This is a genomic window from Pseudomonas fluorescens (assembly GCF_902497895.1).
In the GTDB taxonomy this organism is placed as follows: domain Bacteria; phylum Pseudomonadota; class Gammaproteobacteria; order Pseudomonadales; family Pseudomonadaceae; genus Aquipseudomonas; species Aquipseudomonas fluorescens_BP.
The window spans coordinates 1-57671 of record NZ_CABVHQ010000023.1 but is presented as its reverse complement, the minus strand read 5'-3'; the positions used below and the strand labels follow the sequence as shown (position 1 = coordinate 57671).

Sequence of the window (57671 nt, the reverse complement as noted above, 5' to 3'; positions counted from 1 at the left end):
ATTGGTCGCAGGAAAAATTGAGTTTTTCTGACAACCCCGATGAGGATGATGAAAACCCATTTTAATTTGCCTATAAATTTACACCCCCAAAGAGAGAATCTCACCTTTAAAGATCGAAACCTTGACTCCCCCCTAAATTTTTCGACTAGTGAGGTGTGAAATGAGCACGCATAAAGAAAAATTGGCTATGGCAAACAAGCTATTAAAAATCGCTATCAGCGAATGACATGAATCATCAATTCGATCACCATCCTATTATGACCACGCTGGCTTATCTTGACACAAAAACGCTTCGAAAGCTTACGCTCCGTCCTCAGGTCAAAGACGATCCTCGTAATCAATGAACATCAGTTTTACAGAATTGATCCAGCTGAGAGCGGAACTGTTCTGTGGCAACAAAGCGACGCCGATACTTTGCTTGGTCAGCTGGAACCTTCCATGGGCCCGAACACTTAGCGTACTGACTACATCTAAATCCTAGTTCCCCATCGGCAAGCGTAAAATCTTGCTTATAATGCATCCCCTTAATTTACTAATGCTATCCAATTGTTGCCGCTGACCGAAAACTGACCCAGTAAAGGCTGTTCTGCCGACTGAAAACTGACCCAGGTGTTCAACTACTTCTGCTCACTTTCCGAGCAGGAGAACACAGGGTGATCAGCATGGAAATGTTGGGGAAAATTCGGAGGATGTACTTTCGCGACAAGCTGTCGCTGCACCAGATCGCCAAGCGTACCGGGCTGTCGAGAAACACCATCCGAAAATGGGTCAGAGCACCCGAAGCCACTCAGCCAGCGTACCAGCGGGGCGCTACCTTCAACAAACTCAGTCCATTTCACGAGACGCTGGAGCAGGCGCTCAAGGCCCATTCGTTTCGGGCAAAGCACAACCACAGGAGCGCCAAGGCACTTTTCGAGCAGATCAAGGCCGAGGGTTACGACGGCGGCTACAGCCAGCTCACCGCCTTCATCCGCTCGTGGCGCGGTGAGCAAGGCAAATCTTTACGTGCCTTTCTCAGACGCTTGCCACTGAGGATGCTTAAGCAAGTCACCGAAAGCTCGGTGATTTACGCTCGGTACGGTGCACTGGTTTAGCATCCCTCAGGGCCCTATCCAGTACCAATGCAAGCTCAAATAGCCCCATCCTACGGCTGTCCGAGAAACTATAGGGCCTATGTCAAGACTCATAATGTATTGAGCATCCCTCGCTAAACTGATGATGCAAGATTCTCCCGAATCCCCTTGAGTGTTTCGACTTCTCGCACCTGAAAAGCGCGAACAAGGCTAGCTAGACGAAGGTTGATCTTGTCTTCTCGACCATAAAAAAGCCGTCGATTTTTATAGCGCTCAAATTGGCCATTGGTACGATCTGGCATCAATACAAAACGCTCTACTGCCACGCCATTTTGAATCACCTCATAGGCCTTTGGCACATCGTCAAGCAGCCCATCATGAATGAGCAGATTGCGAACCGACTCGACCTCCTGCACTTCTTCACAGGACTCGAAAAGAGATCCCCTGCGGTCATTGAGAGCCAATCGGTTCCGTTGCCCAAACAGGAATTTGGACGAGACGAGCTTGGGATAAGTCGTAAAATCTGCTCGAAGGTTTTCCGTCTCCATCGCAAGCTTGGCAAGGTAATCGAGCAGGCTGTGCATTCGGATAAATAGAAAACCGAGTATCGCGTTGAGATTCGTGACGGTGGGTGATGTGCTCCACCGGATTCCGTCCTCAAGACGAATTCCAGGCGTGAAAAAGGGATCCTGGTTGAGTATGCGATAAAATTCACCAGTGAGCTGACTCACCTCTTTTGTGCACTCCTGAATAGCCGACACCAGCATGCGACAGTCATACAGATACAAAAATCGGTTGAGCTCTGGGAGGTTCGCAAACGCCAGCAATAGCTGTTCGAACTCACTGCGTCCTATTGGCGACTCCGAGTTGAGTCCAGCCTCAACTACAAAAGGTGGGGCAATGTGCAGAATGCTGTAGTAATAGCTGATGCTCCCGAAAATTTTGGCAGCAAGCTCATCGTGTAGATCTACACACTGGCTTTCGACCTCATAAAGGCCATCGCCGGTCAACGATCGCCAACTCCCCATCGCATGTAGAAAGAAGCCCTCTCCAGCCATTCCTTCTTCGATAGCAGTCGGAACTCCATCCAGTCGAAGGACAACGGAATTACGATTCAGTAGTGCTGGCTGGACAATAGTTGTCACATCAACACCGTCAAGTTAGAAAGCACAATGGCAGGCGGAATCAAGGTTCGGGCTGAGTGAGGCCATCCTTGGCTCATTAGACATTGGCGTACTATCTGCCAAGGCAGCAGCGCAAGCTGCCTATATTCTTCAGCGCTAGCTGCCAGACTGAAAAGTCCCATCAGCAGTAGAAATGTATCAAAGCCCTTGTTCGAATCTCGGTGGCACAAGCTTCTTATCTCGCCATTCCTCTGTAAGGACTACACCAGGGATCTTGCCCCAGACAAACTCATCCGCATGGTCAAGGACGATAATTTGCAGGCGCCCGTCAGAGGCATTGACCGCTTCGGCTAAAGCCAAGAAAACCTTCCTGACAGCCTTGCGATCCTCATCATCCAGTTCGTGCTCATCCTCTTCTGTTTTTGCCGCCCGCTTCACTGGAAAATAGACTTGGCTGGGCTGATCGAATATCAAAAAGTGAGGAACCGGATGCTCCAGGTGTTTTTTGCTCATGAACAACTGCTGAAGTGCCAAAAGCATAGCCACGTGATAAGCGAGCCAGTTGGCACCGCTGCCCACTTCCCACAGAAAGTCATCGCGCCCTTCATGGCGTACTTTGACCGCAAGATCTGTAATCGAAAGCGAGATCCGAGCCTCCTTCCACTCTGCGTCCAACTGCGGAGTTATCTTGCGGCAATAGTCGCTGAGAGTATTGAGGATCTGGCGTGTTTTCTCGCGAATCTGGTCGACTGAAATTTTTGGTTCGAGGTCAGCGATTTTGGCTTCGATATCTTTGAGCTTTTCACTCAAGCTGGTATCGGCATGAGCAGCCTTATAATTTTTCACCGCCTCCTGAAGCCGTCCAAGATAACGGTCAATATCAGTCAATCGCAGAGCCTGACCTTTAGCCTGCAGATCGAGCGCTTCAATGGCTTTGATCTCTGCCCTGATGGATTCAAGCTCCTCAGCGTCGGTACGCACGGAGTTACGCAGTCGAACCAACTCGCTTTCTACCGAAGCGGAAACGACAGGGGTTTCACGGGCAAGCGTTTCGATTTCACTTAGCGCCGTACAGAGTTCATCAAGTTCCCGGGAGGCCGACAGAGAGGATCCGACGACATTGTTGCTTTCTGTACCGACCATCCCCTGAAGCCATGTCGATAGCGATAAACGCTCCTTGATAGTGTCCAGAGAATCCAGATAGGCATCTGCATCCTTTTTGACCTGCGTGAGCTCATTGAGCCTCTGCCGGCCGCGATACAGGTTGGTGGCTATGACCTCTTCACGCTTTTTGAGGCCATCGATCGTATTGACCGATGTCTGAATACCTTCAAATGTTTGGCTGGCATCACGCGAGCTTTTTTCGAGGATCGAATTAAGTTGTTCGACCGCAATGGCCCAGTTTTCGGACAGCTGCGCATCCACCGCTACCAGGCCATATTCACGCGCTTGGTAAAACCAACTGCGCGCATCAGCACGCAAGCGCGCAGAGGCGTCGAACAGTGATTTCAGCTCAGCCTGGAGTTGTTTTGATTGACGCTGAAGCTCTTTCATTTCCCACGTCGACATCAACGTCTCGGACGTCACAGCTCCCAGGATGAAGGGAAATATCTCTTTCAGTTTTTCCCGGTGCCCTGTGGTGTCTGCCTTGTAGAACAGCACGTCCGGGTTTGCCACGATGTTTTGTGGCTGGAACGTAAACGCCATCAGATCGCGAAAGCTGGGTCTAGTTTTGAAGCCATAACGGACGTCACCTTCAAAGCCCATATTTGGCAGACCAGATAACCGGTTCAGGATCTCTTTGACACCATCGCGGTTTGCATTTTTCTTGGTGATCTTGTCAGGTATCTCAACCCGCTCCCCTTCCAGTATGAACATATCATCGGTGGAACGTTGATTGCCTGGCTCAGCCCTCGCCAGAAGCTTCAACCCTTCATCTGTGTCTACAAGGATTCCGAACCAAGCGCAGGTTTTGCGGATGGTACCAACAGGGATCGCACACCTTTCAGAAGCCAGGCAGTAGTCGATGATAGGAATAACTGCCGACTTACCCGCTTTTGAAGATCCACTGATGACGTTGACAGCGCCCGGGGTGAATTCAACCTCTCGTATCTTGCCGCCGTTTTTTGGCCAAAGTACAAGTCTGAGTATTTGCAGTTTCATTAAAAGCCTATCCTTAGCGCAGCCTGGATTTCCTGAAGAGTAAGTGTGCCGCACCAAAAGCCTAATTTGCCGGCGAGCTTGGTCAACACTTTGATCTCCTGCGGGACACCAGAGGGGAAATGTTTGACGTTGCAATCGACGAGTGCATCGGTGTGCCCCATGCGAAGAAGCCCGCATTCGATGGCAATAGATACACTGGAAAGCGAGGTTTCCCTGAGCATGATCATCCGCTCCTGAATGGCCAGAAGCTCTTCTTGATCTTTCGAAAATTTTGCAGCAAAGAGCCTCATCCCTGAACTCTCGAAAGTCGCACTCAATTGGGTACGCAATGCTTCGCTGAAAATGATGGGCAGAACCAAAAAAAGAAGCGGCAGCGATGGGCAGGCTTTCGAACTGGCACGCTTGTACCCCTCGACAAATTTCCACATCAACACGGCGCCGAGCGCAGGGTTCTGCACCAGGAACACTTCATCTAAACCTTCTGGCTGATCGGTATTATCAGCTTCCATGCTCACTCGCCTTATTCAGTTATTGCCACGTGACATCGATACCAGTCAGTTGCCCGGCGATTAATCACCCAGAAGATCACGGTATTTCGGATGCCATCCAACAATTTTTTCGTTTGAATAATATTGGTAGGTACCACGTACAAAAAATTCAGGCGAGTCGACTTCGTTGAGCTTCACACTCGCATCCATACATTTCATGTACAGCAGCTTCCCTCTGTCCAACTCTAGAGCGGACGGATATTGCATTCGATTTTCCATATCCAACAGCTGCCATTTCTTTATGAGCTTTTTCTGAAATTCTGAAAATTCATTTCCGCACACAAGGCCCTTTTTTGCCCACCGAACTTTGTTAGCCTTCGCCTGGAGAAAATCGGACATCGCTTCAGTTTGGTTTTCATCCCCCATCTCTACGAGCTCTAGCTGCCTCATCATTGTGAGGGCGGTTGGACGATGCTCTTCAATCTGATCCACTGACGGCGCCGGCAAGGTGTATCGGAGTAGGTGGTTGAACGAAAATTTGTTGATAAACGTAGAGAGCCAATCGCTAAACTCTGATCGAGGAATGGCCGGATATTGTCGAGCGTCAATCAAGGCATCTGTGGTGTTTTTGACCCAGCCAATGGCTGCATGGCACGTGTCCTCCAAGAGCATCTCAGACACCGAAATCGACAGGCAGTCGTTGATGCGCCCAACCAATTCGCTGTTACCAGTTTCAAGCTCAAAACTGACGACCAGATCGACAAGTTTCGCAGGAGCGAAATTCAGGAATTTTTCAATGTAAAGCTTGCAGCCTATGGGCTGCTCTTTGGCGTATGCCAGTCGGATTTCTTCAACCACCTTCTGGACTTGGGTTTCTGTGTGCGCGAAGCTGAGATTCTCTGCAAAAGCACCGGTCTTTTTTTGAACGACATACAGCCTAAAACGTGTTTTTTTCAGGTCAATCAGACCCGATTCAATTGCATCGATCCAGTTCGAAAAAGTTTTCCAGAGCTCTTTAGACCAGTTCGCGATCGGATTAGTGACCAAGCCACTCTTTGTCTGCTCAACGATCGCTGATCCATCGGGGAGTGCCACATCCACGTCATCCAGCACTTCGAGCGCCACGACAGATCCTCGTGGCGCCTGAATCAAATGCAGGCACATTCGCGTGGACTGAATGGAGAAGCCAAGATAGGGCCCTGGAGCGCTGGATTTCACGGGGTGGTTCTGCATCCCTTGCCTCATTTCCTTTGGTTAACATTCGTCGTTTGGCCAAATACGCCGTATTTACGCTAAAACTTGGATACTGCCAGCATCGGCTCAGTGGACGTAAACATTGGATGTCATCCGTCTAAGGTGAAGCGCTACTTTCCAATGTCAGCCTGTACAGACGGATAATTCCAAATAGCCATCATGGTACTTTATCAAGTGGATGGAAAGAACCGTAAGATAATTATTGAGCCAGATCGGTGGATTACGCCGCAACGTGTTACTGCCGTTTAGTCCTGTGCGTGGGGGTAACATTGGCGCATTTTCTGTGGTAAAGGTCATCGGCGTTAGTTTATGACCGCCGACTGCGTTTGAAAGCCACCAAGGTCAATTTGCTCGTGTGCTATCGCTACATGATCAAGCCAAAATTGAGCACCACGCCTGGCATCAAGACGTTTCGGGAGTATTGTGAAAACGCCCCAGCCTCCGCCACAGTCGCAGGCTGAAAACCTAACGCGTACCGGTAGCCCACACGAGGGCCAGAAATGAATTATGTTGATTTGATTCAAGCTCAAGCCGAGCAGGTCTTTTGCAACAAAGCGAAAGCAGATGCGTGGTTGAATCAGCCAAAATCAGAATTTAGTGGTTCTACCCCAATGGAACATGCTCAAAACGAAGCCGGTTATCAGTAAGCCTGGGAAATGCTTGAGCGGATAGACCATGGGTACTCCTTCTGATCCTGGGCATTCACATCCAGCGGATTGAACACAATCGGGAATGGTTTGAGCCCCCTGTATTCTCCCAATTTGATGCGTGAGTTTCGAGCCATCGATGTGCGGGAACCATTCACAAATTACTGCAGTTATCAGCTCGTGATTGGCTACGTTAGATTGATTGTTGAGTGACTGCTCGATTCAACCGGCCATCGCAGCTGTCCGTGAGGCTTATTCGACTCGCAATAGTAATGCTTTAGCCCGGCATGCTGTTCCATCGGCATGTGAGTGTGACGGAGTACTTACTCATCCCAAAATCCCCCGGCTACATATCGTCGGTGAAACATCTCGTGATTTTCTAAATCAACCTTATGAGAATAGATTGGTGACTCGCCTGGATCGACGGGGTACGCCTCAGGCTGCATCTCTCGAAGACGAGTAAGCTCTTCAAAATTAGCCTGAGCAGTTGCACGGCGTCTGTCAATGATGGTCTGAGCGATCTCGTTGAAAAACGGATCCGGGCCATTTTCCCAAAACCATTGTTTGAGGTCGGAATAAATCTGGAGGTGCCGACGGTCAAACCCACCGATATACTCGTTGATGTCAAACGGATACCGGCCGCTCTCATATTGGTAGAGAACGAAATCCTGCAACCTGCGCGCTGTTCCGTAGGTATCGTCGAGCAGAATGTATTTGTGCAATTCGTAGGGAGACTGAATCATCGATTGGATCTCGCTGGGCTCATATCAGTCAGTGTAGCGATCACGTCCAAAAGTGTGCGTTAGGAGTTGAAAAGTATCTGCTCATGATTACGTTGCTCGCTTACGAGCCAATGCTCATCGAGTGGGCTTAGGCCGTCCAAAATGCCTGGCTCACAATCATTTTTTTCCTTTCCCACTGAGGCGGGACGAACTGGTAAAGACTGAACTCGTAAGACTCAGCCACGGGTTCGCCTGCTAATGCGAGCTGTCCTCCAAAACCCCGGACTCAACATGATTGTTTTTGATCTCAACACAAACGATGCTGAAGCCCTGCTCAGGCACGTCAAAGAATTCAAACCGAACTCGGGCGACGTGCGTGAAAACGCTCGACTGCGAGAAGCGTTGCTCGAATTGAAAGAGGCTTTGGTGTCGCATCTGGAAGACGCCAGCACTCCAGCTGCCCCCAAACCAGAGCGACGGATTTAGGTCGAAACGGGAGCTCAAGCACATCATCATTCTGGCGGGTGTATGAAGATCACGACCCCTCTCGAAGGGCAGCTTTGGCAATTGGCTGTGGCCACACTCGGCGCGCAAGGCTTGGAGCAGTTTGTGGCTGAACGGCTAAAGAGTCATGTGAGGGCACGCGCGGTGAACATGTATGGATTTCTACGCCTCGAATGGCTCGGCGCGGAGGCATTAGAAGCCCTGCGCAAGGGCCAGCGCCAGGCGGGAGCAGAGCTAGCGTTTTTTGGGGATGACCCGAGTAAAGTCGCGATACTTCACTGCCATTCCGGTCACCTCTTGCGAGGCATCGTCCAAACTTTGCCTCCGGATGTATTGCCAGAAAACTTACTTGAGTGGCGTATGCAACTCGATCTTGGGTTGTGATTTCATCCCGTAGTTCCTTGTACCTGAAGTCCTCAAACGCCTTCGTAGTTCATCCGGTTGTGGCGTCATTTGCGAGTAATGATGAACCCTCAGCGGCGTCACATTGAACTGGCCTAATGATTTTGGACACCTCAAGACGAGTATCGGAAATAAAGACGATGGAAAATTTGAACACAAAATCCTTACTCACCGCCCGCGAGGTCTACCAGGTGCTGAAGGACGTCGCGCTCGGTACACGCATCATGATGAGAGCATGCACTCAGTCTTGGAATGAAATCTACAACGGCCTTATGCCTGTTGAGATCGATGGATGGCGGCTCACACTTTTCAATGACTGTGACATCCTGGATTACTGCGAGAATTGCAAGTCGCCTGACGGGCGTGTCGGGACTCTTGAAGATTGGCAGCGTTATGGCACTGATCCCGTCGACCTACTAAGTGCTTGGGAGCGTGAGCAGCTTGAGCGCCTGCTAAATATGCTCTGACCCCATCATCTACTCGCTAGCTCGTGCTTGATGCAATCCTCGTAGTAAACCTTCTTCACGCCATTCGGCTTGAGACGAGATTCACTATCGTAGGTTTCGCTCAATGCAACCGTGGTGAAGGCCCGCCAAGGGCTTGGCGCTGATACTCGTGAACAGCAGCGAACAGCGCTTCCGCCTCGACGCGCAGCTTCTCCACTTCTCGCACGGGCTGCGTCTCTTGTGCTTCGTGGTATCGGCGTAATGCCTGCGTTGCACGCTCCATCAGCGGCTCGCCTGCCTTCATCTTGTCGCCCAGGCTCTGGTCTTCCCTGCTATTTCTATCCTTGTTCATCAAATCCACCACTTCCGATTAGTTTGCCAGCGGAGTATAGGCGTCCTTGCGCCACTATCGACCCCCATGCCAGCCTTGAATAGAGCGGAGCGATTCGAGTGCATGAAGCGCGCAGGCTATACCTGTTACGGGATAGGTTTGACGGACACCACCTCGAAATACCTGTACTTCTTATTTCTGGCCTCCCTCTTCGCCTCTTGTTCCGCGTCAAGGGTGCTCAGTGTATTCGCATCATGAATGAACACCTCTACGTCGCCTTCAAACTCCTTTGTAACGTGCAGCACCACCCTAAGCTTCGGCGAAAACGGCCTAGCAACCGAGCGGAGCTTTGGGCTAGGCTGCGGCTTTGCGACAACCTCTGGCTCAAGTATTTTCGGTGGTGACTCAGGTACGGGTTGGATTGAAGAGCCGAATAGCGCCTGGCGCATAGGTGGTCACCTGCTTCAATTCCTGGCGCTATACAGGATCAGTTTGCCGCCACTCGGAATACAGCATCTTCTCCACTTCTAGCATCGTGACGGGATAACTTTCTAATAGTTCTTTGAGGCTGTTCTGATCTAGCAGCTCTACCGAATTCAACCCGGCATGTTCATGAGCCTGACGATTAAAGAACTGATTCGTGAAGCAAACCTTTTCAAAAACCACGTTGGGGTGGCGACGCTTATAGAAGGCCTCACCTGTCACCACGTCTTTAACGGCCTCCCAGCTCAACATGGCACCGTCCGTGCCGCTGGTTTTTGCCTGCACCAACTGGCCCTTCCCTTCCCTTAGGGCCACCATATCCACGCCGTTGTCGTTGCTACCTGGAGTTCGGTAGCACGAGTAACCGCGCTTAGCCCACAGCACACCGGCTAGACATTCGAAATGCTGCCACCCCATACGCAGCGCCATGTCGAGATCGACACGCTCGTCGATACCCTCTTGATCGGCGTTCGGCACTACATCCGCTAAGTTGAAGTCGCCTGGGCTGACATCACCGGCGCCATTGAGCATGTCCTCTGCCAATCCGCGCTTGTAGGCAAGCAACTGATCTAGTTTGACATCGAAGGTCGTGAAGTCATCCGCCCGTACAACGGGGTAATACACATAGACATCTTTCTTCTGGCCGATTCGATAAGCCCGATCTGTCGCCTGATCTTCCTTTGCGGGATTCCAAGTACGGGTGTAGTGCACGACATGGTTCGCGGCCTGGATGTTCACTCCGAAGCCAACCGCCACTGGAGAGAGAATCAGCACGCCGAACCCACCTGACTCCTGGAACGCCTTGATGCGCTTTTGGCGACTATCGGCGTGCCTCGTCGATGCGCTGGTATCACCATTGATAATGTCAGGTTTGTAGCCAAATTCCGTTTCAATATAGTGCTGAAGTAGTCGCTGGATCTCTCGGAATTCGCAGAATACGATGGCCTTCTCGCCTTTGGTCTTGATGTCCAGCAACTGAGTCAGAAGCCAGTCGAGCTTCGGAGCCTTGCGGCGGTACTCGTGGGTGGGCTCCGGTTTAAAGACATTCAGACCATGTTGTCGCGGATCCGTACAGATCAGACGGAGGTAGTGCAGCAGGCCCAAGTGATTCTTAAACGGCGATGGAGATTTAGCATCGGCACGTCCCTTAAAGCTCTCCACCGCCTTGGTATAGAGGTTACGTTGCATGTCCGAGAGCCGAAGACTGCGACATTCTTCGACGATGATCTTCCTAGGCAAATCCTTAGCCACGTCAACCTTTAGCCGGCGCAGTATTTGCGGCGCAATACGGGCGCGCAGTTCATCAACACGCGCATTTTCTTCGTCGGTCTTCGCTTCAATAGGCTTGCGATACCGCTGACCAAAGTCATTCAGCGCACCGAGCAGGCCTGGCTGGACATAATCGAACAAGCACCATATGTCAGCCAGCGTGTTTTCCACCGGCGTTCCTGTGCAAGCGATCTTGAATCCAACCTGCTGTTTCTTCGCTGCTCGAGTGACCATTGCAGCAGGATTTTTGATGCGTTGGGCCTCGTCGCACACCATGAGTGACCATTTCTGCGAGGCAAATGAAAATTCAAGGTCACGAAGCGTCTCATAGGTTGTCAACACAATCTTGGCGTGGCCTACCCAGTTCGGCGTCAGAAACTTAACCAGCCCGTCTTCAGATTGCAGTCGCTGATCAACTTGAGCGCGCGGTACGCGTAACGGCGTGAGTGAGTCACCATAAGCCATCAGGACAGAAAAGGTGCCAGGCTCAAAGAACTTCTCTGCTTCTTCCTCCCAGTTCTCCAGCAACGAGACGGGTGCTACCACCAGCATCGGTTCGATACCTGGATCGCGTTCGATGAGATAAGCCATCAAGGCCAAGAGCTGGAAGGTCTTGCCAAGCCCCATATCGTCAGCCAACACCGCGCCGCGCACCTGGTACTCGGCCTGCAAGTCATACAAGTGCTGCATCCATGCCAGCCCTGCTCGCTGATGAGGAAGCAGAGAGAACTTGGCACGGATGGCTTTAGGCAACTGGGGTTGCGCAGGGACAGCTTCAAGCGCTTCGCGGCGCAATTCCTCGTAATCGAGCGACTGAATATTTGCCCTCAAGATAAGTTGCTTGTGGGCGACCTGATCAGAACTCCTGGAGGGACGACGATTTTTTCCTGGATCGAATGTACCCCCATCAAGCTCCTTGAAGACCTCCTTGAAGGTATCGGTGATCCGCTCCGCCTCCTCAAGTGGGATTGCTGTAGGTAGCCACGATGGGTGAACAGTTTCCTCACCTGCTGTCCTAGCTTTCTTGACAGCTTCCTCCAACCTTTCGATGGCCTTCCTATCGATGGGAACCGCAAACGGTTCGGTGGCACCATTCGGTAGATAGACCACAACGGGTATGACGTTTTCTGGAAACCAGCCCTCATCATCTTTTTTCTTGGCGATATAGGGCGAGTAGTACGGTTTCTCAACGCCAATGGCTTCGATGCGTGATGAGTAGCCACTGAGGTCGTGAACTTGAGCATAGGAAACAAGGATGGGTGGTGCCCGCCTTTGCTGTAAGGCGATTTTCAGTTCTTCGATATGACGCGGTGTATCGCCCTGTATCTCCAGTTCATAACCATTCCAGCTGATCAGTTGGTAGCCCAGGCTGAATGCACGATCCGCAATGTGTATGAACGAAGACAACGTATCATCATCCAGCCAATGGGTTTCAGATGAGGTGGGGCCACTTAGACTGGCGGTTTCGACAAGCAGTCCGGTACGAAGCGGATATCCCGAAGTGTCCCGCTCGAAGGTTGGCACGAACCGCTCGTAGTCGAGTCCCGCCGCCTCCCGCGCCTGCTCGAATTGGGACTCGACGATGACATCAACCGCATCGTCACCCAAGGTGGCGTAGGGATTGAGTAAAAAAGCCTGGGCACGGGAGCCTGCGACTCGCCGACCAGGCAGGCGCTTGATCTCCTGGAGGACAGTACGCACTTTGGGGGTCACAAGCACCTGTACGATGCCGTCTGGGGTAACGATGTCGTAGCGATCCCGCACATCGCGGCTGCGGTCGAACGCCTCCAACCAGCCGGGTGGCGCACCAGAAAAGCCGGGTTCTATCTCGACCACTCGATCATCGGCCACCGCATCAGAATGCCGCAGACCGATCTCCAGCTTCTCCGGCGCCAGGACAACTGAGCGATATAGGAAATCATCTAGACGCGCATTGGCGGCCAACGCCAAAGACCGAATCCGGCTCCAGGCTTGGCGGTGGGATAGATCGTCCCGCTCATCTTCAGAGCGCCTTGCGAAGCTAATCACTTCCTTGAAGAGTTGCCACTGCTCCGAGCTCATCATTTCGACCAACTCGTCACGCGACATCAACGGGCCGGTCGTTTCCCATTGAGATGCCCTCCCATCGACGGATTGCCAACCGGCGACCACCACCGAGAAGTCCCGATCAGTCAACGACTGGTTGCTTCGAAGCAATTGCCTGGCCGCAGTGCGCGGAGGCAGCATGAGCAGTTCAGACAACGCCGCATACTCGGGTCGACCGGTCGCTGTATAAAACGCGTCCCATCCGAGCAGGAAGCCATCCGCTGTATCTAGCACTAATCCGTCATCGGCAAGCTGAGTCAGGAAGCCGTTCAGCAGCGAGCTTTCGACCCGAATACTGCCTTGCCCCTCGACACGAGTAAGCACTATCCCAGCGGGTGACCAACGCCTGCTCCAGTATGCGGCGTTACTGGATTCTTTCGACTTCCTGAAGATCTTGAGCATTCGATCCCTCCTTACTTCCACCAACCCTTTCCGGCCTTGTAACGGAACCCCCAATGAGTCAGAACCCCAGAGACATGTAAGTCATCCACATCAGCCCGCACCCAAAGGCAGCCGCCTTGAAGAGTTTTGTCCTCAATATGAAAACCGTGCTCTTTTACGAACCTATCTAGCACTGTGCGGCTGTACAGCTGTGCCTCACGACTATGGGCAGTCGAGTTGGAACGGCTGGAATGAGCAATTGGCGGGGTATCCGAGACATCAGCCTCAGGTTTTATGCCGAACTCTTGCTTCATCGTTGCCTCAAACATTTGCTCCCATTTTGCCCAACCACGTATTCCGTCTTGATGCTGAAACCACAATACTCTGCGGGGCGACTTATGCTTTAGGGAATTCGGGGCGTTAATTGCTAGGCGAAGAGTTTTTGTTGAATCAAACGGCAATGATTTGCTAGCGTCGTAGCCATACAGTGCGTTCCCCATACCACTGAATTCGACTACGACCAGATTGCCCATTCTCATGATGAAAGCGTTGTTCGCACCCGATGCATCCAGATCGCAGATGAGCCCCTTCATTTTGTCGCGTAGCATAACGAAGTCCCTCTCACGTGAACTCCTAGCAGTCGAACCTAGTGCAAACTCGATATGCTGCATTGCATTGACGTAGCGCTTCCAGAACTCCATGCGCCGGCGATCCCCAAGTCCATCCTCGGCAAGTTTCGTGAAGAACGCCTCGATGAATTCAAGCTTGAGCCAATTGGCGACCATCGTTCGCGCTGCGGGAACGACAGCACCCCAGCGTGTCTCGTTCGAAGGCAGCCATGGATTGCCCCACCACTGAACCGAAGCCTCCCGAAGACCCTGATGCAGTTGCGCTCCCGGAACATTCACATAGCGATCCAGGATCAAGGCGATACCTCTATCGCGTAGCACCACATTTTTGGCCAACAATTCCAGAAGGCGCGGCATAAGCTCCTTGAACTGCTCGTGACCAAGCTGAGTCGCCCCACGCACCTGTGCGAGTACAAGCTCTCGAAGAAACCAAGAAGCTTTGCCGATTCCGAGTTGTTCGCATAGGTGGTCTATCGAACCAGCATCGCCCCTCAACAGTGCTTCAACGTAGGGCTCGCAAGGGCTTTCGCCAAATAGCTGTCGATTTCCAATTGCCGTTTCGACCCACTCAGGGTTGATCTGAGCATCGCGAATCAAGTTATTTCGGTCACGCAGGTAATCGCGAAGAATTTTCCAGTTATTGCGTCCAGCGGGTGGAACCGAGTCTGACAGAGCGTCGTAGGTGAAGTAGCTCTTAACCAGTCCCTGGTAGCAGCGGCGGTACGCTGGAGGCTTGAAATTACAGCTATCCAAGCTATCTAGAAACTGGTGGAATCGAGGGCGATCTTCGAGTACACACGGCTCCATCGGATGGTGTGGCAGACATAACCCCCATGAGAGCAAATAGGCGTCCCGGAAAGAAGGCACTTCCTTACTGTCCCAGAAGCGACGCACTGCTTCGAGCTGATGATCCTCCGAGACCGACCTTGTAGTTTTCGACTTCGCACGGGAAGCCATCTCCTCTAGGACATCATCCATTCCAGAGAAGGCCAGCATCGGCTTGGCACCTTCTTGGGTGCCAACCTGCAATAGCGCTACCAGATGATCGAGCTTGCTCATCGCAATGCACATTCCCCGAAGTTTTCGGAAGCAGCACCAGCACCGGCACGTTGTTCGCCAATACCTAGAAACTCGATGCGCATCTCAACACGGCGGCTCTCTTCGTCACTGTCCTTGCCTGCATTGTATGAATAGCCGCCAACAAGAAACAGACTGCGTACATCCAGCTTCTGTGTATTACTCAGTAAGTTGGGGCCTGAATTTGTGAACATCGTGCAGAGCACGCGCTGGCTACGCTGTAGGCTCAGATTGAGGTTGCTAAGGTATGAGCCCTTCTTATCGGTATATCCTTCCACCACTACTCGCTTGAGCACACGCTTTCCGAGCTCGTCATTTGCAAGGGTCAGGATCTCAGGAACGAACTGACGCAAGACGCTTTCCTGATCCACTGACAAGTTGGACTTACCGAATGCGAAGCGAGCCCGGTCACCGAAGTCGATTACCCGCCGCTCCTTGTCGATCTTTATTCCGTCATAGCGTTTGGCCGCTTCGGTGAAACGCTCCAGGATGAGTTCGATATCCTGGCGATGCAATTCTTCCTGTTTCTCGCGCTCGGTGACGTTTTTGGTGACGGCCAGTAACGCCACCCCCATCACGACGAGGAACAAAACCATGAGCGCAGTCATCAGATCGGCAAACGAAATCCAAAATGGTTTCTCTGCCTCGTCTTTCCCCCCGCGTTTAATGACAATCTTGGCACCGAGCATCGCTTACCTCCTAACCGATGTCAGACTGTCCATTGATGCGAGAGTCAACTCAAGCTCTACAAGCGTTCCCGACAACATGCCCACCGCAGCAGAGAGTTTGGTGTGGAACTCGTGGTTCGCCTTGTCCAGCGTGCGTTTGACCTCCGTAGAGAACGATGCGTGAGCATCACCGAGCACACGACTGACTCCATCGAGATATTCATCCGCCTGCTTCTGGGCTAAAGCCAGCCGGTTCGCAGACCCCTCGATGCGATTGAGAATGTCGGCGGTTAATGTCGCTTCCTTACGAGCGACTTCGACCGTGGCGCGTAGTTCGGTGAGCATCGATACCACCGCTTCACGCTGCGCCCGGTAGTCGCGCAGCAGTTCTTGCATCGTCGAAGCACCGGCGTTGAGGGAGTTCGAGGTTTCCGACAGCTTCACGGAAACGTCAGCGGCATGTTCCATGACACCGGCGACACGTTCACCCGCTAATGCAAAATCCTTCGAGGCAGCGCCAAGTAGCTCAGCACTGGTTTCCATCTTGCCGATGGAGCTACTAGTCGCCTGAGTCAGAGCGGCCACATTCTGCGCCATATGGGTCGATGCCACGCTCATCTCCTTGATGGCGACCTCGACCGACGCCGACATCCCATCAACGGCACTTTGTGCACGTTCGGCCATGGATTGCTCGCGAGCCCGATTGCCTTCGAACACATGCTCTTGAGTTTCGCTCAGCGTTGCGAGCATACCGGCAACTTGTGTGCCTATGGTTTCTAAAGTGGTCTGAAGTTTCTGGCTGGTTTCGGACTGAGAGGTAGAGACCAATTGGCGGATTTGCTCGACGAATTCGGCAGACTGTTCATTCATCGCGTCCTGCCGAACCTCCATCTTCTCGATGGCTTGCGCCATACGATCTGCCATAGAGTCCGTTGATCGGCGACTGGACTCCTCAATGTTTTCAACTAGTGACTTCAGCGTAACGACCGCATCCTGAATGCTTCGAGCCGTTTGCTGGTTTAAGTCGCTCAGTCCTGAGATCTGTCCACCGAACAGGTCGTTCAGGCGTTGGCTGAAGCTCGTCATCACATCTTGTAGCATCCGTGCCGCCGTTGCGCTCTGATCTCCGCTGGCGGATTTCACGGTCTCGGCAATATCCTGCAGCGGGCCTCTCAAACTCTGTTGAATGCCTTCTACAATGGTAGCGCCCAGAGCCTCGTTGTCCCGCCGTGACGCTTCCGTGAGTCGGTCAACCAGTAGTGTTTGTTGCTCCTTCGACGACGCGATCTGAGCGTTGGTAAGCTCTCGCAGTAACTCGCCCAATTCCGTGACCAAAGCATCTTTTAGAATTTTGGATTGGCTGGCAGAGTCTTCCGACGCTTTGACCAGTCTGGAAAGGTATTCTTCCCCCGCACCAGAGTCGAAACGGGCATCGATGTCATGCGAGATTTCTTCAGTGCGGCGGTACAGAGATGCAAGGAGGAGCTTCTCAAGCAACGTCACCAGCATGGCCGCAGTAATTGCTGCAGCGGAGATCAGGAACGCCTCGCCAACAAGATGCATCAGCGTCTCAAGGCTGGAGCGAACCGTCGCTGCGTTCTCGCTCACTTGGAACTGCCGTAGCCCTTCGATCAAACCAGAGAATGTTCCAATAATTCCGATACCAGTGAATAACCCCGGCAGGTGTTTAAAGAACTCAGATCGCAGGCGGCTATCTACAACGAACTGACTGTTGAAGAAGAGCTCCGCCGGCACAGTAGCTCTCACTGCAGAGACAACGGCCTGACCGTCGCGGTCTTCGTGTTGGAAATGAAGGGAGTCCTGATATTCCTTCCACAGATGGGATAACCGCTTATCCCCCGCGAACACCTTCTTGAACTCGGCAGCGCTGTTTTGAGATGAAAACTTCGCTATACGCCGCTGTATTCGTAATAATCGAAACCAATGCAGCACCCCAGGAACCAGAAAAAAGAGGATGAATGCGACGACAAGAATGACCAGGATGGAGGCCACAATGAGCAAAAATGTTGGCGCGGATCCAATCAGCGCTTGGATGTTCACTAGGACTTCTCTCCATGATGGCTTTCGACCTTAGGCTCGGTAGGAGCCTCCGTCCCATGCTCCTTGCAATACACAAAGGGCAATATTTCAAGCGTGTTTGCAAGAGGCAGCCGCTCACGGGCCGCCGCCTCTTCGAGCAGGTGCTTAAAGCGTGGGAATACTCTGAAACTGACAGAGCCCCCCTTTCCCTCAAACATGGCCGTTTGCTTTACAAATGTATAGCTCTTTGAATCGCCTCTGGTTTTGTAGACACATCTGAAGAGCTTCTTTGGGCCGTTTTCTGCCTGTGGCGACTGAAAGAGAAAGATCTAAACAAAGCTGAGGCCGTTGAGGACTGAAGAGTTCGCGCGCCACAATCGACCGACACAGGGGCTAAATCCCGGAAGCTTGCCTCCTATCTAGAGGGCATCCAGTTAAGCCAGCATGGGATCACCAATCAGGCTCTGGCTCTGTACCCAAATGAATCGACATAACCAGCGCACGGCGGTAATGCAGAGGGGTAGCATTCAACTCTAGGGAAAGAAGTCGGTCGGCCACACCGGCCAAGGTATCCATCCGCTCGCGGGGCACTGCTATATACGCAACCAACCGTGTCCCGCTCGCGGTCATAGACCCTATTCCTTTTGGGAGGGCCATGTCCTGCATCAATCGAGGATCTGCGTAGAGCTGGCACTCTACCTCTGGGTATTTGAAGCTCTCCGGGTAGAGCACTTCGCCCCTCAACGTCAGGATCAGATGTTCATGATAATGACCTTCGTTAGCCCTCAAATTATTGGCCAGGGCTAGGCTGAGCGACCACGTAAAATCCCACCCCGAAAGCTTGATTTGATAGTGGGTTCGTTGCGTTTCGAGCCTCGGGCGGCCTCGTCGAGCTTTGGATTTCTGCTGGGCTGTATGGGGCATCGTGACCTCCATCTGACAGAAGGCCAGCAGTGTGGACAGGATCCCGGCTGACCTCAAATCCTACGATTATAGTAGCGAGGGTAAAAGCTCTGCTCTCAACTCTTGAAGGGGCAAGCGGACACCTTATGATGGTTGCGCCAGATCTCCCACATCACGACAATGCAAGATATCACCGAGCGCGCGGAAGGCAGCATGGAGCAGCAGTATCAACTGGGGCATTGGCTACCTAGGTCACCACAGCGACGCACTCATGGGTTTCCCGGGGTTCTGCATGAAGCACGCAAAGCAGCTTCTTGCTCTATGCCGCACGCACCAACGAGCCAAAGTTGTAGTCAACTCTCAGGTTTCCAAGTCAATAGTGCATATTTCGCATCAATCGACACACAGCCTTTGCAGGCCGTTCGCGCAACCGATCAGGTGCAATACCTAGTCGTATGGTCACCTCATTCCTACCCATTTGCTCAGGCAGTAACGCACCTCATGGCCATCAAAAAATCTGAACTCTATTCGTCCCTGTGGAAATCCTGCGACGAGTTGCGTGGCGGTATGGATGCTTCGCAGTACAAGGATTACGTCCTAGTGCTGTTGTTCGTGAAGTACGTATCCGACAAGTACGCCGGCAAAAACGCCATGCTTGAAGTGCCGGTCGGCGGTGGTTTTGCCGACATGGTCGCGCTCAAAGGCGACAAGGAGATTGGCGACAAGCTCAACATCATCATTCGCACCCTTGCCGAGGCCAACGGCCTGACCGGCGTGATTGATGTGGCCGACTTCAACGATGCCGAGAAGCTTGGCAAAGGCAAAGAGATGGTGGATCGGCTGTCCAACCTGGTCAGCATTTTCGATTCCCCCGGCCTCAACTTCAAAGACAACCGCGCTCAGGGGGACGACATCCTCGGCGATGCTTACGAATACCTGATGCGCCACTTCGCCACAGAGTCGGGCAAAAGTAAGGGCCAGTTCTACACCCCGGCAGAAGTCTCACGGATCATGGCCAAGGTCATCGGTATTAATGCCGCCACCGACAGCACCCAGACCATTTATGACCCGGCCTGCGGCTCTGGCTCGCTGTTGCTGAAAGCCCACGACGAAGCCAAGCACGCCACCAATCTCGACCTGAGCATCTACGGCCAGGAAATGGACAACGCCACCAGCGCCTTGGCCAAGATGAACATGATCTTGCACAGCTGCGAGACAGCCACCATCTGGAAGGACAACAGCCTCTCTGCTCCTTACTTCACCGAGGCCCATGGCCCGTTCAAAGGCAACCTCAAGCGTTTTGACTTTGTCGTCGCCAACCCGCCGTTTTCGACCAAGGCTTGGAGCAACGGCTTCAACCCGGCAGAGGATGAGTTTGAGCGCTTCGGCTTTGGCATCCCTCCGGAGAAAAATGGGGATTACGCCTTCTTGCTGCACATCCTCACCTCGCTTAAACACGCCGGTAAAGGCGCGGTGATTCTGCCCCACGGTGTGCTGTTCCGTGGTGGTGCCGAGGGCACTATTCGCCAGCGCATCCTCCAGCAGGGCTTTATCAAGGGCATCATCGGCCTACCGGCCAACCTGTTTTACGGCACCGGCATCCCGGCCTGCATCATCGTGCTGAATAAAGAGCAAGCCCACAGCCGCAAAGGCATCTTTATGCTGGATGCCAGTAAAGGTTTTATTAAAGACGGGAACAAAAACCGCCTGCGCGAGCAAGACATTCACAAGATTGTCGACACCTTCACCCAGCAGCACGAAGTGGCTAAATACGCTCGCCTAGTGCCGCTGGCCGAGATTGCTGCCAACGACTACAACCTCAACATCCCGCGCTATATCGACGCCAGCGCTGCCGAAGACCTGCAAGACATTGCCGCCCACCTGCAAGGCGGCATCCCCAACTGCGACATCGACGCTTTGGCCGCCTATTGGCAGGTTATCCCAGCGGTGCGCACTAGCTTGTTTGCCCCGGCACGGGCCGGCTACAGCCAGCTGCAAGTGGCTATTGGCGAGATCAAGCCGACCATCTTTGGCCACCCAGAATTCACCACTTTCAACCAGACCATCACCGAGCTGTTCGAAGGCTGGAAAACTCGCAATCGTCCGAATCTGCACGCCATCGCAATTGGCGACAAACCCAAGGCTTTGATCGACAGCCTGGCCGAAGACCTGCTCGCCAGCTTCGCCCAAGCCCCGTTGCTGGATGCTTACGACGTGTACCAGCACCTGCTCGATTACTGGGCTACAGCCATGCAGGACGATCTCTATCAGCTGGTCAGTGACGGCTGGCAGGCGCTGATTGTTGATGGTGCCAACCAAGGCCAACCGAACACCGATTTGCTGCCGCCAGAGCTGCTGATCAAGCGCTACTTCGCAACTGACGCCGCAGCAATCGAACAGCTGGAAGCTGCCCGCGACACCTTTAGCCGCCAGTTAGAAGAGCTGGACGAAGAGCAAGGCGGCGAAGACGGCCTGTTAGCCGAGGGTAAAACCGACAAAGGCAAACTCAGCGCCAAAAGCGTGAAAGACCGCATCAAGGCGATCAAGAACGACCTGGCTGCCGCCGATGAACGCGCTGCCCTTGAGCACTACCTCGCCGTACTGGAACAAGAATCCGCTGCAGGTAAAAAGGTCAAAGATGCGCAAAAGGCCCTCGATGTAGAAGTCGCCAAGCAATATACCCAACTCAGCGAAGCAGATATCAAAGGCTTGGTGATTGAAGACAAATGGCTGGCGACCTTGGCCGTGGATGTACAGACCGAACTGGATCGCGTCTCCCAAGCCTTGACCTCGCGCATTCGCCAACTGGCCGAGCGCTATGCCACGCCTTTGCCGAAATTGACCATCGAAGTCGAGGCGCTGGCATCCAAGGTGAGTGCGCATCTAGCCAAGATGGGCTTTGCGTTATGAATGCGAAAATGAGGCCAGAGTACAAGCTGACTGAAGTGGGGGTGATTCCGGAGGATTGGGATGTCGCCACAATTTCCGAGACAATGAAGTTAATAAATGGCTGCGTGTTTAAACCTTCGGAGTGGTCAAATTTTGGGCTGCCAATCATACGCATTCAAAATCTTAATGATGCCGACGCGAGCTTCAACTACTTTCCCGGCTTAATTAACGAACGGAATCGAGTAGTAGAGGGTGATCTTTTATTTGCATGGTCAGGCACGCTTGGCTCGTCGTTTGGCGCAAGAACTTGGTCGGGGCCTGAAGGCGTTTTAAATCAACATATATTCAAAGTAATTCCCGATCGAAAAAAACTGACTGCCGAATTCGCCTATATTGTGTTTTCACGCATTGAGGAGGATATAGCTAAGAAAGCGCATGGTTTTAAGTCTTCATTTGTCCATGTAAAAAAATCTGACTTAGACTCAACATTTCTGCCAGTACCCAGTATTGATGAGCAGCGCGCCATCGCCGCTGCCTTGTCCGATATGGACGCCCTGATCAGCGGCCTAGATAAACTGATCGTCAAAAAGCTCGACATCAAACAAGCCACCATGCAACAACTCCTCACCGGCCAACAACGCCTGCCGGGGTTTAGTGGGGAGTGGGAGATAAAGACGTTATTCGAGATAGCCGAGAGAAAAAAAGAACTTTTTGATGACGGCGATTGGATTGAGTCAGAGCACATCACAAATCAGGGTGTCCGCTTGATACAGACTGGGAACATTGGGATTGGTAAATTCGTTGAGAAAGATGTCAGAAGGTACATTTATGAAAACTCTTTCACGTCACTACGATGTAAAGAGCTACGACGTGGGGATTTGCTTTTATGTCGGTTAGCTGACCCCGCAGGCAGGGCTTGCGTACTGCCGGACATCGGTGAAGAAAAAATTGTGACTGCCGTTGACGTCACAATTTTCCGACCAGCGATGGATACTGCTGATCGAGTCTTTCTTTCGAATCTGTTTTCAACTCCTGAATGGTTTCGAGCAGTTAGTGATCGAAGCGGTGGAACCACTCATAAGCGTATATCTCGCGGTGCGCTTGGACGAATTTCCATAAAAATTCCTCCAGTTCAAGAACAAACTGCAATCGGCACCATCCTCTCCGACATGGACAGTGAACTAGCTACCCTCGATACCCGTCGCGACAAAGCCCGCCAAATAAAACAGGGCATGATGCAGGAATTGCTAACCGGAAGGATAAGATTGATATAGCGAAATAACTATTTTGTTCGCTGCTCAATTAGTACCGCTTCTAATGGCGAACAATAACTTGCTACTTGGCTCAAGTTAAAACCTGAAGGGACTCGACATGATAGTTGGTGTTTTTTTAAGATACATCAAAACGTATAGAGGTATAAATTATATACCTTTGACTGATGAGGGAAACTTTTGCGGGCTTGTTGGCGATAATGGTATTGGCAAAAGCTCCATTCTTGAAGCGCTTGATGCATTTTTCAATGAAAAAGCCTTAGCTCTTAATGTGGCGGTAAAAAGGAGCGGCATCACTGAAACCAAGCCATGTATACTACCAATATTTATGGTTAAAAAGAAAGAACTCAGCGGCGAGCTTGAAATACTTGCTAAAAAGCTAAGTTTTCTTGCCGAAAACATATCAGAACAGGACGTAAACCCAGCTCATAGATCGCACATAAAAAAATTCATTACTCACAGAGAAGTACTGTCTAAAAATCTAGGCATGAGCGATAGCTATTTGATTCCCATAGGGATTGATCATGCGGGAAACACTACATTATCTATATTCAATTGCCGGAAACTTGTAGAGATTCATCTAGGGGATGCCGTAGAGGCATCACTAACCTCGCTTGACGAGGCTGAGATGGCAGTCTTCACTCCACTACTACAAGAAATTAAAAGCACGATAGATTATATCTACATACCGAAAGAGATAGATTCAGAAGTCTTTACCAAGCTTGAGGCGGCTGAAATTCAAGTTTTAATGGGCGAAACCCTGAATGAGATTCTAGAGGCTCGCGTTACAGGAAGGTTAGTTCAAGATATAAATAGAAGCTTAAATGAATTTATTGATGCGTTATCAACTGAGCTTGTAGATTATTCTTATAGAACACCTACTGACAGGCAGCAGAACCTTAAGAAACAAGATGTATACAACCTAATCATCCAGGCCTTTTTTAAAATAAGAAAATTGCATAAGCGGCAAGGAGATGGCTGGCTAGAGATTAACGCTCTCAGCTCCGGAGAAAAGCAGAAAGCGATCATCGATGTTGCTCATAGCCTAATAAAAAACCATCGAACAAGCGGAGATAATCTGATACTTGCCATTGATGAACCTGAGTCGTCTTTACATATGTCGGCTTGCTTTGATCAATTTGATGCGATCTATGACATAAGCAAATCCTGTAGACAGCTCCTTTTCTCTACTCATTGGTACGGGTTTTTCCCAACAATAGAGTCAGGTAGTGCCGCTATAATTACAAAGCACGAAAACGAACATTTTGTTGATCTTATAAATCTATCTAGTCATCGCGAGCAAGTGAAGCAGCTTTCGAGTGGTAGTCGCGGAGTCTTACCATACGACATAAGATTAAAGAGCATAAATGATTTCGTTCAATCTATAATTACTAGCGCCATTGGCGACAATCCATTTAATTGGATTATTTGCGAGGGTAGCTCAGAGAAGATATATCTCAGCGCTTACTTTGGCGAATCCATTGCGAGGAAAAGGCTGCGAATCGTTCCCGTTGGCGGGGCTAGAGAGATAAAGAGGCTTTATCAGCATCTCCTCGTGTCTTATGAGGACTTCAAAGATGAAATCACAGGAAAAATAATACTCATATCTGACACTGACCCTGAACTGGTAGTGTACGAGACAAAAAATCATTCCAACTTGATTTGTAAGCGCATCGTAAACGATCCAAAAAGCAAAGAGGCAAAGCTTGTCAACATCAACTCTAATCCTGTTTCTCCAAAAACCGAGATAGAAGATGTATTAAATGGCCCGCTATTTTTTCAAACACTCAAAGAATTTATTAATGATTTCGATTATCTTTCATTTTTAAATAACGCAGGTGTAGTCGAAGATGAGAATTCGTATTTTGCGCTAGATCTTCGCACTAGCGAACGGCAGGCAATTGAACGTTTTTTTGATTCGGGAAATAATAAATATATTTTTTCTGAACAATATATTTCGGCATTAACCGTGAATCATAAAACTCCAGGGTGGATTAGTGAGATTCACGGGTGGCTCGCATGAACTCGGTCGGCCAGATCGAACGTAAGACCCAAGACCGAGTGGTTGCGCTGTTCCAGCACACCCTCGACTACGAGTACCTGGGTGACTGGGCAGATCGCGCCGGCAACGCCAACATCGAGCAAGAGCTACTGCGCAGCTGGCTGACCAAGGAGGGCGTAGACGCCACGCTGATTACCCGCGCCTTGTTCGAGCTGACCAAGGTGGCCGCTGATGCCAGCAAAAGTCTGTATGACCGCAATAAGGCGGTGTATGAACTGCTGCGCTACGGGGTACGCGTCAAGCCCGAGGTGGGCGAGAACACCCAAACGGTGTGGTTAGTCGACTGGAAAAACGCCGAGAACAACCACTTCGCACTGGCCGAGGAAGTAACGGTTAAGGGCGCAGACGCCAAGGCCAACACCAAACGTCCAGATATCGTGCTGTACATTAACGGTATCGCCTTAGCGGTGCTGGAGTTGAAACGTTCCCGAACGGCAGTCAATCAGGGCATTCGCCAGAACCTTGATAACCAGAAGCCTGAATTCATCCAGCCGTTCTTCTCCACCATGCAGTTGGTGATGGCGGGCAACGATACGCAGGGCATGCGCTACGGCACTATCCAGACTGGGGAGAAGTACTTCCTGGCGTGGAAGGAAGACAGTCCGGTCGAGAACCTTCTGGATCGTCACCTGCAGCAGGTGTGCAGCAAACGCCGTTTGCTGGAGTTGGTGCACGACTATGTGGTGTACGACAGCGGGGTGAAAAAGCTCTGCCGGCAGAATCAGTATTTCGGTGTGCGTGCAGCGCAGGATCACCTGCGCCGCCGTGAGGGCGGGATCATCTGGCACACGCAAGGCAGTGGTAAGTCACTGACCATGGTCTGGCTAGCCAAGTGGATTCGTGAAAACGTCCAGGACTCTCGGGTACTGATCATCACCGACCGCACCGAGCTAGATGAGCAGATCGAGAAGGTCTTTACGGGCGTCAATGAGCAGATTTATCGTAGCCAGAGCGGCGCTGACCTGATCGCCAAACTGAACCAGCCGGTGCCCTGGCTGTTGTGTTCGTTGGTGCATAAATTTGGCAGCCGCGAAGAAGACGAATCAGAGAACCCGGATATCAAAGGTTTCCTTGAGGAGTTGCGTAAGAACCTGCCTGCTGATTTTCGAGCTAAGGGTGATATTTATGTGTTCGTCGATGAGTGCCACCGCACCCAGTCTGGCGAACTGCACAAGGCGATGAAGGCGATTCTGCCCAATGCGCTGTTTGTCGGTTTCACCGGCACGCCGCTGCTCAAGGCGGACAAGCAAAAGAGCATCGAGGTGTTTGGTGGTTATATCCACACCTACAAGTTTGATGAGGCCGTTAAGGATGGCGTGGTGCTCGATTTACGCTACGAAGCCCGCGACATTGACCAGAACATCACCTCGCAGAAAAAAATCGATCAGTGGTTTGAGGCCAAAACCAAGGGTCTGAATGACTTGGCCAAGGCACAGCTGAAGCAGCGTTGGGGCACCCTGCAAAAAGTGCTGTCGAGCCAGTCGCGGCTGGAGAAAATCGTCGCCGACATCATGCTCGACCTGGCCACCCGTGATCGCTTAGCGAATGGGCGAGGTAACGCGATGCTGGTCACTAGCAGCATCTTCGAGGCCTGCAAGTGCTACGAGTTATTCGCCAAGGCCGGCATGGCCGACACCTGCGCCATCGTCACCAGCTACAAGCCATCGCCCGCTGATATTAAAGGCGAGGCTACCGGCGAAGGATTGACCGAGAAGCTGCGCAAATACAATATCTACAACCAGATGTTGAACGGCAAAGATCCAGAAGTGTTCGAGAAAGAGGTTAAGCAGAAGTTCGTCAAAGAGCCGGGGCAGATGAAGCTGCTGATTGTGGTCGATAAGCTGCTGACCGGCTTTGACGCGCCTTCAGCCACCTACCTGTATATCGACAAGCAAATGCGCGACCACGGCCTGTTTCAGGCCATCTGTCGGGTCAACCGCCTGGACGGTGAAGATAAACAATACGGTTACATCATCGATTACAAAGATCTGTTCAAGCAGCTTGAAAACTCTATCGGCGACTACACCAGCGGAGCACTGGATGGCTTTGATAAAGCCGATGTCGCTGGCCTGCTGGAAGACCGACTTAGTAACGCCCGCGATGACCTTGAGGATGCGCGTGAGACAATCAAGGCGCTGTGCGAGCTGGTTGATCGGCCAAGAGATACGCCGGCTTATCTGCGCTATTTTTGCGGGACTGAATCGGGCAATGCCGAACAGCTCAAGGCTAACGAGCCGCGCCGGCTAAACCTGTACAAGATGACCTCTGCCTTGATCCGCTGCTTTGCCAGCGTGGCTAACGAGTTGGAAGAGGCAGGCTACAGCGCCAAGCAAATTGCCGAGATCAAAGACGAAGTCGATCATTACAACAAGGTGCGTGACGAGGTGAAGGTTGCCAGCGGCGACTACATCGACCTCAAGGCTTATGAGCCGGATATGCGTTTTTTGATCGATACCTACATCCGTGCCGAAGAGAGCGAAAAAATCTCGGCATTCGATGACATGTCGCTGATTCAACTGATCGTGGAGCGTGGCGTTAATGCAGTAGAAGCGTTGCCCAAGGGTATCCGCAGCAGCCAGGAGGCTGTGGCAGAGACCATCGAAAACAACGTGCGCAAGCTGATCATCGATGAGTCGCCGATCAACCCGAAGTATTACGAGACCATGTCGTCCTTGCTGGATGCCTTGATCGCCAAGCGCAAAGAAGACGCCATCAGCTATCAGGAGTATTTGCAGGAGGTTGTTGAGCTGGCCAAGCAGGCCAAGAACCCCAGCAGCACCAATAGCTATCCTTCGACCATGAACACCGGGGCACGCCAGGCGCTGTACGACAACCTGGATAAAAACGCTGGATTGGCACTGGCGGTCGATAACGCAGTAATGGCCAACCGTCAGGATGATTGGCGCAACAACGCCTTTAAGGTGCGCAAGGTGCGGCTGGCGATTAAAGAGGTGCTTGACGCTGCCGGCCACGAGGCCGCAGAGCTTGCCGGCGAGTACCACGCAGGCGCGGCTAATCAGGCCTTGGATAAGCTGCTGGAACTGGTAACGAGCCAACGTGACTACTGACAGCCACAGCATCACCGTCAGCGGCCTAAGCGTCGAGGTGGTGCGCAAGAACATCAAAAACCTGCACCTGGGTGTTTATCCGCCCTTGGGTCGGGTGCGCGTGGCCGCCCCATTGGCCGTCAGCGACGACGCTGTGCGCTTGGCGGTGGTTGGCAAACTCGGCTGGATCAAACGCCAGCGCGCCAAGTTTCAAGCCCAGCCGCGACAATCCCTGCGGCGCATGATCAGCGGCGAGAGCCATTACTTTATGGGCCAGCGTTATCGTCTGCGTGTAGTCGAAGGCAGCACACCGATGCGGGTTGCGTTGCGGGGCAAGGCTGCGCTGGATCTGTTCGTGCGCCCGGAGACCAGTACGGAACGGCGTGAAGAATTGCTGCAAGCCTTCTACCGCGCCGAGCTGAAAAAACTAATCCCCACGCTGCTAGATAAATGGCAGCCGATCTTGGGGGTTAAGGCGAACGCTTGGGGCATCAAGAAGATGAAAACCAAGTGGGGCACCTGCAACATTGCCGCCCGCCGCGTCTGGCTCAACTTGGAACTGGCCAAAAAGCCGATCCAGTGCCTGGAATACATTCTCGTCCACGAACTGCTGCACCTAATCGAACGCCACCACAACGACCGCTTTCGCGGCCTGATGGATCAGCACTTGCCGCAGTGGCAGGTGCATCGCGATGAGTTGAATAGGTCTTTATTGGCTGAAGAATGCTGGGATCATTAAAATCAACCTGCCTTTCCACCCCTGAACTACTACCATGAGCTATCCATCCTGAATCTAGGGAAAAATCAGTCGCGCAATCCGTTCGCAAGGCGACCGCAGTTCTTAATACTGGAGATATCATGTTCAAAACTTATCTTATTTCAGGATATAAAAATGGAGGGATTTGCAGTGAGTTATTTACTGGATCTACTGTTGGAGAGGCGGAAATGAAAGCTTACAATAGCGAATACCCAACAATTACAGCCACAAAAGAAATGTAGAATAGGAACAAGCAAACACACTAAGGAACTTTAAACCTCCTCCTTTATTAGGGAATAATAATTATCAGCCTTTTTAGGCCCACCAAATGCGACCAAACGTTTGTAATGTAGAGCTTGGGGCAGGCTAAAAACCCCTAAGGAATTCTTATATAGACGCATTCCTAACGATGTACGCGTTAGGTAGGCAGCCAAAAAAAATCTTCTACATGCCACTAAGCTAGGAACAGTTCTTGATGAGTAAAGAAAAGGCCAAAGAAAAAGCAAAAAGAAAACTTGAACTACGCCTCCAGCACGAACAGGACTTAAAAAATAATATAGATTCAGCAAAAATTGCTGACACTGACAAAGCGCACAAGCATAAAATACGAAACGCAGAAGCAACAGCCACACGAAAACTAATTAAAAACCGCATTGAGCAGTCTAAGTCCCCAGCATTTCGTTTTGCAGGAAAGCAGCAGAATGTAGTTCTTGATGCGGTGATTGCCACAATTGGCGAGGATAGACAGCTAGCCTATGATTTTCTTCTTGAAGAAATAGAAGCTGCTAGCGTAGGAAACAATACCGCAAAAGAATTCGCACTAAATTCTGGAGTATCTGAAAAGCAATACAGAGGTGCGCTAAATCGCACCATATTAGCGGTCGAAAAAGGCCCGCAATTAGCGTTGATCCGAGAGTCCAATATTATTCGCGAACATCGCGGCATCGAATTCTCAGTCATCACAAGATTAGCTGTAATTGATAAAGTTATGCAGCTGTACGAACTAGGAAAGTATTCCAATTCATCCACACCAACACCTATCTCTTCTGAAGATGCGAAATCGTCAGCAAACGAAGAGAAATTGCGCGATTTATTTAAGGAATACTTTGAATACTGCAATCATCCAAAGCGATTTGGAACCACGCACCTGACCAGCATGATTCTGCAAGTGTGCGTAAATATCGAGTCCCCAAGCGAACTCTTGCAAGATCACTTACTCTTAATTCGAATGATTAGCTTAGCCGGAAACAAAGTTAGATCTGCAAAAATCCCTCCAAAATTAAAAATTGATAGCGACCTCAATACTTGTTCTTTTTTAGAGATTGAAAGTTGGCTAGAAATCGTTAAAACATTTTCAAACTTGGTTACAAAGGACAAGCTAATACGATCACTTGATCTTTGCCGCCAAGTAAATATAACCGAGCAGAGACACATCATTAATTTCGCCCCTGCAATCTACAATTCTTTTAATTTGATTTATGCGGAACATTCGCGCTCAGACTATTTGGAATCGATCAGGAGCTTTATGGTAGACTCAACGTTCGTTTTCGGGTCTATGAAGGGCAGTCTTGGGCTGATGGGCGAAGTTAAAAAGTGGGCCGCCAGCATTTAGAGATGGTCTGAAGTAGTCAAGTTTTCGACCGCGTTAACGGCTGACCTCACGCGCAGCCGTTAGTCGTTTCACCGAAGGAAATGAGAGGTCGCGCCACGAAAGAGATTACGACGATGATACTGGAGGTACTTAACCGCATTCGGATGGAAGGAGGCCTTCAGTTGAGTATTCACGCCATAGACATCGCAATCTTTTTTGCTAAGTTCGTCAGATATCAGCAGATTGCCTTCATCCGTGAATGAAATCAGGCCCTCATCGAGCAAAGCATGAAAGGAAATATTCAGAATGATACTGTTGAACGGGTCAGTTATTGCTTTGGGGTCGCTCAACTTGCAGGTCGCAACACCTTTTATGTGAGCGGCCTCCAGCAAACAGGAAGCACCACTCAGAGCACATGCCGGGCCCCATAGCTTCAATGCTCCGATTCTGAACGCTAGTTGGAATGTTCTGCTTTCCGCAGCCACCTGACGAAACAGCACGCCTTCGGAATGTGCGTTGCTGCGCACCGAGGATGTTATGGTTATTCCAGAGCGTTCTCTCTCGGAAGTGAGTTCTTCGTGGGTTGCCGTCGACAAAAATTCGAAGGGGATTTCGACCCAGCCCAACGTTGGGCCAAGCAGTGGAGAACCTGTTTGGTTACCATGACGCCATTTGTCGCAGCGCTGATTTTCGGGCCCTTTACGAGTAAGGAAAGTCTTCGTTTCATCTGACAGATAGCCACGCTGAATGGCCGCAAGCGCATTTAAATATTTGCTCGTCGTTGGTTCGGCTTTAAAACCATGCGTATAGGCTCCCTCCATTCCATTGAATGGAAGAAATGCTCGTGCTTCTTTTCCGGGAGATCTGCTGCTAACGGGAATGAAGATACTCATGTCCCCTGGCTCGTAAATCTTGATTGGTTGCTTGCTCACCAGTTACTCCGCGCCTTGATAGATCAACGATCTAAGTTAAGGATTTCAGCTTTGCTAGGCAACTAAATTTCGGCAGATTTTACGTAGCAACTCGGGCACTCAAGCAGGATCCACGTTGTCACAGACAACGTGACGTCCCCCTGGTTTTGCATCGGTACTGACAGCAAGCGGACGTCATCCGTTGAGTAAGGCATTTCCACCAGAACGCCATTCGTGTATTTCGCCTCTTCAGGATTGAACATGCCAGTACGGATGCTCGCGTGGATCTTCTTGCAGAGCGACTGCTGCGCACGAAGCACCTCGGTCGCTTGCATCATGTAGGTGGCCACGGCCTCCTTATCGGAGCGATGGTGGAAAAGGCTCAGTTGCAATACACATTCCAGAGCTGATCCACGCGGATGGTGAAGCTCTGACTCATCATCTCCCTCCGCATCCCCCAATCTGGATTGGTCGGCACGCTCGCAAGTCGCATCGCCCCTCTACCCCACCTACCATTTATGGCGTCCAACACGGGCCATGACCCTCTCCGTGGCAACAGGCTGAGAGATCGAAAAAAGGTCATCGGTGTAATCCCCTTTCTGGTATAGGTTAGGCAATAGCACCTAGGCTTTGCTTTACTTCAATCCAGCCCGATAGATCCGATCCACGGCGTCCACCACAGCTTTTATCATCAAACGAACGTGATCTTTCGGATAGGCGTTTCAACGCACATTTAAAGGAAACGAACCATGCTTACAGATTTGAATTGGAACGACATCCTGAATGACCCTGAAGAACGTCTTGAATTTGGAGCATGTCACGAACATGCTGCTTGGCGGCGGCATAAGACGCCACAACAAAAATTTCAAGGCCTGCGTGCGGCATTTGTCACCAGCAACCACCGCCTACCTCACCTGCTTCAGTCTGCCGATTCAAACTACAACGCGCGAAATCATACTGAACGGGGACGAGCACTTTTCGCCGCCGTATGGTCGAGCAATGCTCCATGGGCCGTTCTTTGTGACGCTACCCATGCTGCTTTGATACCGAAAGCCGACCTTGAAGCAATTACAGAGAATAAGACTCGTGACGACGATGTCATCCACCTTCTCAGAAGTCTTCTAGACCGCTGCCCACCAGCGCGTAGAACTCCATTTGATGAGTCATTCTATGAGCGGGTCTTCGCAGCGAGCTGACCGGAGAGGACTAAAAGTAAGCGCATTTCACCAGCCGAAAAGCACACCGCGCTGACTCAAACTCTCGCCCAAAAGTATGGCTCAGCAATATTTATTCCTGAGCCAAATTTTTAATAATTCAGTTTTTGTATCGACGGCCGGGCGTGGTGCGTTGTCGACTGCGAAGCTCGGCTCACTTGCAGTACACCGTCCAAAGCTGATCAACACGTGTCGTAAAACTCTGACTCATCATCTCCCTCCGCATACCCCAATCAGGGTCAATCGGCACGCTCGCGAGACGCATCGTCCCCCTACCCCATCTGCCATTGATGGCGTCCAGAACACCCATGACTTTCTCTGTGGTAGCCGGCTGGGATATCGAGAATAGATCTTCCGTGTATTCACCTTTCTGGCAAAGGCTGACCAATAGCACCTCGGCTTTGCTGTACTTGAATCCAGGACGGTAGATCCGATCCACCGCGTCCACCGCAGCCTTTGTCATCAACCGAACGTCGTCAGTCGGATAAGTCAGCTCTACCAAAACCCCATTCGCATATTTTGCTTCCTCGGGGTTGAACATGCCGGTGCGAATGCTCACTCGAATTTTCTTGCACAGCGACTGTTGGGCCCGAAGCTTCTCCGTGGCTCGCATCATGTATGTGGCGACCGCCTCCTTGATCGGTGCGATCTCTGTGAGGCGCTTGCCAAACATGCGAGAACAACAAATTTCCTGCTTGGGTGGATCAGGCTCATCGAGCTCAAGACATGGCGTTCCCGCGAGCTCGCGCGCCGTCTTCTCGATTACCACACTGAATTTTTTGCGAAGCATCCAGGGATCGGTTTTGGAGAGATCCCAGGCTGTCTTGATGCCCATGCCTTCGAGGTGAAGAGTCATCTTCCGTCCGACTCCCCAGACGTCGGAGACCGAGCATTTTTTCAGCACCCAGTCGCGCTTGGTTTGGTCACGAAGATCGACTACTCCGCCACTCTGCGCTTGCCATTTTTTCGCCGCATGGTTGGCCAGCTTACTGAGGGTTTTCGTACCGGAAATGCCAACACCGACCGGAATGCCGGTACTTCGATAAACCTGAGCGCGGATACGCCGTCCGAGCGTCTCAATGTCGCCCGCTACGCCTGCTAAGTCGGCGAAGGCTTCATCAATACTGTAGACCTCCACAGCTGGCACCAGGGACTCGATCACGCTCATTACGCGCTGGCTCATGTCACCGTAGAGCGCGTAGTTTGACGAGAACGCCACAATGCCATGCTGCTTCAGTTTGTGTTTGATCTGGAAGTACGGCTCACCCATTTTCACGAAAGGCTTAGCGTCATAGCTGCGGGCAATCACACACCCATCGTTGTTACTCAGCACGACGATGGGCGTGTTGCGCAGATCGGGTCTGAACACGCGCTCGCACGAGGCGTAAAACGAATTGCAGTCGATCAGCGCGAAAACTGGCTCAGGCTTTTTCATGACTGCGCACGCTGTACATCACCACGCCCCAGACCAGCAGCTCTTCTCCCTCCATCATGTAGCGGGAGGGATATTTAGGATTCTCTGACTTCAGGATGATCTGCCCACACTCCTTGACCAGCCGTTTACAGACGGGCTCGCAATCCACCGCCGCAATGACAATATGCCCGGACTCCACTTCCATGGATCTGTCCACAATGGCCAGATCTCCCGGAAAAATACCGGCACCGATCATGCTGTCCCCTTCGATGCGAACGAGGTACATGTGGGGAGCGCGCAGATCCAGGAGCTCGTCCAACGAAACCTTCTGCTCAAGATGGTCTGCCGCAGGCGAAGGAAAACCTGCAGGAACGCGGTAGGAATAAAACGGGAGCTGAACGCCGCTGCTGGTTAGCGGCCCAAGGATGGTGACCATAATACAAATCGCCGATACACTGTATGTTCGTACAGTAAACCGCCGAAACGGGTTTGCGGTCAAATAAAGAGTCATTGCAGTCGACAGGGGGTAGCGATTTTCGGACGTTTTGTTCAATTCGAAGGCATGGCAGTTTTCATGAAAGAGCTGTCTTCCTCGGCTGCCTCCCTGTTCCGGATTTGATGATCGTCGATCAATCTGAGTGGTACGGTCGTGCGCTTTCGACTCGTTTGCGAGAAGGCAGCTATGCCCACGACTGGCGCCGTTTTTTGCGGCTGTGGGCGCGCGAGATGCAGCACCTCACCGCCCACAGGGAAGAAAGTAAGAATGATTGAATTCGATTTGAACACAAACGACTCAGAATCGTTGTTGAGGCATTGTGAGAGCTTTATGCCAACCGGGGATGATCCGAGAGAGAATCGTCGCTTGCAGGCTACTTTGGAGGCTCTTCGCGAGGCGTTGATCGATCACCTAAAGACGGCCCCTCTGACCGAGCGCGCCTAGCAACCTGAATGGATAGGCTTAGGGGGCTGGAGGCTCCCAGCCCTCGAAGTGCTTCAACGCGTCTAAGTCACCGATCAGTTCCTTCGCTTTCGTCAATCGCTCCATTATGAATTTCCGCTCCTCATATCCAAGCTTCTCCGCGGATCGCTCAATGTCGTCAAAGAACGCTCGAATACTATTCACCTTTGCCCAAGTCTGAATCACAGTCTCTAGCCGATCACGGCTGTCCTGGATCATCTTGAGTCGGCGTCTTTCCTCTTCTTGTCTTTGCCTCTCCTCCCACTCCAACCGTTGTTTCTGCCGCTCGCGCTCACTTCGCTCACGTTCAACTTCGACTTTGTTGGCTAGTATTGGGGCCTCAGCAATCAGAAGCTTTACGATGTTGAGGATTTTGCTGGCCAAATCGCCGGGTTTGTCTTCAATCCAACGACGAACCCATTCTGCGCGGTAGTAGGGAGAATAGACCTGCAAGCAAAGCCGACCGCTAGGCATGTCGGCGCTCATTACCCACCCACCGGAATAGGGAGAGTGACGTTTAGTGACGGGAAGCGAATTCAGTCGCACGTACTGTTTGTCTACGTGCTTAACCTGCACGTATTCGCTGATCTCGTAGATGGTCAAACCAAAGGCGACGGTTCCGATGTAAACCACCGTGGGACGTTGCGGCTGCCAGAGAGCAGGGTAAATGTACCTCGTTGAGGCCTTCTCTCGATGATCAACCGATTCACGATTCATATATGTGGCGGGGTCAGAGAGCGCCACAGAAAGGCCTTTTTTCATCAGTGCCAAGTACAACTGGTTGGCAAAATCGACGGCATGGGCGATCCCGGAGCGACTGACGATCAGATCCGCCATGGAACGCTTTGTCGGCCGTAAATAGCCGTTGTCGCTTTCCCGAACCTTCTTAAAATGCTCTTCGATGCTCAGTAACAGTGGGTGTCTATGAGGCAGTGCCGCACTGGCTCCAGCCACTTTACGGCGCGTTTTCTGAGGTGCCTTTGGCAAAGACCGTGAAACCTTAGCAGGCGCTCCATTTCGACTCCAGGCAATGAGCGCGCCGGGCCGAGCCTCAGGCAGCGCCGGACGAGTTTTACCTTTTCCCACCGCTACCTGGGCCCAATATCCCACCGGTGGGCGAGGGATATCCAAGTGGGTAAACACCCGAGCCAGGTAGCTCGAAGACACTCCATATCGATCCGCAATTTTGGTCATAGGTCTCGACCAAGCTTGCTCGTAAAGCGACTCTCTTGTCACGATGTCTTCGGACGAGTCATCGCCTGGAAAGGGAGCGTTTGGTGTGTCTTCCATGGATAAGCGCTTTGAGAGAGGTGGTCGTCTAGTTCGGCGTTGGCTAGATCATCCTAGCTCAAACGTTATGACGATCTAGGCAGAGACGATCCAGAATATCAACACAGAGCAGCGCTGCCCGCTGGTGGAGCTTTTGGCGAGGTCAGGTTGACTATGGCGAGTCGGCATGAGATGCAATGCATGCAACGTCCTTAGCTATGAATGCTCGCTTTCGATCCAAACGTGATCGTATTAAGGTGCTCAAGACATGTGGGGCCCGCACGATCAGGGTTAGCTTACTGTTGCTACGTCTCTCAGCGACGTAACTGCCGGCCAGCTCACATGCTTCCTTGCACCCCGGCCCGCCAAAATATAGAGCGTGTCTTTGCTTTCAAAAAAACAGTCTTCGAAGCTTTGCTGGTAGCTCGTGATGACGCTCTCGCCAGCTGAAAATCGAGCTTCGCTGTCGAACACAGCTCTGTGTGCATACAAGATTGCGGGCTGTAGACCCTGTTTTTTAATCTCCTGTTCTTGAGTTTCAGGAAGCATCACGTCAAGGATCATCCAGTTTCGGACGACACAAAATGATCTACCCTCAAACTCCTCGCGCGCCAGTTTAATCAGCTCATCATCTTTCAGTCCGGAGCCGCCAAACGTTCGCGCTGGGCCATACAGCACATCTACAATCAATTCACTTTCCACACTACCTGCCTAATACTATTCATGCGCAGCGCCAACTCAAAAGCCGTCCAGACAAAAGCTTTCTGCGAGTATTTCCTGTAATTGGGGTCGGTAGCCTCATCTGCCGATCGAACAAACCGCCCTACCGCTGCCCTTCTTTCGTACACCACGCCCGATAAGCACATACGCTGTATTTACGCTTTCAAACACGTAGTCACGAGTCAGCGATCGTTGAAACGTGCTGCGTACCCAGTCGTTTGGCTGCCGTTTTCCTGTGCTGTGCATCACTACGCTGCGGGCGTAGAGTACGAAGGGCATGAGTCCATCTTCCGCCAACGATTTCCGGTATGCGTCGTCGACTTCTATTTCGATGATTCGCCAATCTCTCACTAAGCAAAATGGCTTGTTGGGAAAGCTCAAAAGCGCCTCGACCTCAGCTTCCCAGATCTCTCCGCTGAAGCCGTTCATTGGCTCGCCGCCGCCATAGAGCAAGTCTTCCAATTCCAACAGTATCGCGCTCATTTTGTCCCTCCAGAGCTGAGCACCGGTCGCAATGCGGCTATGGCTTCGTCCATTGAAAGACCCGCCCGACGAGACTTTATGAGATGACGAGAAATCAGGGTGGAGAGCGCCTCAATATCAAAGTCATCTAGGGCGACCCATGAGGCCTCAGCAGCTGCAATATCACGCGGACGACCACGCACTACGGCGCTCGCTTGCGCCCGCTGCAGCAGGTATCCAGGCTGACCAATTACCTCGCTTGGATCGATCGACACGCACCCATTTTCAACTCGCAATGTCTTGAGGGCTTTGATGGATTCCGAAATCGCGCGGTCTCGATCACTAAGGGGCTTTGATCTCCAGAACCACATCAGCGATTACCTTCGGGCTTCGATCGTGGATCGTCGGCCACCAGTTCACTCATCACACATCTCCTTAACTGTCAGTGAAGAACATAGTCGGTGGGAGTAGCCCCGTTCTCGTACAACCAGTGGCAGACTACGTAACGACTGCCGCTGAGCGTCTCACACACTAGATACTCTTTGAGCACAAAGACTTTCTCGATACGAGATGTGCGGATCTTTCCTCCGTCTCGGAACCGACCACGCTCATCTGTGAAAACGATGCCGATCAGGCATGGCGGCTTAAATTCGGCGCAGCACAAGTAACCAGTGACCGGGACGCCAAAATCAATTTTTTGTGCGTCCGAAATACTTCGTGGGATACCCATTTCTTTTCCTGTTGCTTTCGGATTTTCTGGTTAGAGAACTGCGCCCCAAAACAGCTTTAGTGAACCCTGTCGAAACGGTCTAGAGTTCCATTCTCATGAAGCCAGTGCGCGACGACATAGACACCACCTCCCTGTGTGACTACAAGTTCGTAACCCTCGCGCCAGAATCGATCAGTGATAGGTGGAGTGTGTACTGGTAAACCTTCCGGGAAATTCCTCTGCCGGTCGCAGAAGAGCAGCCCCGTCATCAGCGGAGCTCGCTCCAACGCACACAGCAGGAACCCCACAACACCTGGATCAGGTATGGCAGCTCGCGCTCGTTCTATGACTGTCGGCAACCTGTGCATCCTGAAATCGGACAGCTCTGCGCCATAGGTTTTGATCCTGTACACCCTAGTTATCCGTCCATTCAGCAAAGGGTTAACGATCAGATTTCAATGGTGAAGTCCGCAATGAAACCCGTCTCTTCCCGGGGATAACCCCGTGGATTTGAGATGGCCCGGCACCCGCTCAGCTCGACATCGATCAAGTGATGCGTATGTCCGAAAATCCAAAAGTCCGCCATCTCAAGGAGCGAGTGCCACCTGTTGGAATATGCAGCGTTCAAATGGCCGTCATGCTTCTCGCCGGCAACCTCTGGGATCGGACAATGATGCGTGACAACCACCGTCTTACCGTCAAACGGCTTAGAGAGCTCGTGCAACAGGAAGTCAAAAGCAATACGGTTTCGCTCAATCACGTCTGCTGGTCGCAGTCGGCGGAAGCGCTCTTCAGCTCTGATCGCCCGGAAGTCATTCATCCATTGCCCGCACATCATGCTCGCTGCCACAACGTCCCCAGTGGAAGAGAAATCCGTCCAGCCGGTTGTGACCAAAAAACGCGTTTGGTTGCAAATCCAAACCTGGTTTTCCAGGACATGCACATGGGGTGCGGCAACGGCTCGCATTTTCCCAAGGGTGTGGTCGATATGGCCTTTGTAGAATTCGTGATTCCCGCAAACGTAAATCACTGGGCATACAAAGGCTTCATTAGCCCACATCACCCCTCTTGTCTGGACGTCAATATCTCCGGCCAGAATGACCAGATCGTAGTCTCCAGTCTCAGGCTGAAATGGAGAAAATTCGTTGTGCAGATCTGAAAGCACACAAAGCTTCATCAGAATTCCGATCTCGATTTACAGCTAAATTGATGGAGCGAATAAAGGAGCGGGACTGAGCTCTCGCAGATTCTTAATCCGCAAACGAGCCGAATGATCCACATGTATGAATATATACATTTGAGTGGATCATAGCAATCACGGCATACAGCTCTGTTTTGACGGAACGGAAAAATGTCTGTGCGCACCGCATTTGCCGTAGCACTGAAGCTTTTGAGAACAAAGCGTGGCCTCACGCAGCATGAGCTGAGCCAAAAGGTCGATCAATCGCATGTGAGCCGCATCGAAAATGAAAAGACCTCCCCCAGCCTCGAAGCCATCATTGAGCTCGCCAGAGTTTTGGAGCTAAGTCCTGTTGCTCTCATGGCGCTGGTTTGTGGGGCACAAGACAAACTGATTGCCGGCGATGTCCTGAAGATCGCTGAAAAGGATCTGCGGTCGCTCGCCCTATTGAAGGTGTCGATCCCGCTGGAAATTCAGGAAACTTCTCACCCACGTGTTGCCACAGCGGCACAAGCACGAGAGGAAGTACAAACACTCAAAGCGGAAGGTTTTTCACAGGCTGAAATTGCGAGGAAGCTGGGGATGGCAAAAACTACGGTTCAGCGTCATTGGCATCGTTCGGGCTGAGCTGGTCTTTGTACGGGGGCGAACCCGACTACTTGCAATACACCTTCCACAGTTGATCGACTCGTGTCGTGAAGCTCTGGCTCATCATCTCCCGTCGCACCCCCCAGTCCGGAGTGGTCGGTATGCACGCAAGGCACATTGCTCCCCTCTCCCCAAGTCCCATTAATGTCCTCCAAAACGCTCATTACCTTCTCGGTAACCAGAAGCTCAACCTGTGGGGCTAATCAGGCCGTGGACTTTTTTGTAAAGTCGAGCCCGATAGCGAAACAGCACAGAAAGTGACACCTTAATAATGTTCTCTTTCATCGCTGAATAATCAGTGGAAACTGATTACCCGAGACCAGCAACCCTTATTTTTGCTGGATGAAAGTGAACTGTGACAATAGAGCAAACCTTTCTAATCTTAATCGATCCACACTGAGAGCGCTCAAGCGTTAAAGGTTTGTGTCATTGTCACTTATCATCAAAAGCTTATTAAACAATGACACTGTGGTAGTCATTACCTAAGTGAAAGTTTGCGTCTGATTATCCTCAGCTCGTACAATTTCGTACCTGGAGAGGCGGCTTAGGCCCAGCGTTTGCAAGGGTCTCGCTATCGAGATAGCTTGGCCACAGAAACAGGATGATCAGAGCGAGTGCACGAAACGCCATACGTTTGATATTGGTGTACATGGTTTATCCTTTTTTTAATGTCATGCCGTTTTCTCCTGAATAATTGATAGGGAACATCATGTTAAGGGGTCGGCCGCACCCACAGAATACAGACGAAAATAAGTTATGCAATAGTTGCAAACCATTTTTCTTGATAAACCCGAAAGTTAAATCTATTAGTAAAAATTGATAATTTGCCAAGACAAAACAATCTTTTACGATCGATGCGATTGCTCTGAATCCACGGTTTTAAACAACTTAAAGAATCTTTTCCGAGTCGGATCCGCCCAACACCCGTTTTATTCAAGGGTGCGAGGTAAAGCCGACGGTTTTACGCCTCTATGGATACCAAGCTGTCGGGACGTTCAGCGATTGGCTCGACACTGTGTTTTTGGCCAGTCGAACCAACCTGGGGATAGATGGCGACATGATCGATGGTGTCTGTGGCTACAGCGATGTTGAAGTGCCGCCAGTCCTGCGTGATCTGCAGGAGTTGCTGAGGTACTTTTCCCGCAACGATGCAGAACCAAGCCCTGAGTACATCGTGGCGGACATTGGTTTGTTTCTTCGCCACCTTTCCGCTTCTGGAAAACTGCCCGGTCGCCTCAAAGACGACAATCTTCTAAGGCTCAAGTCTGCGCTCGTGTTGCGCACCAGCCTGCATTACCTCGAAGAGAGTTTGCGCACGCTTCACGTGGATGTTCCGCTGCTTGTGCGGGCCAAGCTCTATTACGCACAAGCGGTGCAACAAGACATGGCCGGCTCTGCCCCATTCAGCCCTACGCCGCTTGGCCCCTTGCAACGGATTGTGTATGGGTTCAAGCGCAAGAAGTCGGGCCACAACAACTGGTCATTACAGGTGGTCGCGTTGCGTGGCGATCCTCATCGGACGCTGCAATACCTCCCAGAACTCACCTCGCTCATCTATGCGGGGGTGAAACAAATCTTCATTGGCTTCTCAGCCACGGCGTTTTTTCCCGGGGCCAGCAGTTTCGACTTGCAGGCAAAAAACCTGATCGACGTCCCCGATGCCGAAGGCAACATCCGGTTTGAAGACGTGAATGTGACAGTGGCCATCTCCGGCTCCCAACTCGACGAGCGTTTTCCCAACGTCAGGCGACTGGGCCGGGAGTTGTGGCCTTGGGTGGCCTCCAAGCTCGCGGCACTGTCAGCCGATCCCGAGACGCGCAATCGGGCCAGGCTACTGCTGGTCACCGGAAGCGATGATGAAGCAGAAGAGCTCGCTTCGACCTTGCACGAAATGTCAGAAAACCTTCACTTGGTGGGCTGGGCCCGAAGCGGGAAAAAACCCGACAAACAATCGCGTCTGCCTACCAGGCAAAAACTCACTTATGACGACCTCATCGAGTTTGCAAAGTCGCCAAACAGATTGCGCAGGATCATCCGGTGGTGGAACGTCGTAGAAAAAGCGTTTGACGTGTAATGACCGCAGGTACGATGAGGTGCATGTGGCTAGGGACTCAATGAGTATGCCCCTACCCTCAATTACTGGCAGGAGCTTTACCTTCCCTAGTTGCCGGTCAAACATATACTAATTTGCCCAAGGATTAGCCGGCTGCTCGAAGCCGGTAGAGGACAACACGATGACTTCAGCGTTTCCCACTTTGGATCAGGCCCAGGAAAAAAGGATCGCTGCTGTCCATGGCGGCTTTCTTTATCAGCACCTGTTCGCGGTCGCCTGCTTATTAAAGGCACGTGCCTGCCAGGTGACGCGGATAGTGATCGAGCGTGATGAAGACGTCGAGATTGTCATGAATGGATGCCGCGTCTACGTGCAAGTAAAAACACGCAGCGGGTCTATCATCCCCAGTGACGTAGACTCTGCTTTTCAGCGGTTTGATCGGCTACGGACGGAGCACACTGAAGGCCGACGGCAAGGGGACGCAAGGTTTGTGATAGCCACAAACCAACCGCCAGGCCCGGTAATGACCCGAACAATCGCAGACGGCGGATTACCGGACGACGTCTATTTTCAATATCCTGGTCGATCCGTACCAGCGGATTTAGAATGCCTTCCTGAATGCTGGGAAGATCTGGCAATTGCGGTTCAGTTTTGCACGGGGCTAGCTTCGCAGATCCCTCACGCGATGCTGGTACCCGAATCCTTGGTCTGGAAATTAGCCGGACGAGTGATGGCGGCAGCGACGGGCAACAACGCGCTCGGGGGATACGCTTTTGAAACCAGTGCATTACCTGAGTTGTTTGAGCAATTGCTGACTCAACTGCAGGGATTTCCCGCGCCACTTCCCTCCTATCGCCCACAGATCGATGAGCCTGCGATCGATACAGGGAACCGTATCCGGATTGTGTGTGGTTTCTCAGGTGCGGGTAAAACGTCCTGGTGCGCGCAAACGTCGATGCTCAGTCCTGATCGTTGCATCTACTTCAATGCCAGTGAAACTACTGGTGCCGCGCTTACCAGCTCTGTGGTACGCGAAATAGCCGGAAATCTTACCGACCAGCCTCATGAGGTTAGGGAAATATTCGCACCAGGTGCTTCTGGGGTGGATGCCCTCCATGCCCTTGATCGCTACTTGCTGCAACAAGGCGTGCAGCCAATTGTTGTGATCGATAACGCTCATGAGATACCAGCCCAAAATTTGCAGACGGTCTTCTCTTGCACTGCGAATGTTCGTTTTATCCTCTTATGCCAACCTACGGGCTCGACTCAAGAAATCGAACTGCTAACCGGCGTGAGCAGAGAAGTGCTTCGTGGTTGGGATCTGGATACCTTGGCGTCGGAAGCCGCTCGATTAGGCGCCCGTGGTGATATCGCAACGATGGCAAGGTTGCACCAACAAACAGCCGGGATGCCACTGTACCTTCATAGTGCAGCTAGGCTTGCAGTCCAGGATTACTCGGGCGATGTTGCGAGCCTTTGCAATGCGCTCGAAGATCAAAGCAACCTCGACACCACGGCACAACAGGTGATCCTCACACGTGTCTTCGAGGGCCTTTCGGATGACTGCCAGCACTTTTTAGCCTTCTTGAGCATGGTCGACGTTGTCCTAACGGTCGGCGAAATCAACACGCTTATGAACGCCTACATGAAGCTAAACCCGCCACACGTTTCAGCGGTCATCCGAACTCTTCGGCCGTTAGGCGTTCTGGAGGTATTCGGCAGCAAGGAGCTGAAAATACATGACGCAATGCGGGTGATAGGGGCCAGTCATCTGCAGAAGTCATTCCCATTGCAACTGATCCACGCGAAAAAAGTGCTGAAAGATGTCTTGTACAAATCTTTGGTGGAAGCGAGAAACCACCATCGGCTTTCGCTCTTTGTCCGCATATTGGTTGATCTGGGCGAGATAGAAATCATCATCGACTTAGCGGGCGAGGAAATGTTTCATGAGATGGGTCTGGGCGATATTTTCGTTGCATCCCTGGAAGAGGCCGCGTCCTCTACCAAGCTCAAACCCGAGGCACGGTTCTGGGCACTGGATGCGCTAGTATTTTCGGCACTTGCGTCCATCGACACCTCCCATGTTGAGAGATACCTCGCGTCTATGGAGCAACTGCTAGAACATAACAAGCTGACAGATAAAGCCATTTTGTCTTACCAAAACAAAAATATGTCTTGGCTAGCATTCCAGAAAGATGCAAGCGGCGTAAGAAACTCGATTCAACAAATGCAAACCGAGCGTCCCCTATCGGCGCAATACCGAAGGATACTGGACTACAACGCCGCAGTTGCGCTTTGGCGAGTGGATCGACCCATTGAGGCAGAGGAAACCTTGATGAGGGTCATCCAGGAATACCTCGATGTTCTAGATATCAACGAAGCATGGATATTGGGGCGGTCAATGGCTGAGGTAGCGGATTTTTTTTCGCAGTCAGGCGCCGACTCTGACGACGTCAAACACCTTGCGGATGCTTTCGAGCTCAAGTGCATTCTGTTGAAAAATCGGGGCATCCTACCCACGACGCTGCGCCTATTCGCCTTCAAATTCTACGTCATCGTAGGAGCAATCAATTCGGCGGTAAGGGTCGGACTCGATGCCGTTCAGGATTTGCTGGATCGGCGAGATTTTCCCGGTGCGCGGCGAATGCTCGAAGACTCTGTATTGCCTCTCATCCGTGAGCACAAGCTTCTGGATGAGCTGATAAGTGCCAGAAGTTTTTACGCCGTCGTCCTTGCCTATTGCAGAGACTTCGATGCCGCTGAACGGGAGATGGACGGGATAGAAGCTTATCGAGGCGGCTTTTCAGATGCCCAAAGAGCAGAGGTCAACAATCAAGCTGTGCTCATTGGAGAGCTTCGTAGCATCAGTGAATAGAATCATTCGATAACGACAAAGAGGTACTGCCCGAGAGCCCCATTGCTATAGACGATGGGGCTCCGGCCGCAATCAGATAGAGTAGAAATACCCGCTATTTAGTCCTTGTTGATGTTCTCGATGTAACTTTCCCAGTCCTCAAGCTCCTCATCGTCCATGTCGGACTCCCCGTTATGCTCAGGGCACTCACCATTTCGGTTGAGGTCTTGTGCACGGTAAAGGTACTCGTCGCCACAGAAGTGGCAGCGACCATAATCCTCGTTCCGTTCAGCGCACGACTCCGATACCCATCCTTGGGGGTTACGGATGTCATCACCTAGGTAAGTGATGTCCAGCTTTTTCTGATCGCAGCATTCGCACGCGGGCGCGAGTCCCGCCCATATGATGCTCCCAAGCTGGCCAACATCCATATGCTTGAGCGGGTTTTCCTTCATGCTCGGAAGACGGTCAACGAGCTTTTTAGTCCCAAGCTCGTGATACGTGACCAGTTCCTGGTCTTCCGGATAAAACGTCGGATCATCGAGCAAAGCCTTCTTGCTGTTGTAACCCAAGTAATGGGCAACTGCGGCATGAGCATGCGATGACCCGACTTTGACGCCAAGATGGGCCAATTCGTCGCGAAGGAACTCTGCGGCTTCTTTAACTACGTCGGTTTTGATTTCTTCAGACATGACAACGCTTCCTGTTCAGTATTTTGCTGACAGATATCTCTGAATACGGAGAGCGATGAGCATTTAAACGTACTGCCAGCGAACTGGTGGAAACGCTTATAAAGCGGATGGTCGAGCGGTTGAAGAATGTCACTTGAGCTTGCTCATAAGCAGGATGGACACAACCCTTGATGCAGGGCTGAGATTATGCGTCCTACGCTGCGGAGTCAAGACGCGCAATAAGACTCCAAGCCTGAATGTCTTACCTCTAATGGTGAAGAAATTTCTTAACGGTGCGTGTGCTAGAGCCACCCTGACCCAAAGGAACGGGCTCGCTCTACTGCCCATCTCGCGACGTGCGCCTTCGCTATTCGGTAGTCCTTCAGCTTGTCCGATCGCAACGCGGTCTCTCGCAGCAGGCAAATTGCTCAGTCGCACATCAGCCAGCTTGAAAACGCCAAAATTCAATGAGAGTGGAACTACTAGATAAGGTGTGCAAGGCACTAGAATTGCACCCAGTTGCGTTTGTGGCCTTGGCCTTGGCCTATGCAGCGCAGACGCAGCGCTCTGCGATGTACTGCAGCAGGCACGGGACGACTTGGAGTCATTGGCTTTGCTCGACGGCATAATCGATCCCGAGCCGATAGTGAAAACCCATCCGGGCAGCCTTAGATGTTCGTCAGGCCGTGCACGCTTTGAAGGATCAAGGGCACTCACAATCTGAAGCAGCAGAGATATTGGGGATGCCGAATCGACTGTCGGGAGACATTGACACTTCCCGATAAAGAAATTACTGGGCCTAGCACAGCGTTAGCTTAGCCGACGAAGCTGGAGTTACTAAACATGCTGGACTCAGGTTCTAGGTGAGTAACTAAGTCCATTTAGATGAAGTGCCTTAGGGGTACAGTCGATAGGAAACGTCCTGATATCGTTGATTCACTGCCAGTCCGCCAGTCTCAAGACCGTAAGTGCGCAGTAGCCATCGAGAGTTACCACCTGGCTCACCTCCGACGTTTGACCTTCCATGCAGCCCGATACGGTTATTGACCAAAAGAATATCACCTGGACTGATGACTGTTCCCGAAATGCTTGCTACGCAAGCGGCCTCGAAAGCAACAAGCGCCTCCTTCGCAGCTACAGCCTCATCGTCCATCAGAATGCAGTTATGGCTGTACCTGATCCAGTGCTGACCACTGACATCGAACAGCAGGCTTGCATCCTCCAAGACCAGCTCATCCCCCAAGATTTCCCCCATACCAATTCTGAACGTTTTCTGCGAACGAACATGGTACTGAGGTGTTTTCAACTCCGCGATAATACCTGGATCAAGTTTGTCCAACACGCTCGTTAAAGGCATCACAGTGGTATGAACATCGTCAGGATTTCGAAGCCCAGAGAGACACACGAAATCTGGTGATGGGGAAATTCTAGGGTTTTCGGGATCTGTCTGCCCCCGGACAGGGAAACTTACAGCATCCGTATGCCCTTTCATTCCTTTACGCGACTTCTCGGCAAACAGGCCTTCGCCCGGCATAACCACTAGGTTGACAAAAAGCTCGCCATTTTCCTCTGAGCCGTACGATACCGCCTGCAAACCAATCGCCGCCAAACAGCCCACGGCTGTCGCACGAGCCATCACTGTGCCTTCAGCCATCGGCACAGGAAAAAAGACCGTTGGCGTCTCGGGTAACTCAACAGGATCAAATGCATCCTTCAACTGAATGAAAGCCGCCCCCCATACCCTTTCCACCAAGTCAGCGCGCGTTAGATTCCGCTCGGCTAATACCTCGTCTATGGCTGGGAGCAGGCGAAGCCCAAGCGCAGTAGGCTGAGAAAGCTGCTGTACTGCCTCCAGCAGCGTTATTTCTTGTCGCCACTGCGCAACTGCACTGCGAACCGCGTAAGAAAAATGAGCGTTGATCAATTGTGTCCCTACCAGCTCAGTGATATAAAGTTGATATGCACGCACCGTGCAAGCAACCATACACGTAATCCGACATGCGCACCAAGGCCCTAAACAGACAAGATGCCGTGACCGCCTCAAATCATCTTAGAGATTGGGCGGCCTACCTTGATTCGCTCTCCTCATCAGCCACATTCGCAGTGACGTCAGATGGGATTCAATGCACCGTGCAGTTACCGACAGGAGATCAACTTGCTGTCGGTGGCCAAAACGCTTTTGAAGCGGTAAGAAAACTGATCGTCGAGCTTCCTGGAAAAATGGAAGCTCCTCCAGCGGCCGATATCATTGGCCAAAAAACAAGAGTGTCCACGCGCGCATCGACTCCCAGCAAGCACGGAGCGGAGGAAATTATGCACCATCAGGAAGACGCATTGCATAAGAGCTCGTTGACGAAAAGCCGCCAAGAAACCATTGGTGTCACGAGCAAAAAATCGCTTCATGCCACCGTGATCGACCTTGCGACTCGACGCAATGAGCCTGTTGCCGTTGTCGCCCGAGAACTGGTGCTCGAAGGTTTCCGGTCTCTTGAAAAGCAGATGTTGACGATAAGTCCCACAAAGCTTTTGGAAACCTATGAGAAGAAAGCCAAGGAGTATGACGGCGAAGCAACCGAGCAATGGATGGTACGGATCGACAAAAAACTTGCCATCAAGCTGAAGCTGACGGCCAAAGAGTATGAAAAATCGGCATCCCAAGTGGTGGCTGCATGCTTATCCAATGCACTAGTCCACCATTGTGCTACTGCAACCAGTTTGGCTGCGACAGAACTCACTGCCACATTGGCGACACTAGCAGCGATAAAGGGGCCCAAGGTGGCCCCTCTCGCAGAGAAGGTTGGATTGGGAAAACAACGTTCCTTGCTCAGCAGGATATTGGCGGGTGGCGTTGAAGCACCAGGAATCATCCTAGACAGGCTAGCGACCGCCTTGGGCCATTCGAGCTCAGCCCTGCAAGGGGCAATGCGTAATAATTTCAGCAACAGGTCTATTCCGGCATTTAAAGCCGAGAATGGTAAACCGCAGATTGAATCCACGCCGATGCAGTGGGAAGCTGCCGTGAAAGAACTCGCGCTACCATCAGCTGAGGAAGCGCAACTATTGAGCTTAAAGGATTAAAGACTCTTGAACCCTTTTGACCGAGCACGCCTGCAAGCCCATCAAGCAAGACATCAGCTGGTTGCGGTATGCGGCTCTGGTCTACCCACAAGCACTGAGCTGCTCAATCAATTCGAAGATGTGCTCGACCTGTGTATTGAACAAGTCCCTCCAGACAATGCGATTTTGGGAAATGGCAGTGCTGCCTTGTATCGCGATGAACAGTTCATCTATGTCAGAAATGACGTGGATGCAAAAGAACATGCCTATCTGGTGGCTCACGAATTAGGGCACTGGTTTCTGGACGCGGAAAAGCCGTCCACCAGCATCACACAATTAACGTCTCTCACGGCGTCCCAAGGCACACCCGCAAGCCTTGTTGTAGAGGCCTACGGTACACGAGAGCGCCAGGAGCTACAGGCAAACGTCTTCGCAAGGGAGTTCTTGCTTCCCCGTTGGTTGGCCAAGCAACTCTGGATAGACGGCAACACGGCTCGCCAAATCGCCCAGCAGTTAGTTATCCCACTTGAACTGGTCAGGCTCCAGCTGGCCGATGCGCTTTTTCTTCCCGAAACGGCGCCACTTCCTGCACCGCTCACCTTTCCGCCAAGCGCTGATCAAGATAAGGCGGCAAAAGCCCAAGAACGATTTGTGAACGTCGTTGCAGGGCCCGGCACGGGCAAGACGACCACGCTTGTCCACAGGATCAGGCATCTGATCGACTCCGGGGTTAAGCCGAGCAAAATTCTGGTGCTCACTTTCACCAACAAAGCGGCACATGAGCTGGTCGAGCGACTGAGGGCTTCGGGCGTCCAAGGCTCAGCAGATATTTGGGCCGGCACTTTCCATGCCTTCGGGCTGGAGTTCTTGCGTAAGTACCACCACGTATTCGGACTTGATTCAGACGTAAGGGTTGCCGATCTGCTTCAAGAAGTGCAGTTAATGATCCGACGCCTTCCGAGCGTGAATCTTCAATATTACCTGCGCCTACAAGACCCCTATGATTGGCTACCAAGCGTCCTCAGCCATATAAAAAGACTGAAAGAAGAGCTTGTCACACCCGACGCATACAGGACGAGACTCAGTGCCCTGCCCGCGCCTGCTGACGATATCGCACTGCAGCAAGCCGATATTGCAGCGCTGTACGAGGCCCATGAACAGGCCTTGGAAGAAGTGAAAATGGTCGATTACGTCGACTTGGTCGCCAAGCCCGCTCTACGTGCCAAATCGGACAGAGCATCGGTTTCCCAAGTCATTGATCATTACGAGCATATCTTGGTCGATGAGTACCAGGACGTTACTGAAGCGATGGTTGAATTAATTCGGCAGCTTGCGGGAAAGGCAAAATCCCTCTGGGTAGTGGGAGACATCCGACAGGCAATACACCATTGGCGAGGCGCTTCTGTGAAAAGCCTGATCAAATTTGACCAGGCTTTTCGTGGAGAGCACGCCGGTTCTACTGTCGGAAAATACACCCTGGACATAAACCGGCGCAGCAAACAAGAAATTCTGGATCTGTTCAGCGTTTCTGGGCGAATTCACCAACTGCAGCCCAGCCTCCCACTCGATTCGATGTCGGCTTCGCGTGGTTCTAGTGCACTGCTCCCGCTCCTAACGTCATGCTCCAGCCCACAGACCCTGAACCTGTCTGTTGGATACAAAATTCAACAGCTGAACGACCTTGGAGTAGCCTACCGAGATCAAGCTGTTATCTGCAGACGAAAATCTGAGCTCGCACGCCTCGCGGATGACCTCGCGAAAAATGGTATCCCTGTTTTGTACATTGGCGACATTTACCAACGACCAGAAATCAAAACCCTAATCTGCTTGATGCAGATTCTTTGCCACCGACATCCACGGGCACTGATCGGTTTGACTGGCGATCCATACCTCACAATGCCAAAGCAAGATCTTGAGCTCCTGAATCAGATGACTCATCAGGGTGTCGAGCTGCAAAGAGGTCGTTGGATAGGACGAACCATTCCAGGATTGTCCCCGACAGGCGATACCGTCAACGCCAATCTTAAAGTGCTCCTAGGAAAACACAGTCGGCATTCAAATCCCTGGGATCTGGTTTGTGACTTGCTGTTTGACCGGAGCTATGGAATACCCCCGCTCTCGGACAACTCAATCAAGGCTCAGGCTGCCCGTTTAGCACTGTGGCAGTTTGTTTATGCGGTGCGTAACGGGGATGGCGATGTCACCCAAGCCCGACTGTCGAAATACCTTCTACGGGAAGAACTTCGTCGGCGAATTGGAGAAACGGGTCGAGAGCGTGACTTACCACCGGAAGCATCGGTGATGAATGCTGTGCGGCTCCTCACGGTACACGCAAGCAAAGGGCTTGAGTTTCCGGCTGTACACCTAGGGTATGTCGACAAAGAATCCTTTGGGCCAAACCCTCCTTTCAATCACGACCCACGCGTCCAAGAGCTGATCCCTCCGCAGGTGCTGGGTAGCACCGCTGCAGAGCATGCATTCGAAGAGGCCGTTGAGCGTAATAACCTTCTTTACGTCGCGTTGTCCCGGGCACGTGATCAGCTGTATCTGTACGAACACAAAGAATCACGTGATCGACCGCCATCTTTGCTGGATGCCTCGGCGAAGTTTTCCATACAAACAGGAATTCCTCAGCCCGTGACTACATCACCGGCGAAGGCAGCCTTTTCGCCCCCCGGTGCTATCAAGCCTGCTATTACTCACCAGGGGTTTGAGTCCTACGTACACTGCCCTCTCCAATACCATTACCGGCATGAGTTGAGTCTGACGGCCGAACAAGAGATCGATATCTCAATTCGTGCCCGTGGGGCGGTAATGGATACGCTCAAATCCGTCTTCAAAGACGGAGTCAAACCGGGCGATGCATTCAAGGATGCTTGGGCAGCTCACCGGCTGCCGGACAAAAACGATGACCCTGCCCTGCAGCGAGATGCGGTGATAGCGTGCAAGAGGGGTTTGCTCATGGGCAAGCGATCATCTGGCACCTACGTCGAGAGATTGGTTTCAGAATTGCAGGGCATCAGGATTGAACTTCCATGGATGCTTCAAGAAGGCATCGGAGCCCAGGCACGGCTTCACTGGATTCGTGCAGGAAGTGGTGCCGCTTACACCGCCAACTCTGCGCGCCCTATGCTGCTGAATATTAATGGAGCGAGATGGCCAAACCTGACCGTTTACTCGTTGCTGACAGACAAGGCGTCAGAAGTCGAACCCAGCAAAATGGCGAGTGCAACCGGTAGCTACAAAGCGGCTGAGCGCTTCGCCAACGGTGATCGATCTGCCACGCCTGGCACTCATTGCGAGAGGTGTGCTTATTTGAGCATGTGCGCGAAAGTGCCCTAACTAGTGACCAAAGACAGGAATGAGCTGAAGCAGTCATTTGGCTGGTAACGTGATACATGTTTGAGTACAAAGGGCCCTGCGGGGCTCTTTTTGCTGGCTGGGATAAAAGTGCTATGGACGAACATCTGGAAGTGGAGCAATTTTCAAAACTCTGCGCTTTGGCGGGGAGGCCTTTTTTGATTGATCCCGCTGAGCGCAGTGCAGCGCTGTTCATGAGTGGTGAAAAAGAGCCATTGAAGCGATTAAAGAAGACTCAGGCCAACCATTTTCTGCTGAGTTGGATGGCTCGGACTGGAGTAACAGCGATGCTGCTCAGCGCTTCGCGTGCTATGAGGAAGCGATTTACTACGCTCCAGCGAAGCAAACACAGTCCATATTGGTCTTTGAAGAAGTAGATGTGCGTCCGGCAGCGAATGGTGATCGAGCTGTCCGGGAAGCCGATGGTTTGCTTGAAGAACTGTCGGGACACCTACCTTGGCCCAAACGCTGACAAGTCCTACGCCAGCCTTTAGCTCCGCTTCGCTACCAAGGTATGGGGATGATCACTGCCCGGCTCGCCAATCAACGAATCCGTGCGACTGATGGCAGTTAGATATTTCGTCGGCATTACTTTCGACTGTCCAGTTGCGGTGAAGTAGTCCATGGCGTCGATTTACTCTTGGGCTACATCCGTTGAAATATCTCTCACTTGTCTGTAGCCCTCCACATATTCGATTGGGCTGGTCTGAGGCGGCGCTCCGACCTCCTGTCTGATCGAGTGCCTTTGGCTAGTCACTAGCTGATGAGACCGTTGGTCAGCGTCCGATCAGCGGTATTTAGTCAACGTTGACAAGGGACAGAAGGGGTATAGGCTTAAATTGTGTTCTCTAACCACCTGATCAGCTTGAATTATTTTTGTGCTAGGTCTGTTGTCAACAAAGCGCTAGTGCAGATAAGGACATCAAGACCGAAGCCTTCAAAAGCGCCTGGGGCCCGCTGGGCATGGTCGTTGAAGGCAAATCCTACTGGTTCCGCCTGCCTGCCAAGCGCCACACCATGGATTCGGAATTCGACATCAAAACCATCGAGAGCCTGCCTGACGTCGGAATCGCCTACTCCTACGGCAATGTCAGCGACACCGCCTACAAGTCCCTGGCCCAATCCGGCGCCAAAGCCATCATCCACGCCGGCACCGGCAACGGTTCCGTTTCCTCCCGAGTGGTTCCAGCCTTGCAGGCGCTGCGCAAGGATGGCGTGCAAATCATTCGTTCGTCCCACGTCAATGCCGGTGGTTTTGTCCTGCGCAACGCAGAACAGCCTGACGACAAATACGATTGGGTCGTGGCCAATGACCTGAACCCGCAAAAAGCCCGCATTCTGGCGATGGTCGCGCTGACCAAGACCCAGGACAGCAAAGAACTGCAACGCATGTTCTGGGAGTATTGATTCAGCCCTCGCCCGGTCTTGCCTGACCGGGCAACAGTGACGACCACTCGCCAGCACTGGCGAGTGGCTCTGCAACAGCCCTCTCGTCCCGCCCCATCCCTGGCCACTGCGACTCCCCCGGGCGTAAAAAAAATCCCGACTGCATACACCAAACTGGATAAATCGCTGTCAGAGGAACTTATTGAATTTTAAGCAGTTGCGAAATTGCCTACAGTTAAATACTGTATGCACGTACAGCTTAATAAGGAATTCTCCGTGGCCACTACCTCCGCAGCAGCGACTACCCCTCCAGGTTCCTATGAACGCCTCGGTTTGCGCGTTCAGAAGATCATCAATTCCCCCAATGCCCAGAAGGCCAAAGCCGCATTGATCTTTCGGCTCCCGGACGAACCGGTGGACGAGTGGGAGCAACTGCTGGAGGAAATCGCCGAGAACGACAACGTCACCCTCGCCTACCGCGACGATGGTGGGGTGCAGATTTTCTGGGTCGTGCCGAAGGAAGATTGACTCAATGATTGTTCGTTTACTTGTCCTGGTCTGTCTCCTCGGCGCCTTTAGCGCCCAGGCCGCCGCCCCACGCACCTTCAATGAAGCCAAGAAAGTCGCCTGGAAACTGTATGCGCCGCAGTCCACCGAGTTCTACTGCGGCTGCAAATATACCGGCAACCGAGTCGACCTCGCGGCCTGTGGATATGTACCGCGCAAGAATGCCAACCGCGCGAAACGCATCGAGTGGGAGCATATTGTCCCGGCCTGGCATATTGGCCATCAACGCCAATGCTGGCAAGACGGCGGCCGCAAGAACTGCACCCGCAACGATCCGACCTACCAGCGTGCCGAGGCGGACCTGCACAACCTGGTGCCCAGCATCGGCGAAGTGAACGGGGATCGAAGCAACTTCAGTTTTGGCTGGCTGCCGGTGCAAGCCGGGCAATACGGTTCATGCCTGACCCAGGTCGATTTCAAAGCCAGGAAGGTCATGCCCCGCCCGTCCATTCGAGGAATGATCGCCCGCACCTACTTCTATATGAGCAAACAGTACAGTTTGCGTCTGTCGAAACAGGACCGCCAACTCTACGAAGCCTGGAGTAAGACCTATCCGGTGCAGAACTGGGAACGCCAGCGCAATCAAAGCGTGGCGTGCGTGATGGGGCGAGGCAACGAGTTCGTCGGGCCGGTGGATTTGAAAGCCTGCGGTTGAGCCATTGCGCAAATGCGAAAAGTCCTCGGACAACACTGTCTCGAGGCCTTTTTTCATTCAGATCTGATGTGGGATCACTGAGCCGTTGGATGCTCGACCACCTCTGACACAATATTGCGTTTTTTCGCCCGGGCCAGGCTCTCGGTCAGTTGGACCTGCCTGGCTTCAGCTTCGGCCCTGGAGCTGAACGGGCCGATCAGGATCCGCTGGGTAGCGCCGTCCCGGATCACATTGGAAACGAAACCGTGTTCGATCAACCAGCCGGTCAGATCGCTCACCGCGAGCAAGGTGTCGCCCTTGACCTCGACATCCCACTGCGGCGCTGCCTCGGTCGCAGGAGCTTGCGCAGCAGGCGACGATGCAACCTTGTGCTCGACCTTGTGCTCGATGCCGGTGCCTTCACCACACCCTGCCAGCGCCAACAACGCCATTCCCATCGCCAGTTTACGCACAACCTTCCCCTCAAGAATTCAAGCTGGCGATTTTACCACCCACAATAGCGCCGCGACTTCCGCAAACACGCTCTAAAATACGAGAATGATGTTTATCGGCTCTGTATAGTTGCACCTTGGGAATTAATAGCGCAGCTATGCGTCAGAAAGAGGCATCCACACTGTGTCACTTCGCAGTAATCTATACGTACCACCGACATCTGCATTGTCTGAATCAGGTACCCCTACCAAGCAATCAAGGAGAAGATCATGCTGATACTCACCCGCAAAGTCGGTGAAAGCATAAACATCGGTGACGATATTACGATCACCATTCTGGGCGTAAGCGGCCAACAAGTCAGGATTGGCATCAATGCCCCGAAAGACGTCGCAGTTCATCGCGAAGAAATCTATCAGCGCATCCAGGCAGGCCTGACTGCACCGGACAAACGCGAGACGCCCTGAGCCTAGTCAGTAGCCAGCCCTTACTCCCACGGCATTGGCTGGCGAAAAACCTGAAAGCTCGTTCGACTCGTCATGCCTTGATTTCAGCTTTTCCTTGGCCGCAGTGCAGGTCCAACTCGCCATAGCTCGCGCAATCAATACCGCCCTGAGCCGGCAAGCCAGAACTCCCGTGCACGAGTCGACATACCCCGCCGCTGTTACGCAGCAAAAAGCTCGAGTCGATACTAGCAACGTCTGAGTGCGCTGAAAGTCGGAGATTTCCGAGTTTGCTGACGGCAATTGGTCAAAAATATGGCCTTACACTTCGAGACAAAGACTCCCCGACCTTTTGCTCGCAGATGATCCGGCACTTGCCCCCTGCGAAGCCCCCGCCGCGCTAACCCAACACCACGCCCCGCGCCATGCCGCTCGCAGCCACCACCATGAGGACCACCAGCAACGCCTGGATATGACTGATCCGGGCAAACAGTGTCGCCCGCCGGGTATCGATCGCCGCGCTTCGACTCAAGGCGATACGCCATTTGATCAAGCTGATCATCGGCGCAATCTCGAGCAACAGGATGAAGACAAACAAGGTTATCTTCAGATGAAACAGCGGTTGGTGCAGGTAATAGTCCGTGCCCTTCTCATAACCGGCGAACGCGCGCAGGCCACCGGTGAGCAACAGGACCAGGGCCGAGATGCCCCATAGACTGTCGGCCAGCAAGACCCTGCGCAGCTGCCCGACATCTTCGGTGATCCGGCGCAGTGCCGTACCCCGCGCAACGACCGCCGCGAGCGCCAGTGCGAAGGCCAGTAGATGAATTGCCGCAAGAAACCAGTGCATGAGCATCGACTTGAATCTCCGTTCAATGACGTAAGAAATAGGCCAGTCAGTAGTAGTCCATAACCCGCGGTTTTGCGAAGCAGCAGCCAGGAACTGATAATCTGCTTCAAGAATCGACAAGCTCCCCCGAATGGAATCGCCCCTATGCCCGACCTGCACCCCTGCTGCAAACCCATCGCCAGGTTCACCACCGTTCTGCTGACCAGTCTGTTGGCATCGACCGCCTACGGAGCAGCACCCTCGACTTTCCCCGACTCCGCAGCCAGTGACCCGGCAAAACTGGGCTGGATGGTCGGCTCCCCGCCACCTGCCGATCGGACCGTTCGATTTGAAGATGGCAGCTACTTCCAGTTCCCGGCCATGCGCTGGAGCGTCTCGAATTTTCGCCAGCTCATGCCCACGATCAACGTCTCCCGCGGGTCGGGATCTCCCGTTGCACTGCCTCGGGCCCTGCGCAAAGACCTGGATGAAGTCAGTTTCGTGCCGCTCGGCGCGACACAGGCGATGACCTGGGAACAATCCCTGGCCGCCACCTATACCGACGGGATCGTGGTCCTGCACCCACGGCAGCATCGTCTATGAACGCTACTTCGGCGTACTCAAGGAAAACGGCCAGCATGCCGCAATGTCGGTGACCAAGTCGGTGATCGGTACGCTTGGAGCAACGCTGGTGGCCGAGGGGCGCATCGACGCGCTCATGCGATTAACGGCACTTGAACAAAAAACCTCGTCTTCCTACGATAGTTCTACGCGGTTGCTTAAGTACCCTGGCAATTGCGTGGGTGGCGAGTGTTCTGAACGACTACCAAGCCCGCCATTCGATTCAAACGCATCTTGAGCCTCTTCGGCTCTTCTTTCTCCCCATCAAAGAGCTCTGAGGCTCTTTTTTGGCCGGTGCAAAATCAACCGCGCCCTCTCCACCTCCTGCTAACGGGCAGGTCTTTCTACTCTGGCCTGCAAAGTGAAATCATCCCCTGCAACGGCACGCAAGTAAGCCCGATCAGCCTCGACCCGAAGGTCGCGCCACTCTTGCCAGGTGACTATTTTCAGCCGGTCCATCTCATCCGCTTGGCGAAGTAACTCATCATGATAGGCATCCGGGCAGTTCATCCGGAGTGCTCGATCATCCAGGGCGTCGTGCCAGGAACCGAGAGCGAGCAGCTTGCGTTCTTCATCTGGCGTCAGCAGACCGTCTTGGAAGGATTTCATGAGATCGGCAATCCTGAAGTTCTTTCTGGATGGATCAGACCGCTCGGCCTGATGTTCAACGCACCCGACCAGAGGTTTACCGGCTTCCAGTGTCAGGGTCTTCCCTTGGCTGCAGTGGATGTTTCTTTGGCAAGAAAAAGCCCGACTCAATGGCCGCAATGCTGTTCACTTAAGAAAATGGATGGCGGCCTGAAAGCCGACCGGGTTTTTTCTTTGATGTACATATCCGTTTCTGCGGTAACGGCCACTTATGGTTCCGCTCTTACAGCGGGTCACTTGGAAAAGCCCCAAGTAACCAAGGGCTTTTGCCCCGCCATTCGGTGCCTCGCCTAGGCTCGGCATGCCC

At 52.2% G+C, this 57671-nt stretch carries 48 protein-coding genes and 6 pseudogenes (1 of these 54 running past the window's edge); 26 read left to right on the top strand and 28 right to left on the bottom strand.

Translation table 11 applies throughout. The annotated features are described in order from the left end of the window. Positions 1–65, top strand: partial view of a hypothetical protein gene (locus F8N21_RS13805; protein WP_150642670.1) — the 3' end only. 586 nt of this gene lie to the left of the window's left edge; the window shows 65 of its 651 coding nt (coding positions 587–651); the start codon falls outside the window, past its left edge; its stop codon occupies positions 63–65. Between the two features lie 597 nt (positions 66–662). Next, positions 663–1016, top strand: a pseudogene (locus F8N21_RS13800) (helix-turn-helix domain-containing protein); the annotation flags it as partial. A 191-nt stretch (positions 1017–1207) separates the two neighbouring features. On the opposite strand, the gene F8N21_RS13795 reads toward F8N21_RS13800, so the two are convergent. From F8N21_RS13795 to F8N21_RS13785, 4 genes are all read right to left on the bottom strand, one after another. Next, a complete protein-coding gene (locus F8N21_RS13795) occupies positions 1208–2218 on the bottom strand; it encodes a hypothetical protein (protein WP_150642669.1) in 1011 nt (336 codons plus the stop codon). A gap of 177 nt (positions 2219–2395) precedes the next feature. Further along, the gene (locus tag F8N21_RS13790) at positions 2396–4360 is read right to left on the bottom strand and encodes a DUF3732 domain-containing protein (RefSeq protein ID WP_191624321.1); all 1965 of its coding nucleotides are present in this window, start codon (positions 4358–4360) and stop codon (positions 2396–2398) included. Next, positions 4360–4869 (bottom strand): three component ABC system middle component, encoded by a 510-nt coding sequence (locus tag F8N21_RS30470; protein ID WP_191624320.1) that lies wholly within the window; start codon positions 4867–4869, stop codon positions 4360–4362. Before F8N21_RS30470 ends, F8N21_RS13790 begins: the two co-directional genes overlap by 1 nt. A gap of 60 nt (positions 4870–4929) precedes the next feature. Then, a complete protein-coding gene (locus F8N21_RS13785; protein ID WP_150642667.1) occupies positions 4930–5973 on the bottom strand; it encodes an ABC-three component system protein in 1044 nt (347 codons plus the stop codon). Between the two features lie 629 nt (positions 5974–6602). Between F8N21_RS13785 and F8N21_RS13780 the strand changes: the two genes are divergently transcribed. Then, complete coding sequence (locus tag F8N21_RS13780; RefSeq protein ID WP_150642666.1) at positions 6603–6749, top strand: antitoxin Xre/MbcA/ParS toxin-binding domain-containing protein; 147 nt, start codon at positions 6603–6605, stop codon at positions 6747–6749. A gap of 323 nt (positions 6750–7072) precedes the next feature. Here F8N21_RS13780 and F8N21_RS13775 read toward each other — a convergent pair whose 3' ends face one another. After that, positions 7073–7492, bottom strand: a complete 420-nt coding sequence (locus F8N21_RS13775) for a hypothetical protein (protein WP_150642665.1) — start codon at positions 7490–7492, stop codon at positions 7073–7075. 270 nt (positions 7493–7762) lie between these two features. Here F8N21_RS13775 and F8N21_RS13770 point away from each other — a divergent pair, with 270 nt between their 5' ends. The 3 genes from F8N21_RS13770 (at position 7763) to F8N21_RS13760 (ending at position 8844) form a co-directional block, all read left to right on the top strand. Continuing rightward, positions 7763–7957, top strand: coding sequence for a hypothetical protein (locus F8N21_RS13770; RefSeq protein ID WP_150642664.1), 195 nt, complete (start codon positions 7763–7765; stop codon positions 7955–7957). Positions 7958–7999: 42 nt separating this feature from the next. Further along, positions 8000–8359, top strand: a complete 360-nt coding sequence (locus F8N21_RS13765; RefSeq protein WP_150642663.1) for a hypothetical protein — start codon at positions 8000–8002, stop codon at positions 8357–8359. Positions 8360–8517: 158 nt separating this feature from the next. Beyond that, complete coding sequence (locus F8N21_RS13760; RefSeq protein ID WP_412071643.1) at positions 8518–8844, top strand: hypothetical protein; 327 nt, start codon at positions 8518–8520, stop codon at positions 8842–8844. A 100-nt stretch (positions 8845–8944) separates the two neighbouring features. Here the strand turns inward: F8N21_RS13760 and F8N21_RS13755 are convergent, their stop codons facing one another. The 7 genes from F8N21_RS13755 to F8N21_RS13720 all read right to left on the bottom strand — a co-directional run bounded on the left by F8N21_RS13755 (position 8945) and on the right by F8N21_RS13720 (position 18710). After that, complete coding sequence (locus tag F8N21_RS13755) at positions 8945–9175, bottom strand: hypothetical protein (RefSeq protein WP_150642662.1); 231 nt, start codon at positions 9173–9175, stop codon at positions 8945–8947. Between the two features lie 125 nt (positions 9176–9300). Further along, complete coding sequence (locus F8N21_RS13750) at positions 9301–9603, bottom strand: hypothetical protein (RefSeq protein WP_150642661.1); 303 nt, start codon at positions 9601–9603, stop codon at positions 9301–9303. Between the two features lie 28 nt (positions 9604–9631). Beyond that, the gene (locus tag F8N21_RS13745) at positions 9632–13393 is read right to left on the bottom strand and encodes an SNF2-related protein (protein WP_150642660.1); all 3762 of its coding nucleotides are present in this window, start codon (positions 13391–13393) and stop codon (positions 9632–9634) included. Between the two features lie 11 nt (positions 13394–13404). Further along, positions 13405–15060, bottom strand: coding sequence for an EH signature domain-containing protein (locus tag F8N21_RS13740; RefSeq protein ID WP_191624319.1), 1656 nt, complete (start codon positions 15058–15060; stop codon positions 13405–13407). Beyond that, positions 15057–15767, bottom strand: a complete 711-nt coding sequence (locus F8N21_RS13735) for a flagellar motor protein MotB (protein WP_150642658.1) — start codon at positions 15765–15767, stop codon at positions 15057–15059. Before F8N21_RS13735 ends, F8N21_RS13740 begins: the two co-directional genes overlap by 4 nt. A 3-nt stretch (positions 15768–15770) precedes the next feature. Then, positions 15771–17807 carry an anti-phage ZorAB system protein ZorA gene (zorA, locus tag F8N21_RS13730; RefSeq protein ID WP_150642657.1) on the bottom strand — a complete coding sequence of 679 codons (2037 nt, stop codon included), beginning with the start codon at positions 17805–17807 and terminating at the stop codon, positions 15771–15773. A 429-nt stretch (positions 17808–18236) separates the two neighbouring features. Continuing rightward, positions 18237–18710: a hypothetical protein gene (locus F8N21_RS13720; protein WP_150642655.1), complete on the bottom strand. Its 474-nt coding sequence runs from the start codon at positions 18708–18710 to the stop codon at positions 18237–18239. Positions 18711–19190: 480 nt separating this feature from the next. On the opposite strand from F8N21_RS13720, the gene F8N21_RS13715 reads away from it, so the two are divergent. The 7 genes from F8N21_RS13715 to F8N21_RS13690 all read left to right on the top strand — a co-directional run bounded on the left by F8N21_RS13715 (position 19191) and on the right by F8N21_RS13690 (position 30327). Then, positions 19191–21599 (top strand): type I restriction-modification system subunit M, encoded by a 2409-nt coding sequence (locus F8N21_RS13715; protein WP_150642654.1) that lies wholly within the window; start codon positions 19191–19193, stop codon positions 21597–21599. Beyond that, complete coding sequence (locus F8N21_RS13710; RefSeq protein WP_150642653.1) at positions 21596–22852, top strand: restriction endonuclease subunit S; 1257 nt, start codon at positions 21596–21598, stop codon at positions 22850–22852. The genes F8N21_RS13715 and F8N21_RS13710 overlap by 4 nt, the downstream gene beginning before the upstream one ends. A gap of 97 nt (positions 22853–22949) precedes the next feature. Then, positions 22950–24872, top strand: coding sequence for an AAA family ATPase (locus F8N21_RS13705; RefSeq protein WP_150642652.1), 1923 nt, complete (start codon positions 22950–22952; stop codon positions 24870–24872). After that, entirely contained in the window at positions 24869–27979 is a 3111-nt protein-coding gene (locus F8N21_RS13700) for a type I restriction endonuclease subunit R (protein WP_150642651.1), read from the top strand. The genes F8N21_RS13705 and F8N21_RS13700 overlap by 4 nt, the downstream gene beginning before the upstream one ends. After that, positions 27969–28697 carry a M48 family metallopeptidase gene (locus tag F8N21_RS13695; protein ID WP_150642650.1) on the top strand — a complete coding sequence of 243 codons (729 nt, stop codon included), beginning with the start codon at positions 27969–27971 and terminating at the stop codon, positions 28695–28697. The genes F8N21_RS13700 and F8N21_RS13695 overlap by 11 nt, the downstream gene beginning before the upstream one ends. A gap of 119 nt (positions 28698–28816) precedes the next feature. Next, positions 28817–28957, top strand: a complete 141-nt coding sequence (locus tag F8N21_RS30465) for a hypothetical protein (RefSeq protein ID WP_191624318.1) — start codon at positions 28817–28819, stop codon at positions 28955–28957. A 233-nt stretch (positions 28958–29190) separates the two neighbouring features. After that, positions 29191–30327 (top strand): hypothetical protein, encoded by a 1137-nt coding sequence (locus F8N21_RS13690; RefSeq protein WP_150642649.1) that lies wholly within the window; start codon positions 29191–29193, stop codon positions 30325–30327. Between the two features lie 68 nt (positions 30328–30395). On the opposite strand, the gene F8N21_RS13685 is transcribed toward F8N21_RS13690, so the two are convergent. The 3 genes and pseudogenes from F8N21_RS13685 to F8N21_RS13675 all read right to left on the bottom strand — a co-directional run. After that, positions 30396–31238 carry an HNH endonuclease signature motif containing protein gene (locus F8N21_RS13685; RefSeq protein ID WP_150642648.1) on the bottom strand — a complete coding sequence of 281 codons (843 nt, stop codon included), beginning with the start codon at positions 31236–31238 and terminating at the stop codon, positions 30396–30398. A 158-nt stretch (positions 31239–31396) separates the two neighbouring features. Then, positions 31397–31576: pseudogene (locus F8N21_RS13680) on the bottom strand (DNA polymerase V subunit UmuC); the annotation flags it as partial. A gap of 23 nt (positions 31577–31599) precedes the next feature. After that, positions 31600–31933 (bottom strand): annotated as a pseudogene (locus F8N21_RS13675) (DUF4113 domain-containing protein); the annotation flags it as partial. Between the two features lie 67 nt (positions 31934–32000). On the opposite strand from F8N21_RS13675, the gene F8N21_RS13670 reads away from it, so the two are divergent. After that, positions 32001–32261: a hypothetical protein gene (locus tag F8N21_RS13670; RefSeq protein ID WP_150642647.1), complete on the top strand. Its 261-nt coding sequence runs from the start codon at positions 32001–32003 to the stop codon at positions 32259–32261. Positions 32262–32585: 324 nt separating this feature from the next. On the opposite strand, the gene umuC is transcribed toward F8N21_RS13670, so the two are convergent. The 7 genes from umuC to F8N21_RS13625 form a co-directional block, all read right to left on the bottom strand. Then, positions 32586–33866 carry a translesion error-prone DNA polymerase V subunit UmuC gene (gene umuC / locus F8N21_RS13665; RefSeq protein ID WP_150642646.1) on the bottom strand — a complete coding sequence of 427 codons (1281 nt, stop codon included), beginning with the start codon at positions 33864–33866 and terminating at the stop codon, positions 32586–32588. Further along, positions 33853–34284 (bottom strand): LexA family protein, encoded by a 432-nt coding sequence (locus F8N21_RS13660; RefSeq protein ID WP_412071645.1) that lies wholly within the window; start codon positions 34282–34284, stop codon positions 33853–33855. The genes umuC and F8N21_RS13660 overlap by 14 nt, the downstream gene beginning before the upstream one ends. Before the next feature lie 519 nt (positions 34285–34803). Continuing rightward, positions 34804–36093, bottom strand: a complete 1290-nt coding sequence (locus F8N21_RS13655) for a hypothetical protein (protein ID WP_150642644.1) — start codon at positions 36091–36093, stop codon at positions 34804–34806. Between the two features lie 270 nt (positions 36094–36363). After that, positions 36364–36774, bottom strand: a complete 411-nt coding sequence (locus F8N21_RS13650; protein ID WP_150642643.1) for a DUF6957 family protein — start codon at positions 36772–36774, stop codon at positions 36364–36366. Between the two features lie 96 nt (positions 36775–36870). After that, positions 36871–37275, bottom strand: a complete 405-nt coding sequence (locus F8N21_RS13645) for a DUF6957 family protein (RefSeq protein ID WP_150642642.1) — start codon at positions 37273–37275, stop codon at positions 36871–36873. Next, the gene (locus tag F8N21_RS13640; RefSeq protein ID WP_150642641.1) at positions 37272–37625 is read right to left on the bottom strand and encodes a hypothetical protein; all 354 of its coding nucleotides are present in this window, start codon (positions 37623–37625) and stop codon (positions 37272–37274) included. Before F8N21_RS13640 ends, F8N21_RS13645 begins: the two co-directional genes overlap by 4 nt. 786 nt (positions 37626–38411) lie before the next feature. Continuing rightward, the gene (locus F8N21_RS13625; protein WP_150642638.1) at positions 38412–39140 is read right to left on the bottom strand and encodes a metallophosphoesterase family protein; all 729 of its coding nucleotides are present in this window, start codon (positions 39138–39140) and stop codon (positions 38412–38414) included. Between the two features lie 174 nt (positions 39141–39314). Between F8N21_RS13625 and F8N21_RS13620 the strand changes: the two genes are divergently transcribed. Then, entirely contained in the window at positions 39315–39770 is a 456-nt protein-coding gene (locus F8N21_RS13620) for a helix-turn-helix domain-containing protein (RefSeq protein WP_150642637.1), read from the top strand. 28 nt (positions 39771–39798) lie between these two features. Here F8N21_RS13620 and F8N21_RS13615 read toward each other — a convergent pair. Continuing rightward, positions 39799–39949 (bottom strand): annotated as a pseudogene (locus tag F8N21_RS13615) (DUF4113 domain-containing protein); the annotation flags it as partial. Positions 39950–40848: 899 nt separating this feature from the next. Here F8N21_RS13615 and F8N21_RS13610 point away from each other — a divergent pair. Both F8N21_RS13610 and F8N21_RS13605 read left to right on the top strand, forming a co-directional pair. Beyond that, on the top strand, positions 40849–41865 hold the full coding sequence (locus F8N21_RS13610) for a hypothetical protein (RefSeq protein ID WP_150642636.1): 1017 nt from the start codon (positions 40849–40851) through the stop codon (positions 41863–41865). Between the two features lie 160 nt (positions 41866–42025). Then, positions 42026–44719: an ATP-binding protein gene (locus tag F8N21_RS13605; protein WP_150642635.1), complete on the top strand. Its 2694-nt coding sequence runs from the start codon at positions 42026–42028 to the stop codon at positions 44717–44719. A gap of 98 nt (positions 44720–44817) precedes the next feature. On the opposite strand, the gene F8N21_RS13600 is transcribed toward F8N21_RS13605, so the two are convergent. Next, positions 44818–45390 (bottom strand): hypothetical protein, encoded by a 573-nt coding sequence (locus F8N21_RS13600; protein WP_150642634.1) that lies wholly within the window; start codon positions 45388–45390, stop codon positions 44818–44820. 874 nt (positions 45391–46264) lie between these two features. Beyond that, positions 46265–47353: a taurine catabolism dioxygenase TauD gene (locus F8N21_RS13595; RefSeq protein ID WP_150642633.1), complete on the bottom strand. Its 1089-nt coding sequence runs from the start codon at positions 47351–47353 to the stop codon at positions 46265–46267. Positions 47354–47367: 14 nt separating this feature from the next. Here F8N21_RS13595 and F8N21_RS13590 point away from each other — a divergent pair, with 14 nt between their 5' ends. The 6 genes and pseudogenes from F8N21_RS13590 (at position 47368) to F8N21_RS13565 (ending at position 54394) form a co-directional block, all read left to right on the top strand. Further along, positions 47368–48447 carry a hypothetical protein gene (locus tag F8N21_RS13590; protein WP_150642632.1) on the top strand — a complete coding sequence of 360 codons (1080 nt, stop codon included), beginning with the start codon at positions 47368–47370 and terminating at the stop codon, positions 48445–48447. A 6-nt stretch (positions 48448–48453) separates the two neighbouring features. After that, on the top strand, positions 48454–51768 hold the full coding sequence (locus F8N21_RS13585; protein WP_150642631.1) for a UvrD-helicase domain-containing protein: 3315 nt from the start codon (positions 48454–48456) through the stop codon (positions 51766–51768). Positions 51769–51824: 56 nt separating this feature from the next. Next, positions 51825–52163 (top strand): hypothetical protein, encoded by a 339-nt coding sequence (locus F8N21_RS13580; protein WP_150642630.1) that lies wholly within the window; start codon positions 51825–51827, stop codon positions 52161–52163. A gap of 535 nt (positions 52164–52698) precedes the next feature. Continuing rightward, positions 52699–53193 (top strand): annotated as a pseudogene (locus tag F8N21_RS13575) (L-asparaginase); the annotation flags it as partial. A gap of 255 nt (positions 53194–53448) precedes the next feature. Further along, entirely contained in the window at positions 53449–53700 is a 252-nt protein-coding gene (locus F8N21_RS13570) for a DUF1654 domain-containing protein (RefSeq protein WP_191624317.1), read from the top strand. Between the two features lie 4 nt (positions 53701–53704). Continuing rightward, positions 53705–54394, top strand: coding sequence for an endonuclease (locus F8N21_RS13565; RefSeq protein WP_150642628.1), 690 nt, complete (start codon positions 53705–53707; stop codon positions 54392–54394). Positions 54395–54468: 74 nt separating this feature from the next. On the opposite strand, the gene F8N21_RS13560 is transcribed toward F8N21_RS13565, so the two are convergent. Then, positions 54469–54846, bottom strand: a complete 378-nt coding sequence (locus F8N21_RS13560) for an SPOR domain-containing protein (RefSeq protein ID WP_150642627.1) — start codon at positions 54844–54846, stop codon at positions 54469–54471. A 249-nt stretch (positions 54847–55095) separates the two neighbouring features. On the opposite strand from F8N21_RS13560, the gene csrA reads away from it, so the two are divergent. Further along, on the top strand, positions 55096–55290 hold the full coding sequence (gene csrA, locus F8N21_RS13555; RefSeq protein ID WP_007920550.1) for a carbon storage regulator CsrA: 195 nt from the start codon (positions 55096–55098) through the stop codon (positions 55288–55290). Positions 55291–55666: 376 nt separating this feature from the next. Here the strand turns inward: csrA and F8N21_RS13550 are convergent, their stop codons facing one another. Next, positions 55667–56122, bottom strand: a complete 456-nt coding sequence (locus F8N21_RS13550; RefSeq protein WP_150642626.1) for a DUF2214 family protein — start codon at positions 56120–56122, stop codon at positions 55667–55669. A gap of 138 nt (positions 56123–56260) precedes the next feature. Here F8N21_RS13550 and F8N21_RS13545 point away from each other — a divergent pair. Further along, a pseudogene (locus F8N21_RS13545) lies at positions 56261–56811 on the top strand (6-aminohexanoate hydrolase); the annotation flags it as partial. 232 nt (positions 56812–57043) lie between these two features. Here F8N21_RS13545 and F8N21_RS13540 read toward each other — a convergent pair. Further along, on the bottom strand, positions 57044–57325 hold the full coding sequence (locus tag F8N21_RS13540) for a hypothetical protein (protein WP_150642625.1): 282 nt from the start codon (positions 57323–57325) through the stop codon (positions 57044–57046). On the opposite strand from F8N21_RS13540, the gene F8N21_RS13535 reads away from it, so the two are divergent. Then, positions 57311–57658 (top strand): hypothetical protein, encoded by a 348-nt coding sequence (locus tag F8N21_RS13535; protein ID WP_150642624.1) that lies wholly within the window; start codon positions 57311–57313, stop codon positions 57656–57658. The two genes, F8N21_RS13540 and F8N21_RS13535, sit on opposite strands and share 15 nt — an antisense overlap. The last annotated feature ends 13 nt before the right edge of the window (positions 57659–57671 follow it).

Coding starts and splice junctions, on each gene's coding strand:
- F8N21_RS13705 (WP_150642652.1), top strand. CDS start 22,950: ATGATAGTTGGTGTTTTTTTAAGATACATCAAAACGTATAGAGGTATA.
- F8N21_RS13765 (WP_150642663.1), top strand. CDS start 8,000: ATGAAGATCACGACCCCTCTCGAAGGGCAGCTTTGGCAATTGGCTGTG.
- F8N21_RS13655 (WP_150642644.1), bottom strand. CDS start 36,093: ATGGAAGACACACCAAACGCTCCCTTTCCAGGCGATGACTCGTCCGAA.
- F8N21_RS13565 (WP_150642628.1), top strand. CDS start 53,705: ATGATTGTTCGTTTACTTGTCCTGGTCTGTCTCCTCGGCGCCTTTAGC.
- F8N21_RS13640 (WP_150642641.1), bottom strand. CDS start 37,625: ATGTGGTTCTGGAGATCAAAGCCCCTTAGTGATCGAGACCGCGCGATT.
- F8N21_RS13550 (WP_150642626.1), bottom strand. CDS start 56,122: ATGCTCATGCACTGGTTTCTTGCGGCAATTCATCTACTGGCCTTCGCA.
- F8N21_RS30465 (WP_191624318.1), top strand. CDS start 28,817: ATGTTCAAAACTTATCTTATTTCAGGATATAAAAATGGAGGGATTTGC.
- F8N21_RS13605 (WP_150642635.1), top strand. CDS start 42,026: ATGACTTCAGCGTTTCCCACTTTGGATCAGGCCCAGGAAAAAAGGATC.
- F8N21_RS13690 (WP_150642649.1), top strand. CDS start 29,191: ATGAGTAAAGAAAAGGCCAAAGAAAAAGCAAAAAGAAAACTTGAACTA.
- F8N21_RS13645 (WP_150642642.1), bottom strand. CDS start 37,275: ATGAGCGCGATACTGTTGGAATTGGAAGACTTGCTCTATGGCGGCGGC.
- F8N21_RS13670 (WP_150642647.1), top strand. CDS start 32,001: ATGACCCTGAAGAACGTCTTGAATTTGGAGCATGTCACGAACATGCTG.
- F8N21_RS13755 (WP_150642662.1), bottom strand. CDS start 9,175: ATGAACAAGGATAGAAATAGCAGGGAAGACCAGAGCCTGGGCGACAAG.
- F8N21_RS13620 (WP_150642637.1), top strand. CDS start 39,315: ATGTCTGTGCGCACCGCATTTGCCGTAGCACTGAAGCTTTTGAGAACA.
- F8N21_RS13720 (WP_150642655.1), bottom strand. CDS start 18,710: ATGCCCCATACAGCCCAGCAGAAATCCAAAGCTCGACGAGGCCGCCCG.
- F8N21_RS13590 (WP_150642632.1), top strand. CDS start 47,368: ATGCGCACCAAGGCCCTAAACAGACAAGATGCCGTGACCGCCTCAAAT.
- F8N21_RS13580 (WP_150642630.1), top strand. CDS start 51,825: ATGTTTGAGTACAAAGGGCCCTGCGGGGCTCTTTTTGCTGGCTGGGAT.
- F8N21_RS13700 (WP_150642651.1), top strand. CDS start 24,869: ATGAACTCGGTCGGCCAGATCGAACGTAAGACCCAAGACCGAGTGGTT.
- F8N21_RS13710 (WP_150642653.1), top strand. CDS start 21,596: ATGAATGCGAAAATGAGGCCAGAGTACAAGCTGACTGAAGTGGGGGTG.
- F8N21_RS13760 (WP_412071643.1), top strand. CDS start 8,518: ATGGAAAATTTGAACACAAAATCCTTACTCACCGCCCGCGAGGTCTAC.
- F8N21_RS13745 (WP_150642660.1), bottom strand. CDS start 13,393: ATGCTCAAGATCTTCAGGAAGTCGAAAGAATCCAGTAACGCCGCATAC.
- F8N21_RS13750 (WP_150642661.1), bottom strand. CDS start 9,603: ATGCGCCAGGCGCTATTCGGCTCTTCAATCCAACCCGTACCTGAGTCA.
- F8N21_RS13790 (WP_191624321.1), bottom strand. CDS start 4,360: ATGAAACTGCAAATACTCAGACTTGTACTTTGGCCAAAAAACGGCGGC.
- csrA (WP_007920550.1), top strand. CDS start 55,096: ATGCTGATACTCACCCGCAAAGTCGGTGAAAGCATAAACATCGGTGAC.
- F8N21_RS13595 (WP_150642633.1), bottom strand. CDS start 47,353: ATGGTTGCTTGCACGGTGCGTGCATATCAACTTTATATCACTGAGCTG.
- F8N21_RS13770 (WP_150642664.1), top strand. CDS start 7,763: ATGATTGTTTTTGATCTCAACACAAACGATGCTGAAGCCCTGCTCAGG.
- F8N21_RS13625 (WP_150642638.1), bottom strand. CDS start 39,140: ATGAAGCTTTGTGTGCTTTCAGATCTGCACAACGAATTTTCTCCATTT.
- F8N21_RS13780 (WP_150642666.1), top strand. CDS start 6,603: ATGAATTATGTTGATTTGATTCAAGCTCAAGCCGAGCAGGTCTTTTGC.
- F8N21_RS13740 (WP_191624319.1), bottom strand. CDS start 15,060: ATGAGCAAGCTCGATCATCTGGTAGCGCTATTGCAGGTTGGCACCCAA.
- F8N21_RS13715 (WP_150642654.1), top strand. CDS start 19,191: ATGGCCATCAAAAAATCTGAACTCTATTCGTCCCTGTGGAAATCCTGC.
- F8N21_RS13735 (WP_150642658.1), bottom strand. CDS start 15,767: ATGCTCGGTGCCAAGATTGTCATTAAACGCGGGGGGAAAGACGAGGCA.
- F8N21_RS13610 (WP_150642636.1), top strand. CDS start 40,849: ATGATCGATGGTGTCTGTGGCTACAGCGATGTTGAAGTGCCGCCAGTC.
- F8N21_RS13540 (WP_150642625.1), bottom strand. CDS start 57,325: ATGAAATCCTTCCAAGACGGTCTGCTGACGCCAGATGAAGAACGCAAG.
- F8N21_RS30470 (WP_191624320.1), bottom strand. CDS start 4,869: ATGGAAGCTGATAATACCGATCAGCCAGAAGGTTTAGATGAAGTGTTC.
- F8N21_RS13600 (WP_150642634.1), bottom strand. CDS start 45,390: ATGTCTGAAGAAATCAAAACCGACGTAGTTAAAGAAGCCGCAGAGTTC.
- F8N21_RS13775 (WP_150642665.1), bottom strand. CDS start 7,492: ATGATTCAGTCTCCCTACGAATTGCACAAATACATTCTGCTCGACGAT.
- umuC (WP_150642646.1), bottom strand. CDS start 33,866: ATGAAAAAGCCTGAGCCAGTTTTCGCGCTGATCGACTGCAATTCGTTT.